We start from the raw sequence: 57,671 nt of genomic DNA, 5'->3' as shown, positions 1-57,671 counted from the left end.
TGATCAGCTGGATACACTGGTAACAGTCTTTAACCCTTTGTATTCGCCCTACCTGAAAGATAACACGACCTTCCGTGTTGCAGAAACCCATACCACAGATATAATGGGGGCATTGCTGTCCGGAGGTAAAGCTAATGTTGCATATGTAGGCGGTTTCAATACAGAAAGAGGGGTATTAGGTGAACGGTTAACGGCAAATGGTATTACCGTACTTTCACGGCAGCCTCTTGTGGCAGGCAGGCTGAGTATGCAGTATCTGCAAAACATGTATCGTTCGGCAGCAGAGACAAAAGCGCTGATTTACGATCTGGTCCCTGCACGGTTTTACGAAGAAGCTGTTATTGTCAAAGCCTTATTGACGCAACAGGAGTTTTCAGGTGGATTGATCGCAGGTTCTGAAGACGCTCCGGCTATTGTTATGACAAGACACTTGAATTTTGTAGAGTGGAAAGATGGGAATATGATCCAAAGACCGGTCTGGTTTTTTGATGTAAATATGCAGGGAGACGGATTTTCGGGACTTGCTCCTTATCTTGATCTTGTTAACTGGATTACTTTGCCGGAACAAAAACTGGATTATGCAGCAGATGTCAAACTGTTAAAGTCCAGAAAATGGCCTGCATTGCTAAATAGGTATGAATTTGCGAATCTGACCGGACAGCAATCCTATCCTGATGAACTGAAAACGTATATAAATCCGTACAATGAGCTGGCTGTTTCTTCGAATGCGGAAATTCGTTATCTGCTTCGCGGCAAAGCCGTCTCTGTTGCTGTGGATTGGGATTACGATTCAGAAGAAAACAGGGGCGACACTTTTGAAGGTATACTGCAAGCCGTTAATTTTACTGTTGAAGTCAAATCAGAAGACAGACATAATATCATTTACATAACCCCTAAAGAATCAGTAGGCAAGCAGGTTTTTGAGCAAAAACTTCAGGAAATTCTTGCTAAGACCGGTATACAGGCTGTTAATTTTGAACAGACAGCTGCGGGTAAGTATAAGATCTTATTACCGGAAGGAAATGACAGGAATCCGGATAAGTATATGGCAAGTTCTGTCAGGACTTTTGTTGATTATTATAAAAAGGGTAGGGTTCCTGAGTGGGAAACATCTTTTATACTGGCTAAATATCAATTGATATCCGATGCTGCAAAACAGTCAGCACCTTAAAAAGAATAGCGCAAGGCACGAGCCCTGCGCTATTTTTAGTTAAACACTCTTGTTGAAAATCAGTGTTACTGAAATAATCCGGAGACATATTGCATGAGCAGACCACAGATATAACCTCCATAGGTACCAACTGCGTAGCCCAGCACTGCAAGTAAAACACCTACAGGAGCTAAGTATTTGTTAAATGCTGCCGCCACAACAGGGGCAGATGCTGCTCCGCCGATATTCGCCTGACTGGCCACAGCCACATAAAAGAAGGGCGCCTTTATTATTTTAGCAACACCGAGCATAAGAATAATATGGATCAGTATCCACACGACTCCTACTAAAAAGAATACAGGATTGTCCAGTAATGCTTTGATGTCCATTTTCATACCGATGGTAGCGACCAGAACATACAGCAGTATAGATCCCATATTGGACGCGCCGTAATTCTCAAGCTTTCGTGCTCTTGTAAAGGAAAGAACCATTCCTATGGTGGTTGCGACAATAATAACCCAGAATGTAATGCTCGTCAGGGAATACTGTTCAGAAGCGGGCCAGGTTTCTTTAAACCAGGGACCGATAAAATTACCCAACAGGTGAGCAAGTCCCGTTCCGGCAAATCCTACACCTAATACGGTAAACCATTGGGCTACCGATACATCTTTGACTCTTTCTGCCAGATGAATAGATTCCAGTCGTCGTTCAAGATTTTTGAGTGATGAGGTGTCAGCTTTGAAAAAAGCATCTATCTTTTCGGATTTTTGAGCACCATAGATCAATAATCCCATCCAGATACTGGATATTAATACATCTACTGCCACCATTTGCCCGAATAAAGATTCTGAAGCACCGAAGACTTTAAACATGGCGGCCTGATTGGCACTTCCTCCGATCCAGCTCCCAGCAATAGCTGCGAAACCTCTCCAGGTCTCTTCTCCGTTGAAATGCAGAATGGACGGAAATACACTTCCAATCAACGCAATAGCAATAGGACCGCCTATAATAATGCCGATCGCTCCTGTAAAAAACATAATCAGCGATTTGCTTCCTAATTGTTTAAGGCCCTGAATGTCGATGCCGATAGTAAAGAATATCAAACTGGTAGGAAGCAAATAGGTAGAAGCCATTTCATCCAGCTGCGACACTTCTCCATTGATGATATTAAAAGAATTCAGAAGCGCGGGTACAAAGTAACAAAGCACAAGAGAAGGACAGTATTTGTAGAACTTAGCCCAAAAGCCTTCTTTTTTACTGGAAGTATAAAAGATAAAACCCAGAATTCCCATTAATAAGCCGAAAACAACGGCATCATTGGTAATAAGAGGTTGTACAATTGGTAATTTTTCTTCCATAGTTGTTTAGAATTGATGATTAGTGGGGTGAAGTTATGTATTATTTGTAACTTATCCATTGATTTGATTTAAAAAATGCACAAAAACGCATTGCTGATTTGTAAAATTATAGTGATGGATATTTGAAATATACCCGGCTTATTTTTTATGTAAGGTGAAAATTGTTAATTTTAGAGTTCTATAAATGAATGAAATGAACCAAGACAGAAGAACCTTTATCAAACAAAGTGCGGTCGTGGCTGCATCACTGGCAGCAATCCCCCATCTGGGTTATGCTACTTCCGCAAAAAAGATCAGAGTCGGTTTGATCGGATGTGGCGGAAGAGGAACAGGAGCAGCTTCTCAGGCGTTGGCGGCAGATCCTCAGGTAGAAATAACGGCCCTGGCTGATATTTTTCCAGATCAGTTAGAACATGCGCTTACTACTCTTCGTGAAATAGATGCAGCGCGTGTCCATGTGGATGATAAAAATAAGTTTGTAGGGTTTGACGCATATAAAAAGCTTATAAATTCGGGGGTAGACGTTGTATTGCTGTGTTCGCCTCCAAATTTTCGTCCCGATCATCTGGAAGAAGCGGTGAAGGCCGGTAAGCATATCTTTTGTGAGAAACCTGTAGCCGTGGATATTCCGGGTATTCACCGGGTGAGTAAAGCGGTAGAGCTGGCAAAGCAGAAAAAACTCAATATTGTCTGTGGTTTTTGCTTTCGTTACTCCACCCCAAACCGGGAGATTATCAAACAAGTCAGAGCTGGTAGTATCGGGGATGTAAAGGGGCTGTCTACTTTTCGTTACGGAGGAGAACTTACCTTCAAGGACAGACAACCTTCCTGGAGTGATCTGGAGTTTCAGCTTCGCAACTGGTTGTTCTATACTCGTTATTCAGGAGATATGCTGGTGGAGCAAGCCATTCACAGTGTCGATTTTATGTCGTGGGTGATGAATGACGAACTGCCTAAACTGGTGACAGGTACGGGAGGAAGACAGGCTAAGCCTTGGGATAAATTTGGCAATGTATATGATCATTATGCTGTAGAATATGCTTATGCCGGAGGATTGAAATCTTACCATTTCAGCAGGCAGCAGAATGGGACTACATCACGTAACAGTGTCGATGTGATGGGGACACAGGGGCAGGTTGATGTCAAACTGATGTCCAGTTATGAAGTGCTGGGTGAACATCCGTGGAAATTTACGGGCAGACTCAACAATATGTATCAGACTCAGCATGATGAACTGTTTGCTGCTATCCGCAACGGACAAGTCATTAATGACGGGGATTCAATGACCAAATCAACGCTGTTGGGAATCTGGGGAAGAACTGCGGCTTACACCGGCAAAGCCATCACTTATGATGAAATAATGAATTCTCAAGTCGTATTGGGGCCGCATTCGGATGAATTTGACTGGAATATGAAAGTAGATCAGTTACCTATTCCCCGTCCGGGATTAACAACTTTTGGATAATATCTGAACAGATTTTCATGCGAAAAATCAAAATATTAGTAGCAGGATGCGGCAATATGGGCGCATCCCATGCACAGGCTTATCATGAACTTCCTGAGTTTGAGATAGTGGGACTGTTATCCCGAGGTGATAGTAAAAGGGAACTGAATACAAGACTGAATGCCAGCTATCCGTTATATGAAGATTACGCAGAAGCTTTGGCCGATTCTAAGCCTGATGCAGTCTGTATTGCTACTTACCCGGATACACACGAGACATATGCCATCATGGCTTTTGATTCCGGAGCACATGTGTTTATCGAAAAACCACTGGCAGATACAGTTACCGGTGCAGAAAGAGTTATAGCAGCAGCTGAACGTTCCGGTAAAAAGCTGGTTGTCGGCTATATTCTTCGCCATCATCCCTCATGGACCAAATTTATTGAAACCGGCAGACAGATGGGATATCCGCTGGTTATGCGCATGAATCTTAATCAGCAAAGTCAGGGCTATATGTGGGATGTCCATCGTAACCTCATGAAAAGTCTCAGTCCTATAGTGGACTGTGGTGTGCATTATATTGACGTAATGTGTCAGCTTACTGACGCCAGGCCTGTACAGGTTTCGGCCATTGGCGCACGGCTTACAAATGATATTCCGGAAGATAACTATAACTACGGGCAGTTGCAGATCCGTTTTGATGATGGTAGTGTAGGGTGGTACGAAGCAGGCTGGGGGCCTATGATGAGTGAAACTGCCTTTTTTGTGAAGGATGTGATCGGGCCTCTGGGCTGTGTATCGATTGTGGCTAATGAAGCGTCCGGTAGCGGACATTCGGATAGTGTGGCCTCTCATACACGAACCGAATCCCTGCGCGTTCATTATGCAGCTATTGATGATCAAAATAAATTTGTTCGTAAAGATGAATGGATACATCTGGAAGATGAACCGGATCATCAGGAACTCTGCAACAGAGAACAACTTTTCTTTTTAAAAGCTATACGTGAAAAACCGGATCTGAGTAAATCCATGCAAGATGCCCTGAATAGTTTACGCATTGCTATTGCCTGCGATGAATCAGTCAAGACAGGTCAGATTATAAGTTTGCTGTAAGTATCATTTTTCCTGGCTTCGCTGCCCGAAACAAATGGTTTATAAAAATGTACAGCTGTGATTGTTTGATGTTCGTTAACGGGTAGGTGCTTGTAGACCATACTGACAAGATTTAGCAGGACGAAGGGCTACTTTCTTATCTTTATCAATGCTATTTTTCCACAATGTAATTTTTTTTGATCAATTGGTCTGCAATTTGATAAAGAAAGATTGTATTAACTTGTTTTGATGATGAAAATTTCCATATCTGTATTATTCCTCCTGTTCTTATCCCAAATAAATACGCAAGCACAGACTGACGTATGGCAGATTCATCTGGAAGCAAAAGGTACAAAACCTACTGAATGGTGGACAGAACGCACAGGAAAGTATGTTGCAGAATTTGAACAAAATATTGCAGAGGCATTCTATCCGGAATCAAAACCTGCAGATTTTAAAGAAAAAATCTGGATCTCCAAAGATAAATCCAGAGTTCTAAAGGGAAAGGACGAAGCTCAGTTTATGTACATTTATCCTAAAAAGGAAGTATACGCTTTCCAAAAAGGAGATGATATCATTACAAAGGACGTCTTGCCGGATCCGTATCGCATCATCAAAGCTGCGGATGTGAAGAGTATAGGAGATGATGTGAGTTACCTGATTATTTCTCCAACAGATGAAGTACGGGATATACTGGGGTATGCCTGTCAGAAATATAAACTAAACTTTGGACAACACGGATTCGGAGAGGTAAATTATCAGGTGTGGTGTACCAAAGATATTCCGGCCTATGCGACTGATAATCTTCCTTTTGCCCATCATTTGCCGGGAGCGATCCTGCAGTTTGATCTGGACGGGCAGGACTCTACCGTAGGATTTGCAGCCACTAAAGTGGAAAAGATGAGTGCTAACCCTTCTTATTTTGAATTGCCTTCTGAAATGGAAATCGTTGATGTACAGGATACAGGCGACGGATTGTCTTCAGGAGGAGAATTGTTAGCGGTCTTCAACAGCGGTCTTCAGCTTGAGGAAGCTGTACAATGGTTTCCGGATAACCGGGATGGAAATGTTGTCATAGGATTAAAGAAGAAAAGCGGAGAGATCCTGTTGCCTGCCAATTATCAGACCATAGAAAATCTAACAGAAGACGTTGCAGCCGTGACAGATCTGGATCAAAAATATTGGTTGGTACGTAAAGACGGTAAAGTGCTTAATACATCTGGATATAATCATTTTCAACCTGTGAATGATCAGGTGTACTCGTATCAGATCAATACCAATTTCGGACTGGCTGATATTGAAGGTAAGGTGCTTATTGACAGTCTGGAAGATATGCAACCTCTCAATTCAGAATATGTATTTGCGAAGAAAGACGGCCAGTATGGCGTTATAGATCTGGATGGCAAGTTTATCGTTAAACCTTCTTATCAGTCTGTAAAGTGGAATGCGGCAGGTGAGCTGAATCTTGTTGAAAAAGAGGGTGAAAAAAAGGCGACTACCATTTCTGCATCCGATTTTATCGGTAGCTTTATAAAATAGCTATGCTGATGGAAGCTGAAGGGCTTTAAAGAATGTCAGTGCTTTTGAATGAAAAGATTTTGGTAATATCGATCTTCTTTTTTCTTTTCTGTAGTCTGTTGATATCTTTTTTAGAGGGAATCAGTGCAATTCACCTCCGTATTATAACTACTTAATAATCTTAAATTCAGTCCTCCGGTTCAGGGCTTTCCCTGTCTCTGTATCGTTTGTAGCCAGGGGTTGGTTAGAGCCATATCCCTTTGCCAGAAGACGGTTAGCTGAAATGCCTCTGGCGATTAAATAAGTGACGACAGCTTTTGCTCTGTTGTCAGAGAGTGTCTTGTTCAGCTGATCATTTCCTGTATTGTCTGTGTGTCCTCCGATTTCTATGCGGATCAGCGGATTTTCCTGTAAAAACAGAACCAGTGTATTCAGATCACTTTTGGAGGAAGGTAAAAGATCGTATTTATTCAATGCAAAGAAGATGTTGTTCAGTACGACATTTTTATCCACTTCAATAGGTTTCAATAAAATCCGTGCTTCAAATTCTTCATTTGTGTGACGGGGATCGTCCAAAGCATATGGTATAGATTCAAATAAGTAACCTTTTTCGCGTATATGCACGGCGTAATGATTTCCGATCGGCAAGGTTGCCAAAAACTCTCCATCAGTGATGTCACTTTGGTCTTCAAATACAACCTGGTTAGTAGTGGTATTCGTTACCGTGATACTGGCCTTCACCGGAGATAAGGTTTTTGCATCCAGTACCAGTCCTTTGATAAATGCTACAGGATGAGGCCGGTTTTGTACCGGGATATCAAAACTGTAAATATCCAGCTGTTGCTGTCCGTCTATTTGCGTGGAAAGAAATCCCATCTTCCCGTTCATACTTACATACAATGCATTTTGTTCATAATAATTGTTTATGGGATGTCCCAGATTGACAGGGGCAGACCATTTGTTCAGGGAATCGGACTTACTTACAAAAATATCTTTACGACCGAATCCGGGCCATCCGTTGGAAGCAAAGAACAAGCTGCTGTTATCCGCGTGGATGTAGGGAGCACTTTCATCAAAGACAGTATTGATCTGCGGACCCAGATTAACAGGAGCTGACCATTCCTCTGCTGCATTAAGTGTACTCTTCCATATGTCATATCCGCCAACTCCGCCTGGTCTGTTGCTGACAAAATAAAGCGTACGTCCGTCTGCACTAATAGCCGGCTGAGATTCCCATCCTTTGGAATTGATGGGAGCTCCAAGGTTATAAGGCTCACCCCAGATTCCGTTTTCTTTTTTGGAGATGTAGATATCACAGCTGCCCATTCCGTTTGGCCAGTTACAACCCGTAAAAAACAAGTATTTTCCGTCAGGAGAAATACAGTGTGCGCCTTCATTAAATTGATCAGAATTTATATGCCCTGTTAATTTTTGAGCCTGTGACCATATCTTTCCATCATAATGACTTTCGTAAAAGTTTTCCTGATTGGCTGTTTTACGTGTAAAAATAATAGTTCTGTTATCAGCTGTCAGCTTTGGGAAATATTCGTCATCTGCGGAGTTGATTGCATCTGATAATTTGCTCATGACGAATGTGTCCGGTGAAGAATAGGAAAGGCTAAAATTGCAGTCTGCAATATATTTATTCACCAGCAAAGCACTTTTGTCAGCCAGTTTTACTTTATTCTTATAGGTTTCGAGGTAGTTCAGAGCCTCCTTGTAATGACCTGTGAACAGGCTGGATTCTCCAATGCCGAAGTAGGTGAGCGGAGTCAGTTCAGGATCTGTTGTCAATACTTTTTCATACATCTGACGGGCTTCTTCATACTGATCTGCTTTGCGATACAGATCGCCTAAAGTCTGATAAGCAGATGCAAAATTACCATCGATTTTTAAAGCTTCCTTCAGCAATTCTATTGCCGGAGGATATTCTCCTTTTTGCAGGTGTCTGTTCGCAGATGTATAAAGCTGCTGTGCTTTTGCATTTCCGGAAGGTTTTTGAGCAAAAGCATAACAAAAGATACATATAAAAATCAGGGCGAGACTGTAACGCATAACTAACTATATTCAATCCGTTAAAGATACTTAAATTTTGCTGATTGATAAGGAGTTGTGTTTTGATAATCTTAGGTATTATAACTTTTGCATGTCTGGTTTAGGTGGTTGAATCAATCCTGTTACAATTTGTGAAATCATCCTGTAAAGCTTACCTTAGAGGTATAAACCTTAATCATCTGCAGTTCTCTTTTTATGGATATTTCATTGCGTATTCGTCTGTCTGTCATGATGTTCTTAGAATATGTGATAAAAGGCGCATGGTTCGTTACTTTAGGAACTTATCTGGCCAAAAACCTGCAGGCAACAGGTCTCGAAGTTGCAAATATTTTTTCGACACAATCGCTGGGAGCAGTCATTGCACCTTTCTTTATCGGATTTGTGGCAGACCGATACTTTAATGCAGAGCGTGTCCTGTCTGTATTACATCTAATTGGTGCTGTATTGTTATTTATGATGTATAGGTCAGCCAGTGCTGCGGAGTTTTATCCCTATGTATTTGTTTACTTTATCGCTTACATGTCTTCCCTGGCATTGACTAATTCGATCTCCTTCAGACATCTGAAAGATGCAAAAAAGCAATTTCCGGGTATTCGGGTATGGGGTACGGTGGGCTGGGTTCTCTCTGGTATAATAATAAGTTACATTTTCCATTGGGATAGTCCTGAAGCGATAACAAGCGGAGCGCTGAGTTATACGTTTCTGCTGGCGTCTTGTTGTTCACTGCTGTTAGCCGTATTTAGCTGGATATTACCTAAAACCCCTCCTGTAGCCAGAAATAAAGAAAAGTCATTCCGCATTGCAGATGCTATGGGGCTTGAAGCTTTGGCATTACTGAAGAATAAAGGATTTCTGGTATTCTTCTTAACAGCAGTTGTGATCTGTATACCGATATCATTCTATTATCAGAATACGAATCCTTATATGGTGAGCGTAGGATTGCCAAACCCTACCGCTAAGATGGCGCTGGGGCAATTGTCAGAAGCATTGTGTCTTTTGCTTATTCCTTTCTTTTTTGCCCGTTTTGGTTACAAGAAGATGATTCTGATTGGTATTTCTGCATGGATATTGCGCTATCTGTTGTTTGCTTTTGGAAACGGAGATGAATTGTCCTATATGTTGATTACCGGTATTGTTCTGCACGGTGTCTGTTATGATTTTATGTTTGTGGTAGGACAGATTTATACAGATACAATTGCCGGTGAGCGTTACAAATCTTCCGCTCAGGGATTAATAACTGTCGCGATGTATGGAATTGGGATGTTGATTGGCTTTTGGGTTGCCGGTTATATTTCAGATTATCTTAAAGCAGCATATGTATCTGATTTCTGGTGGTATTTGTGGATCACTCCAGCAGCAATAGCAGCAGGTTGTCTGTTGATTTTCGCGGTATTCTTTAAAGAGAAAAGGGGGGAGATTAACGGTATCGGTAGCGAAATGATATAAGGTTGTTCAAAAGCTATTACAGTGTAATAAGTGGCATACCACGGAAGTGTTAGTTGGCGTCCCTGCCAGCTGTTTTAATCCGTATAAGAAGAAAATATATGAGGTACTCTGCTGCTGGTGAGGACACCCGCAGACGCTGCATATGACGGTTATCGAAAAGGGGGAGGACTTACAAGGGGTTTTGCCGTGTAATAGGTTAGTCCCTCATTGCGTCAGTTGGCGTCGCCGCCAGCTGTTTTGATCCGTATAAGAATGGTGAGGATATCCGCATATACTATGTAGGATCTGCAGAATTCCGGGAGTGGAGCAGTTCAACAGATAATTAGCTGTTCTTAGTTTTTTTCAATTTCACTTTCCAACAAATCAAACAGGGGCTGAACCATCTGTGTAATATGAGAACCGTTAAAAATTAAAAACGGAATCTTATTGCTTAGTTTTGAAAGTGTGGTGGAGCTTTCCGGATACGGGTAGCGTTCGTTCCACTTGATAATGTCACTCAGATGTAACAAGACCTGCTTTAGATTTTCATAATCCGTGAAACTTTTGAAGTCCATCCTGTTCTTCTTGAATAACCCTATTTCGTCAGCCAGTTGAAGCAGATTCTGCGTTTTCTGCTTGAGCGAAGTACCCTGCATTCTATGGCTTTTTGGATAAGAAATTGTATTATGAGAATTGCCAATCATACCATTTAATCCTATTTCCAGAGCTATTCCCAGATGATAATAGGCATTGATAGATGTCTTTACAAAAGCAGTATTGTTAATATCCATATGAATACCTGAATCATAATTGTCCATTCTCAGCTTTTCCAACAGCATATTAGCAACCAGTTTGGATATACGATAATACTCATGCCAATGTACGGGCTGGTCTAAAGATATAACGCTGTTGAAATATTGTTTTAGAGTTGAATGTTGGTTATATGTATCCATAGGTCATATAAATGATTAACATACGTAAGTTACGGATAAATTCTTTAAAATGAAAAAAATATACAATTAATATTTTTTTTTATTTGTAGCTAAGTTTTGGTGAGAATTCAACAGATAAACAGAGGCAGGATAATAGATACAGATCTATTTCTAAGAGTAATATATCACAGGTGGAGTTGCTGCGCTGCAGAGGAGAAAGTAAGCGAGCTTAATTAGTTATGAAATTACTAAAATAAAGTATACTGACAAGATATTTTGATGATTGAAACAAGTATGTTACATAGTAGGTACTGTTTTTCCTGTTGTTATTTTCTTCTGTCCTTGTCTTAATATCGTCTTTGTTTTGTCAGCTATATAATGTAGGCGGTGTGATTTTTTAATATTGGCTTAATATGAATATTTTACATTTGGGCCATATGCCTGAAACAAGACGTTTACATCAGCAATGGTTGGTCTCGGTCAGAGAACAAGACGACAGATCTGCATTTGCCGAAATCTACCATTGTTATTGGAAAGAATTGTATATCCATGCAGTAAAACGTGTTCGTGATGAGCAGCAGGCAGAGGATATTCTTCAGGAATTGTTTGTTCAGTTCTGGGAACGTCGGGCCACCCTGGATACCGGGATGAATCTGCGTGCTTATCTCTACGGCATGCTGAAATTTAAACTAATAGATTTTTTTAATTCAAATAAGGCACAGCAAAAACTTCTGGATGGATTAGCGGAGCATATGTTTGACTATGTACAGCAGCACCCGGAAGAACTGGAAACCTATCTGGCGATGGAAAAACTATTGGAGGAGGAACTGGAAGCAATGCCCAATAATATGCAGCAGGCTGTATTATTGCGATGGGAACATTATAGTATTAAAGAAATTGCCAGAAGGCTTAATCTTTCCGAACAAACCGTAAAAAACAATCTGACGGAAGCGACTAAGCGTCTTCAGCGAGGATTGACTGCCCGGTCAAAAGATGTATACGGTCCTCTATTCTTACTTTTCGTTCAGTCCTTGCAGGAATGGCTCAAACCTTAGGTAACTGTTCATAATTTTTTCATACAACCTTAAAGATTTCTTGAAGTACTTTTTATCCTTTTTGCTGACATATAGGTAAAAGGGACAAAAAAAGTGAAAACTAGAATATTCAACTTATTGATACAACGGTATCGGGACGGAAGTGCCACAACTGATGAACGTCAGCTTGTTGATCGTTGGTATGAGCAGCTTGACCGGGAGCAACTTCCGGAAAAAAGTATATCTGAAAATCTTCAGCACCGTATTTACGGAGAAATCTGTAGTCATATTGACGGGGCTACCGTACGTCAGGTCGGATCTATGATCTCCTGGAAATTTGTCATCAGTATCGCTGCCAGCCTCTTTATCTGTCTGGGTGCGATGTGGTGGATGACGGCTCAGGATCAAATCCCGTCGCAACATATGGTGGCCGATCCGGAAATCAGAGTTTTTGAAACTATAGCGGGCGAGCGTAAGCAAGTAATACTTCCGGACAGTTCAGTCATCACTTTGAACAGTATGACGCGGCTTAAACTGGATGTAGCCAGTTTCAATAAGACAAACCGACAAGTGGAGCTTTCGTACGGAGAAGCATTTTTCGAAGTGAGACGTGATACTGTCAGACCTTTTATGGTTACCTCAGGAGCGCTGCAGACTCAGGTATTGGGCACTTCTTTTACGATCAGGTCTTATAAAGATCTTCCGGAACAGACTGTAGCTGTATTCTCAGGCAGAGTGCAGGTAAAACGCAATGATCAGATGCTGGGCATATTAATAAAAGGCCAGCAAATCCGGTATGATAAATCAAATGAAAACAGTACAACAGAAACATTCGATCTGGAAAACAGAAATGCCTGGATTACCGGTAAAACATATCTGAATAAGGCTTCATTCGAAGAACTTGCGCTCACTATCCGCAACAATTACGGCGTAACCTTACAGACGACAAATACACGTATAGCAGATCAAGAGTATACATTGTCCATTCAGAAACAAATCTCACTGGACGATCTCTTACAGGTCATCACGACCGTACACCATAATAAATTCAGGAAGGAGGGCGACGTCGTGATGATCTATTAAATCAAAAAAGAGTCAACGACTGCCATCGTTAACCCTTTTTCGCAAAGGATCGCTCCTGATTTTTATAACTGTACTAAAAAACCGTGAAGTCATTAATACATAATCAAATTTATGCAATTTAATTTATACTACCTCAAATTTATAATGAGAACCCTATTACTATCAGGCCTGATGATGGTATTCCTCATGGAAATGTTACTGGCCAATAGCGTAAATGCCCAATTATTAAAAAAGAAAATTACGATTTCCGTGACGGGAAGGAATACGGCTGAAGCATTGAGACATCTGGAAGGTCAGCAGGTATTCATCGCTTATGATCCTGGTAAACTGAATCTGGATCAGAAAGTTACACGAAGCCGCAAATTTGTCAACAGTACAGTCGAAGATGTACTGAAACATATCTTATCCGGCACCGGAGTGGCGTATAAAGAGGTAGGGAGTTATATTATGCTTCAACCATTGGTTATACAACAACCCGGACGTGTATCGGGACGTATTATTGATGAAAGAGGACTGGGGCTGCCGAATGCGACGATCAGGATAGTCGAACTGAACCGCAATGCACAGAGTGGGGTGGACGGCAGCTATTCGTTAAAGATCCCGGCAGGGAAATATACATTGGAAGTAAGCTACATCTCTTATCAGACACAGCGTATCAGTAATGTGCAGGTACAATCCGGGGATATTACAGTGCTCAATATCGCTATGGTCGCACAGACCGCTCAGTTGGCAGAGGCAGTGGTGAATACTTCGTTTAAGAAAGCGTCGGTCGCCGGACTCTATGCTGCTCAAAAAAATGCAGCCTCAGTTACAGACGGGATTTCAGCAGAACAGATTGCCCGTACTCCTGACAATGATATGGGACAGGTGCTGAAGCGTGTCACAGGTCTGACTACTGTAGATAATAAAAACGTAGTCGTAAGAGGTATGTCTGAGCGATATAATCAGGCAATGCTGGATGGTGTTGTGATCCCCAGTACCTCCATGAATAAACGTAATTTTTCTTTTGATATCATTCCCACAGAAATGGTCAGTAATGTAGTCGTCAATAAGACTGCTACACCGGATATGTCATCTGAATTTTCAGGCGGTCAGGTATCAGTGAATACACTGGATATTCCTACGCAGAATTTTACTTCTATTCAGGTGGGGACAGGAACGAATTCGCAGACGCTGGGCAAAGATTTTTATCATCTCGGAAAACGATACAACAGCGAATACTTCGGTTTTTACAATTCTTCTGTCAGGCTTCCTGACGGAATGACTCCATGGTACTGGACATCGGGTGTAGAAGTACCTCCGCCTGGTATTCCGGGGCAGACGGATGATCTGACATTGCTGCCAAATGATCCTCGTCCGTATAGCTCTCTGGATGCTATAGCACAGTCCAGACGCTTACGTGCCGAGCCTCTTAAGTTGAATAAATACAAAGGAATGCCCAATCAGAATTACCGATTCTCATTAGGACGGGTGTATGATCTGGAAAACGGAATGAAACTTGGTTTTGCAGCAAGCGCCAATATTCGCAATGAGCAGAATATTGTGAAATTCAATAACGTAAGAAGCTCAAACCGGGGTGGATTTCATTTTATAGATAGTGTAGGATTAGGACAGAATGGTGCGGGAACTTCCTATCGTTTCAACAGCAGCAGCGGTCTTGTGGCTAATATCGGATTACAAGGAAAGGATTTTAAGGTGTCTTCCAAAAATATGTATGCCCGTACCTACAATTCAAACTATAATGAGGCTACACGATTGAATTATGAAGATCTTCAGCAAGCTCCTTTCAGAGAACAGTATCAGCTGCCTGAGGCGATTTCTCTGCAGCAACATCAGCTGAATGTAGAATATCTCTTGCCCTGGTCTGTCAAAATGGAAGCAATGGGAGCTATAAACAAGATCGAACAGCAGATTCTGGATGAACGTAAGTTAAGATACAGATTGACAACTATTATTGATGGTCATCCTTATTTTCAAACTCCAAATGTGCGTTTATCCTCTGAAGTAGGGGGCGATAATCTGTCCAGAGATTCACGTATGTGGACAAATGTTGATGAGACAGATTACAACTGGAAGTTTGATTTTTCGAAAAGATTCGCTACGGGAGCGAACATCAGTACGCTGGTTAAATTAGGGTATCAGGGCTGGTCGAAAAATAGATCTCTCGATGTATTTCGGATGCTGCCTGCTGCGGCAAGGGGCAGTAGTATTGAACAACCTTATGAAGTTATACTGGATCCTCAAAATATAGGTAAAGAAATCAATCAGGCATATTACTGGGCGGAGAATATTAATGGCCGGATTTTCAATGGCGATATGAAAAATCATGCAGGCTACCTCATGGCGGATCAGAAGTTATGGCAAAAATTACGTCTGGTATATGGCGTGCGTATGGAATATTACCGTTTGAATAATCAACAGGCAGAGTATTGGGACAGAACTTCAGGTGTAGCGAATAAGTATCTGGAGTACAGGGATCTGGTAGAAGATAAGAATTGGAAAGCATTGCCTTCTGTTAATGCAACTTATAGTGTGACTAATGATTTCAATGTGCGTGCAAGCTATTCACGTACAGCTATACGTCCTGATTTCAGAGAAACTTCCTTCTTTGGTTTTTATGATTATGAACTGGATGCAAATATCTCAGGCGGACTTATGACGTCATCGTTAGTAGATAATGCCGATATCCGGTTCGAGTGGTATCCCGGTGCCGGAGAAATAATCTCGCTGACAGGTTATTACAAATATCTGGACAAACCTGTAGAGCTTGTGATGGATCCCAGACTTAATACGCAGAAATACTTTGTCTTTGTCAATATGGAATCTGCCCGAAATCTGGGTGTTGAAATGGAGGTGCGTAAAAATCTAAGCTTTGTGTCTTCTCAGGAATGGCTGTCTAAGTTTTATGTATATGCCAACGGTACACTGCTCAAATCTTCTGTCAAGACACTTAGCCCATGGTACGTAGATGCCAATCAGGATAATGCATTGGTACAGGCCAAAGGTGCTGATCAGGATCGTCCGCTAATGGGACAGTCTCCGTGGTTGTTGAATCTGGGGCTGAGTTATTGGGGAGACTATTATGGAGCTACGGCCAGTTACAATCAAAGGGGGCCACGTACTAATCTGGCAAATACCAGTCCGAATCTAGTAGAATACGAACTGGCTCCACGTCAGCTGGATTTTCAGATATATGCCCGCTTATTCAAAAAGAAAGCAGAAATCAAATTTAATATGGCTAACCTGCTTAACGAATGGACGCGATTCTATACTAATACAGAAGCCTATGAAATGATAACACCGGGAAAAGAAGCTGATGGTTTTCGCCTGGTAAAAGGAGACAATAAGTATAACAAAGGTGACGGAGATACGATTACCTATCGTAAACAGGATGGGCGTCGTTTTAATCTGTCTTTTACCTACAATTTTTAGAAATGAATATAAAAACCTTCTTTAAAGAGTGTAAAATATAGAAAACAGGCTTGCGCGAGGCAGGCAAAAACTAATAATCCTGTGATCCTCCTATGAAGAATAAGTTCCGCGAATTGTCAAAATACAATCGGGAAGATAAGTAAAACTAAAAAAGGGTGAAGGGATTATGCAAGCTATACTACTGAACGTTATTTGCTGTCCGGCTCAGTAGCATAGTTCACAAATTGTCTATAGGCAGCAAAGTTATTAAATTATTAACAAAGCATGAAAAAGTTTTTATTCGCGGCATCTGTATGCGCAATCGCATTAGCCTCATGTAACAAAGACAACCTGGCACCTCAGGCAGATTTCAAAGCAGGTCTACCGGCTAAACCTCAGGCACACGTTCCTGTAGATGTAAATGGTTTGATCACTAAATCATTTCTGTCAAAAGATACGGTATGGTTGATCGATGGTGTTTCTTTTGTAGCACCCGGACAAACGCTTACGATTGAAGCAGGTACTTTTCTTACTTCAGGTAATGTGAAATCTTATAATGACGAGGTCTACGGTGCTCAAAATATCCGTGGGGTATTGGTCGTTCCTAAAACCGCTAAGTTGAATGCCATCGGTACTGCAGCTGCTCCGATTGTATTTACATCTCCGAATGCTTCGGGTAGCCGCAACCCGGGTGATTTTGGTGGTGTTATTCTGTTGGGTAATGCTACGACTAACCAACCTGCTACCACACGTATCGAAGGTGTACCTGCACCTATCGGCGTAGATGTAACTTACGGTGGAAGTAATCCTGCTGACAACTCAGGTACATTGAAATATGTGCGTATCGAGTTTGCAGGTTATAACCTTACTGAAAACAATGAGATCAACGGTCTGACTTTAGGTGGTGTCGGTAACGGAACTACTCTGGAAAACATTCAGGTATCCTGGGGTAAAGATGATGGTTTTGAGTTTTTCGGAGGTACTGTTAATGCGAAGTATTTAGTAGCTTCTTCAAATGACGATGATGATTTTGATTTTGATTTCGGATATACCGGAACTATTCAGTACGCATTGTCTCTGAAAGATCCTAATTCTACTAACAGTACTTCAAGCGGAAATTCTGATTCTAATGGTTTAGAGTCTGATAACAATGGAGCAGGTGATGCTACAAGATTGCCATTGACTAATCCTAAATTGAGAAACTTTACATTCCTGGGTATTAAAGACGCAGCTGTTGCTACAACTAAACTTAAGTACGGTAACCGTTGGAGAAGAGCTTCCTCCCTGGATATCGAAAGTTCGATCATCGCCGGTTATGGGACAGGAGCTAGTTTCGAAAGCATTTCAGGAGGTAATTTCAGTAACAACGTCGTACATGGATATGCTGCTGCATTCAATGGTTCTGCTCCGGGATCAGGCAACTCGACAACAACTTCTTCTGATGCAACTTCTTATCTTGCATTAGCAGGTGGAACTAATATTTTCTACCCTGTATCAGGCGGATTTAATCCTTTTGTTTTACGTCCTACAGCTACTTCACCAGCTTACGGAACCGGAAGTTCATATAAAGGAGCTATCGATCCTGCTGTGACTAATCCTTCACAGGTGTGGACATTCGGATGGACTCAGTTTTCACCGAAAACATATTAATCATAATCTATATAGCCTGTCGAAAATTGCTTCGGCAGGCTTTATTTAACTCTATATGAATAGAAAAATAGTTTGCTTTTTATTACTGATCTGCGTATTAGTAATCATAGGTTGTCAAAAAGCTGAAGAAGTCAATTCGTTCACTGCATTAAGTACAATTCAGTTTGCTCGCAAACAAGCTGACGGATATGAGATAAAAATAGGAAAGGAAACTATCCCCTTTAATATTTTGAAAAAAATAATTAAGACTGATTCTGTGGAAGTCAGCGTTGTAAGTCTGGCATCAAAGGCAGAGGTGTTAAAACAGTATATAAAGTTAGAAGATAATATAAACACGTTTACCTTGTTAAAAATGGATCCCGCCGATGAACAAACGGTCGTACTGATGAAAGGGAATGGCGGGATTGAAGGAGTGGAGCCGGAGCCGGGTAAAATCAAGGTCAAATTTGTCAATTACAATAAAGAACTGGCTTCCAATGAAGCAGCTATACATCTGGTATTTCAGGAGTTAAAAGAATTTGACTTCGGCATGTTTATGTCCGTATATTATGATATCAGTACAGATACGGTGTTCAATGTAAGCCGAAAAGTGCCAGCAGATTATACTGCACTTCCTGTTAAAAATCCTCAGGTCAGGAGCACTGATTATGTGGGGAGATTTCTCGTCTTGAAGGCAGATAAAAAGCCATTATTAAAAGAGGGACAACCTGTATATCTTTATTTGGAGAGTTCAAATACATCTGCAGGTATTTTTATATCAACGATTCCTGACGGAGTAATTTCCAAGAAGGAAGATTATTTTGATACCTGGACTCCTTCTCCGGGATGGGCATATCCATTTAGTAATTTTTTGATTAAATAAAACGGAAAAAATATGAAGGGAATTAATTCACTCAAACACCAGCAGATGAAACAGGTATTGGTAGATCTTGAACATTTACTACGGTCAGAGCATGAAATGTCTACAGCTTATGATATCAGAAAGAGTCGTGAATCGCTTGTTGCCTTACATCAGCAGTACCGGGATACATTGAATTTACTGGAAGTAATAATCAAAAAGTATGAACAGGAATCATACCATATCCGGACCGCTTATCTGGCGAGACCTGTTCGTCGGTTGCAAAGAACACCACACGCTGTGGTGGATATCCGTCAGCTGGTCAATACGATTAATTCCCTGGCTAAATAATATAAAGAATTTTTGGGTAAAGGTTGATGATGGGCCATTTTCTTGAGGAGGTGGCCCTGTTTTATTTTTGATGAGACCATAATTCCTTCCGCTTTATTCGGAAAGGATAATTGGCTTGTACCCTTTAGTATCGGAGTGATAAAGTAATTGTCCCTCCTTGCTGACAGCTGCTTTTTGCAAAGATGTATTCCGGGAAGAGGAAGATCTGCTAAGGGCAAAGGCTACATATGGGTCCTGTTCGGATCCAAACGGATACAAGGGTAAAGAATTGTGGTCAGAGACGGCATATTGGGGGATCAGGCCTTCACTGTAATCGCCTTTATTGTTTTTGTTGTACAATTTGTAGACCAGAGGAAGGATATGCCAGCTTTCGGCAGAGCCGTTGATATTATCCGGCGAAGTCAATGTGACAGAGGCCATATCTTTACCCATTGTTGTCTCTCCGATGTGTATAATTTCTACGTATGGGCTTAAGTTGTTAATTAGCAATTCTGCTGCTGAGGCCGTATAGGAAGTACTTAAGATGTGGATTCTGCCGAGTTGAAGGCTTTTTGAACGCAGCTCTTCTGCAGTAAAGCTGTATCCGTCAGGTTGCCTGCTGAGTGACTGCGCAAAACTCAGGCGCTGCAAACCTAAAGAAGCATTGCCCTGATACATAAGGAAAGTATCATCTGCCTGCACTTTTGCCAGGAGCAGGGAGCAAAATGCTGCGAAAGATACCTGTCCGCCGGCATTGTATCGCATATCCAGTATTAACTCTGTTATTTTTTTCTGCCTGAAGTCTTCTGCAACCCGTATAAGATCATAAGCTCCGCTGAAATCAAATTGACTAAGGTATATATACCCATAGGTTTTGTCCTGCTGTTGGATGATGCGGTGTGTGTATACTACGGGCTGAGCGATATAGGCAGATGCCAGTTGTAATGTTACTCCGGACTGCAGAGTTAGCCGGAGTGTATTTCTGCTAAGTGCTTTCTGTGTAAGATCTGAAACATTGGAGGGAGCAAGAAATTGATTATTCCATGCCGTAATTGTATCTCCTCTGGAGAGCCCGGATTGCTGAGCCTGAGAATAGGGGACTACCTGACTGATGATATTGTGAATGGATCCGTTTTGAGAAATCTGGATAAAATCAAAGCCAAAAGTATTCGCCAGGGTATTCCCGTATGTACTGGTGTTTTTGGTTTGCAGAATGGAGGAAAAGTGATCCTGCGGAACCAGCAGTGATTTGAAATAGATGTCGGGTGAGCTCTCATCCGTCTTACCGGAGGGAAGCTGATTGTTCCAGTAATAGTAGTGCTTCATCTGAGACATTATCCACTGATTGACGGCTTTATGTGTTCCGGCAGGAGCGGGGTCATCTTCTTTTTTACAGCCTGTAAACAGGCTGATTGCAAGTGTAGAAAGTATGATAGCAGAACGAAGATGACACAGACTTTTCATGTATTAAAGTTAATGAAGTTGTGTCTTCTTCTATATTATGTTTTGGTTAACAAAAGGTATCTTATAGTTTTCTACTCACTATTTGCTAAAGATTTTTTACCCCATGCAATTTTGAGAATTGGGTTAATCACTACGGATTGATCTTATTTTGATAAGGTGAAATTACCCTTGATCAGATCCATGTTAAACTGTCCTATACTTGTTTCTTGCAACATTACGAATAACTTTTTTCTTATCTTTTTGAAATCATGATGTAAAGGGCAGGGGTTTTCCTTGGAGCAGTAATCGAGTCCCATTGCACATCCTTCAAACAGCTGCACACCGTCAATACTGCTTACAATATCTGCCAGTGGTCGTTTTGTGTCTTCCGGGGTCATATAGAAGCCGCCGTTCGGACCTTTGGCTGACCGGATCAGTCCTTCTTTACTGAGTTGCTGCAGAATCTTTCCCAGAAAAGCTTCGGGTGATTTGATCGCTTCTGCAATTTCCCGTATGCCGACCTTTTCTCCTTGCTGACTGCACTGAGCTATATACATCACTGCGCGAAGCGCATACTCACAGGTTTTTGAAAAAATCCCCATTTTATAAAACACTTACTATTCTGTTATTCACCTGTGTTTACTACTTCCTGAACACGTTTTGCTGTATCCGAATGACTAATGGAAAGTCTGATGATTGTATCTTCAGTTGCTGTGAGATCATGTGGAATATTACCCTCCATTCCGATCATATCGCCGCTTTTCATGTCATAGATTTCAGTGGCTATACCCAATCTTACTGCACCTTGTACGACATGAATAACTATAGGGAACGGACTTTTATGCGTTTTCATCAGTTGGTTGTTCTTCATGCAAATGCGTATTTCCTTAGTGGCTGAAGTTTCCAGAATAACCTTGATATCCGGTTTTTCAGCACCATATTGCAGATGTTCATAAATAGATCGTATAGCATTATGATATACGGTTGATTGATCGGTTTGAATAGCCATAACCTGTTCTTTTTTTCGTTTTTAAAGATACATAAAATAATAAAGGATAAAAAAGTCTTTTATTATTTTTATCTTTGTTCTGTCAAAAGAGATTTCGTATTTTATGTTGTTAAATTAAGAATGAGAGTATGGCAAAACAGGATATCAGAACACTGGAAGATGTTAAATTGTTGGTCAATACATTTTACGGTCGCGTACAAAAGGATACACTTATAGGACCTATTTTTAATGCGATTCTGGATGGTCGCTGGGAAGCTCATCTGGAAAAAATGTATGGTTTCTGGCAGACGCTTTTACTGGATCAGCATAGCTATTTCGGCAGTCCGTTTCCTCCTCATGCAACTTTGCCTGTTGAAGCGGATCATTTTGATGCCTGGCTAAACCTTTGGACAAATACGGTGCGCGAATTTTTTGAAGGAGAGAAAGCGGAAGAAGCTATCTTGAGAGGAGAAAAAATGGCAACGATGTTCCTTTCTAAAATTATGTATTATCGAAATACGAATGCCAGACCTTTAAGCTGAGACAAAACAGCTGTTCCTCAAAAATAATATGCTGAACATAATCAGACCGTCTTTAGTTTGCTGTTGTTGAATGGGATAGAAGCGGCGAGGATAATCTGGTTATCCGGTCTGCCTGCATCTGCCAACTGTTTTCTGTGCTGACTTTAATCTTTTCCGGAGATATGCCCTGAAGCCGTTTTTTAAAATTCAGCTCTTCCTGCAGAGACCTGTTTTTTTTATTTACTTTTATAGACTGCTGTTGGTCGTGCTGCATATACGCCAGCAAAGTTTGCCTGCATTTTTAGTTTTTGTTTCTATCGGAGCGAATTCTTCCTTTCCTTTTGTTACATATTCAATTAATCTTATTGTCCGATTAGGAAATGAAGTTTCTTATTTATATTCTCTAATCACACTACTGTTGTGTCAAAAATACACTTATTAATAACCTAATTGGATATAATAATATTTTTAACATAATTAAAATCATATAGCTTAATTAGTTGTTAAAATATATATTCTTTGTTTATTTAAATCAAAGTTTATATTTTACATTTGTAGTGGAATATATGCAAAAGGCTTTAGGGTTAGGTGTCTTTTTCTAGTATTCCGGCCTACTTCTATGAAAAACATTATACATCCTAACCTAAATACGTTTGCGCTTTAGTAAAACACATCGTCATTACCTATGAAGTTGAAATGGTGTTATCTGATCTGTATGCTTGCATTGCTATTCTATGGGATGGCAGAGACAGCGTATGCACAGCGGGTATATGCAAATAGTTTCAACTCCAGCTCCGATGTAGATCTCGGATGTGTGCTTGTTGTATGTGGAAGTGTGAATAATGGTGGAAATGCAGTTAGTCCAACTCAGATAGCAGCAAATAATCCCTCGACAATTGTAGCTCCGCTGGTATTATCGGCTACTATGCAGAATGTAAGATTTACAGGTGCTAATGCTTTGCCAAGCTATGTTACCCCGGTCATGGTCAAACTTAAAATGAATGCTTCTTTATTGAGTCTGATTAATTCCATCAGTCTGCAAAGAACGAATGGTAACGTAAGTACTGCGGTTGGTACAGAATATTCTGCGGGATATTTACTGGATCTTTTAGGAATAGGGGGAGTAGGACAGCAAGAATTAACAGTTATCTTACCTGTAGTCGGATCTGCTCAGGCTAATGATGGAATACGGGTGAAGGTTGGGTCTGCCGTATCTCTAGGCTTATCAGCCAGTCTCTATTATGCATATTATATCATTCCTCCAGCGGTTACTTCTGCTACATTAAATTTGTGTGGGAATGTCGCTGGTTCATTTACGATTAGTAATTTTCAATCCGGATATACCTATAAACTTTATACTGCAGCTGTAGATGGTACTGAAGTTTCCGGAGTGTCGACAACTACGAATACCTTAGCTATTCCGGGGACTTTGGCTACAGGAACATATTATCTGGAAGCGAGAGAGACAAATACTTATCCATCAGCAAGAACTCCTATTACAATTGTTCGAAATACATTACCGGATGCTCCGACAGTTGCAAATGTGACGACCTGTGCCGGTACGTCTGCCACACTTACGGTTAGTTCTCCAGTTGCGGGTATTAGCTATCGTTGGTATACAGCTGCTTCCGGAGGAACGGCTTTGACGACAGCAAATAGCTATACTATTGCGAATCCCTCGACTACCACCACCTATTATGTGGAGGGATTTAATGCGACTACGGGTTGTATCAGTGCGAGCCGTACAGCCGTGACTCTGACGGTAAATCCACTGCCTGCAGCTCCGACAGCTGAAAATGTGACAACATGTGCGGGTATTTCAACCACACTTTCCGTTAGTTCGCCTGAATCGGGTATTAGCTATCGTTGGTATACCGTTGCTTCCGGAGGAACGGCTTTGACCACAGCGAATAACTATACCATTTCCAATCCAACGACAACAACTACCTATTATGTCGAGGGATATAATGCGGCTACGGGTTGTATCAGTGCGAGCCGTACAGCCGTGACTCTGACGGTGAATCCGCTTCCTGCAGCTCCGACCATTCCTAATACGATAACATGTGCGGGTACTTCAGCCACACTTTCCGTTAGTTCTCCAGTTGCAGGTATTAGCTATCGTTGGTATACCGTTGCTTCCGGAGGAACGGCTTTGACCACAGCGAATAACTATACCATTTCCAATCCAACGACAACAACTACCTATTATGTCGAGGGATTTAATGCGACTACGGGCTGTATCAGTGCGAGCCGTACAGCCGTGACTCTGACGGTAAATCCACTACCTGCAGTTCCGACCATTCCTAATATGACAACATGTGCGGGTACTTCAGCCACACTTTCCGTTAGTTCTCCAGTTGCAGGTATTAGCTATCGGTGGTATACGGCTGCTTCCGGAGGAACGGCTTTGACCACATCAAATAGCTATACAATTGCGAATCCCTCGACTACCACCACCTATTATGTGGAGGGATTTAATGCGACTACGGGCTGTATCAGTGCGAGCCGTACAGCCGTGACTCTGACGGTGAATCCGCTTCCTGCAGCTCCGACCATTCCTAATACGATAACATGTGCGGGTACTTCAGCCACACTTTCCGTTAGTTCTCCAGTTGCAGGTATTAGCTATCGGTGGTATACGGCTGCTTCCGGAGGAACGGCTTTGACCACATCAAATAGCTATACAATTGCGAATCCCTCGACTACCACCACCTATTATGTGGAGGGATTTAATGCGACTACGGGCTGTATCAGTGCGAGCCGTACAGCCGTGACTCTGACGGTAAATCCACTACCTGCAGTTCCGACCATTCCTAATATGACAACATGTGCGGGTACTTCAGCCACACTTTCCATTAGTTCGCCTGAATCGGGTATTAGCTATCGTTGGTATACAGTTGCTTCCGGAGGAACGGCTTTGACCACAGCGAATAGCTATACAATTTCCAATCCGACAACAACAATTACGTATTATGTAGAGGGGTATAATGCGACTACGGGTTGTATCAGTGCGAGCCGTACAGCCGTGACTCTGACGGTTAATCCATTACCTGCAGCTCCTACTATTCCTAATCTAACGACTTGTGCAGGCACATCAGCTACTTTGACAATCAGTTCACCAGTGGGTGGAATGACATATAACTGGTATACAGTATCAACAGGAGGTACTTCTGTGAATACGGGTGCGACCTATGCGATTGCCAATCCAACCACGACCACGACTTATTATGTAGAAGCTGTAAGTGCTTCAGGCTGTATCAGTGCTACCCGTACAGATGTTACTCTGACGGTAAATCCTCTTCCTGCAGCTCCAACCATTCCTAATCTAACGACTTGTGCAGGCACATCAGCTACTTTGACAATCAGTTCACCAGTGGGTGGAATGACATATAACTGGTATACAGTGTCAACAGGAGGTACTTCTGTGAATACGGGTGCGACCTATGCGATTGCCAATCCAACCACGACCACGACTTATTATGTAGAAGCTGTAAGTGCTTCAGGCTGTATCAGTGCTACCCGTACAGCTGTTACTCTGACGGTTAATCCATTACCTGCAGCTCCTACTATTCCTAATCTAACGACTTGTGCAGGCACATCAGCTACTTTGACAATCAGTTCTCCAGTGGGTGGAATGACATATAACTGGTATACAGTATCAACAGGAGGTACTTCTGTGAATACGGGTGCGACCTATGCAATTTCCAATCCAACCACGACCACGACTTATTATGTAGAAGCTGTAAGTGCTTCAGGCTGTATCAGTGCTACCCGTACAGCTGTTGCTCTGACGGTAAATCCGCTTCCTGCAGCTCCTACAGTGCCGGGCAAAGCTACTTGTCTGGGAACTACAACTACTTTGTCTGTGTCGTCTCCGGTAGCCGGAGCAACGTATCGCTGGTATACAAGCTCTACAGGAGGGTCTTCATTTTTCACGGGAACGGATTACACCATTACTAATCCTACGTCTACGGTCACATATTATGTAGAGGCATCAAATGCGGGTTGTGTGAGTACTTCACGTACTGCAGTGATGCTGACCGTCAATCCGTTGCCTGTAGCGCCTACAGTTCCAAATACGGCCACCTGTTCGGGGACATCCGTTCTGTTATCGGTGAGTTCTCCTGTGGCCGGAATTACCTATCGCTGGTATTCTTCAGCTAATGGGGGTACGGTATTGAATACAGGAACAAATTATATTATTTCCAATCCTACTGTTACCACTACTTATTACGTCGAAGCCTTTAACGCAACAACAGGTTGTACGAGTTCGACCCGTACAGCCGTGACATTGACGATCAATCCTTTGCCTTCTATCACCTTGTCTCCTTCTCCGAGAATATGTGAAGGGGATGTCAACGCATCTTTGCCTTTTGTAGTCGCCAATGGGGGTAATCAATATAAAATTACCTGGGATCCGGGCACACCTGTATCTTTTCAAAACGTAATAAACTGGACAGATCTTACCGGCAATTCTATTACTGTCAGTGTTCCGGGAAATGCTTCATATGGTGTCTATACAGGTAAGGTCTCCATTTACAATTCTGTGAATGGTTGCGAAGGATCATTGCAGTCATTCAGCATCAATATATACCCCGCTCAGGGAAAACCGCATTTAACAATTCAAAATATTATCAATTAAATAACTATGGAAAATCAACAAAATATTAACATCAATTAAGTAATCAATATGAAAAGAAAAATTCAAAAAATAAGAGCCGGCGTGATCGCTTTGCTTTTATGTTCAGGAACAGCGGTATGGGGGCAAAGTATCAGTAATCCGCCTTTGAATGTAGGACCTTCAACTTCTGTTACAGATGCCGGGCGTGTCACTGCTATTACTCCCGTACTGACGAATGGTACTTCGGCATACGAAACAGTCAACTCTATACTGTTTTATAATCCCGCAACTAATGGTCCTTCTCTGACACTGGTAGCAGCACTTAATGAAGATGTGAGTGTGCTGCCAACACCACGTACAGCGTTAAGATTCACTAATTATACCTGGTACTATATGGGTACTTCAGGTACAGCGGCTGCTTCTGGAGCAGCGTTTAATACAAATTTAGTTGCCGGTGGATATTCTGTAGTGCAGGATGCTACTACTGCGAATAACAAATTGCCATTGACCAACCTGACTGAAGGATACCATTACTTTAAAGTACAGGGTGTTGTCAATCCGGATAACGCTCCGGTAGGTGCACTTTGTACTCCTCAGGAAGAAGTATTCGTGGTGTATGTATTGCCTCGCTTAAATATTGCTTCTGCTGGGGTATTAGCGGGTGGTGCTACAGATTTTGCTTTTTGTGAGTCTGAAAGTTCAGGTTCCAATACACAGGCTAAAGTACAGGTTACAGCTACACCTTCCTTTGTAACCAGCGGACTTACTCCGGCAGTCGGTGATTTTACAATTAACTACCGCTGGTACGCTGTCAAGGTAGATGCCGCAAATGCACCTTTGGCAGGTGCAAGCATTGATGATGCTAAATTTGATCCAAGTACTTTGACTGGTGTAACTGCACTGACAGGGACGGCTAATTCTATTTTTCCGCAGATAGCTGCTTTTGGTAAGTACAAAATCCTCGTGGAGGCTGAGTATGCCATTAAAGACAGAAGTAACGGGCTGTCGGCTGATGACCCGGCTAACCGTAACAGACCGTATGTGATCTACAGAGATTTTGCAGTAAACGGAGCCAGTGATCTGATTATTACGGTTACGCCTACGCCAGGTAAACCACATATTACTATCGAGGCAGTCACAGACTAACCGATATAGAATAATACAAGATGCTACGTCTGTCCCGATATATTTTATCTTTTCTGGTTGCACTGTTGCTTCTCTTATCAGAAGCAACGGCGCAACAGGGACAGACTTTGCATATTGTCAAAGGAAAAAAAGTCACTTTACGGGCTGATGCCGAGCACGCTTTGTCGTATATCTGGTTTAAGAATAATGAACCGCTAAACGGATTTCATGATCAGCGGATTACGGTGACAGAAGCTGGCATTTATACCGTTATTGCGTTGGGTGAAGGCTGTAATTCGGATCTTTCTGACCCGGTGGAAATTATAGTTGATCCGTTTGGAGAAGACGTAGAGGTCAATCTGGAGATACGAAATCTTCCGGACGCAAATACAGTACAGGTTGGTCGTAAGTACAATTATCAGCTTATGGTGCTCAACAATGGTAACGATCCGGCACATGAGTTGGTTATCACATTCAATATCCCTCGTGAAATCGAGTATGTAGGTCCAACGGGAACTTATCCGGGAGAATTATTTTATCAGGCAAGCAGCAGACAACTGATCTGGAAGATCAGTGAAATGGAAGCCGGGGGTTCTGCTTCGCTATGGATAAATGTAGAGGCTATTTCGGAAGGAAATGCCATTACTATGAGTAAAGTTACTTCAAGGGAGAAAGATGCACTTACGGGGGATAATGAAGCGAGCTCAACGGTAAATATTGTATTCCTGAATATTCCTAATATTATCACTCCTAACGGAGATGGCAAGAATGATTCCTTTGTTATTAAAGGACTGGATACCAGTGCCAGAAATAAACTGACTGTTTTCAACAGAATGGGTAATGAGGTGTACCGATCGCATCAATACCAAAATGACTGGAGTGCTATCGGTCTTAACCAAGGTACGTACTTCTATATCCTGGAGGTGGAGTTGCCAAACGGAAAAATCCATATCAATAAAGGATATGTCACTGTAATACGGTATTAGTATCTGTAATACCATCTGTCTGTAATTTTTTATGTTTAAGTGTAAGGGATTTCATCTCGGAATTTACTATTCATCTTTTTTAAAATACAACCTGTGGTTGTGGCGGAGATGAATTTTAATAGCGATGTTTGCTATGTTTATAAAATGTTCTGACCATCGCCAAACATGAATAGTCATAATCTCGGTGCGTTGGTTTTATCCTTAATCTGTGCTTCCACGGTGCATACCGCACAGAATCAATTTAGGACAAAGCAGAAGGAGTAGAGATAACTCCTCCTTCTGCTTCTAAAAATATAAGTATCTATGCATAGACTTTTGTGAATTCGCAATTGGCTTAAATAGAAGATTTATCCGAAATTTTATCTTACATATTTTTTTAAATTATAACTACAGGTTGTGGTGGAGGTCGGTTTTAATGCTGATTTTTGTATTGTTTATAAAATGTTCTGATATGTTATAGTACGTCAATAGTCATTTTTTTATGCTGTTGATTTCAATCATGTGCATTCTTTGGGTGGATACGCAGTTCAGGACTTTAAAAATTGAGGGATAAAAAAGGGGAGAGTAGACTCCTCTTTTCCCTCTTTTTGTAATCTTAAAGGCAATTAGTTAATACCGATTATCTCATACCGTTATGTAATCGATATGCAGAGCATTATAACTATGACTATAACAGGAATTATTTGTTATTTCCTGTATCGATTTATTAATAAATCGTCTTCTGTTATGGAAAGTATGGAAGATGGAAGTCTTATGATGCGTGTACATCCCGTATATGTGTATCTGGGCTATTTTTGTCTGATGATGTGTGCCGGAATAGTAGGAGGGGCCATATATGATTACGGTCGCATGGATATGACCGAGATGACTCTGGCGGCACTCTTACTTCTTATTTTCGGAGCCTGTGGTATATATAGTCTGTCCCTTTATTACTTTCATAAGGTACAGTATAGCCATGAACATATTATCTGTCACAGTTATCGCAGTAAAGTACAGACAGCACATTGGGACGATATTATTGATGCAACTTATAATCCTGCACTGGGATATATCAAGCTGTATACCCGGGATAAAAAAACACTGGTACTCTTTCATCACCTCAAAGGGATCATCTTGTTTCATCAGGAATTTATACACCGAAAACCTTTGGTAGCCGGCAAGGTAAAGCTGGAAAAGACCTGACGGATAGTTTTTTTAAATTATAACTACAGGTTGTGGTGGCATTATTATTTTATAACGAGTTTTATGGTGGTTTATAGTTGAGTGTTCTGGCCACGTATGTTAAGGTGAATAGGTGGAACGGAACATAGAGAAGGTAAATGAAGAGGAGGTGTCCCCCTCCTTTTCCCTTCTTTATTCAAATTGTAAATGATTTTTTCCTCCCCGATGCTTCTTTTTTCAAATTATAAAATATTTATATCTTTGGACTCCATGTACAGACTGTGTTGTCTTTATTGCCATGCCAAAGGAAACTGATTATAATACTCTTTCAGATCAACAATTAATGATATTAATTGGTCAGGATGATTATGCCGGTTTTACGGCATTGTATCTGAGACATATTCAGGAACTGATACAGTATGCCAGACGCCTTCATACCGATGAAGAAGAGTCTAATGATTTTGTGCAGGAGGTGTTTGCGTCTTTGTGGATGCGCAGACATGAGCTGAATCTGGATACACCCCTTGCCTGGTTGTATATGTCTGTACGCAAGCAGATGTTACACAGCCTTCGGAAACAAAAAAACAGAGACAAATACATTGAAAATTTAGCTTCTTACCTGAATCCTTTCTATGATCCGGTTTTGGATGTTATTCAGGAAAAACAAGTTCGGGATTTTATCGAAAGAGAAACCGCCAAGTTGCCGTCTAAGATGCAACAGATCTTTCGGATGAGCAGACAGGATTTTCTGTCACACAGAGAAATTGCGGAAGAACTTCAATTATCCGAAAAAACAGTTAAGAAGCAGATCAATAATGTCCTGAAAATCTTTCGTTCGAAAATCAGTCCGCGCCAGGCTGAAGTGATCGTTATCATCAGTTATCTGCTATCCGAAAAATAATTTTATTTTTTCTACTCCCTGAGGCATACTTGTGCAACATCATTGTGTTAGTTCGCCAATTATGAATGATAATACTATAGATATACTATTAGAGAAGTATGCCAATAACACGTGCTCTGAACAGGAGAGAATGCTGTTAGAGTTATGGATAGAGACACTTCCCGAAACAGATAAAGTTATACTGTCTGCAGAACAGAAGCAATTTCTATGGGAACAACTGGATGCTAAAATTTCATCTTCTAATAATACTGCCCCTATATACAGACGTCTGAAGCGCTACTTACCGTATGCTGCTGCAGTGCTTATCATGAGTATGGCTGCGCTTTTTGTATGGCAGATACGAACAGGGCAAGAGGTAACACAGGTGAAAATAGCCGATAAAGTAGTGCCCGGATCTGATCAGGCGACATTGACACTCGCTGACGGGCGCAAAATCGAACTGACCACTGATCATTCCACACTGGCTTCTGGTATAACTATCCGCAAAACTGCCGATGGTCAACTCAAATATGTCGTACAGAAAGGTGCCACAGGCAAAGGGGAATATAACACGATCGAGACTCCGAGAGGAGGACAATTCCTGATCGAACTGTCGGATGGTTCAGAAGTGACGCTTAATGCTGCTTCATCACTTCGGTTTCCGATTGATATGACGGAAGGGGAACTCCGGAAAGTGGAGCTCAAAGGAGAGGGGTATTTTGCTGTTGCAAAAGATAAAAAGCGTCCTTTTATTGTTCAGAGTAACCGTCAGGAAATCAAAGTTCTGGGTACAGTATTTAATGTCAATACGTATGATCAGTCAAATAGTATCACCACATTACTGGAAGGGAAAATCCAGATCAATAATCAAAAAATACTGACACCAGGTCAGCAGGCACAGGTCAAAGGACAGGATATTATAATCAGTCAGGTTGATGTGGAAGACTTTGTTGACTGGAAAAATAATGAATTCGTATTCAGGGATGAATCTTTACAGTCCATTCTGAACAGAGTATCCAGATGGTACAATGTCGATGTGCAATATGCTAAGGAGGGTAGCAGATACATCACATTCAGCGGTAAAATATCCAGATACGCAGAAGTGGAAAAAGTACTTGAACTACTGCAGAGTACAAGTACATTAAAATTCAAAATTATAAACCGAACAATTATTGTAAACCAAAATTAACGCTTATGGACTGATATACCAATTACCAGATTTTACACAATTATACTCTTTAAATAACCAATTTAAATTACTTCTTAAAAATCATGAGGTTAAATGTTTTTAAACTAGCCCGGGCTATGTGCGTGGCTTTAATGGTCACCTATTGCTCTATTTCGGCTGCCGGACAAGGTGTAGTGACCCTTAAAAAGCAAAAAATACGAGCATCAGAACTTATTAAAATTATTAATAAGCAGACAGGATATAATATCTTATACTCTAATCAGATCTTTAATGATAAAAAAATACTTAATGTAGAATTTGATGGGGCAGACATCCATAAAGTCATGAATATTCTGCTTGATCAATCCGGTCTTCACTATAAGATCAAGGATAATACGATCTTAATCAACCAAATCAGCCAGGCAGAGGAATCTTCTTCTTTTAAAAATGCTAATTCGTTTCAGCAAGGGGTTTCCGGAAAAATTTCGGATGATAAAGGGGAACCCCTTCAGGGAGCTTCAGTGTCTATAAAAGGAACTAACATCGGGATATCTACAGATGCGGAAGGTCGTTTTACATTGGCTCCGGCCAAAGTAAATGATGTGCTTGAGATACGTTTTGTGGGTTATCAGGCGAAGAGTTATACGATTACTTCTACAACTCAACCTGTAGAACTATCACTGACGGCAGAAGATAATATGCTGGATGCGGTGGTCGTGACCGCCTTAGGTATAAAGCGGTCGGAGAAGGCCTTGAGTTATAATGTTCAACAGGTCAAGGAAGACGATCTGACGCGTGTCAAAGATGTAAATTTTATCAATGCGCTTTCCGGAAAAGTAGCAGGTGTAACCATAAACAGCAGTTCCTCCGGTATCGGAGGCGCCAGCAAAGTGGTTATGCGTGGTTCAAAGGCTATCGATCAGACCAATAATACATTATATGTAATTGATGGTATTCCTATTCATAATTACAGCGGGGAAGAAGGCAAGGAATTCAGTTCGTCAGGTACATCAGAATCTATCGCGGATATCAATCCCGAAGATATCGAATCGATGTCTGTACTGACAGGAGCTGCTGCCGCTGCATTATACGGAAGCCGTGCTGCCAACGGTGCAATAGTAATCAACACTAAAAAAGGAAAGATAGGAAAGACTACACTTTCTCTGTCGCAGAATACGGAAATATTGGATGCTTTTGTCCTGCCTAAATTCCAGAACAGATTCGGTACCGGAAGCAGCTTGTTTCAGAATACAAATGATAAAAGCTGGGGAAAGGCATTGAATTCTTCCAATTTTATGGGATATTCTCCGGATAAGGATTATTTCAAAACAGGTGTTATCGCGACCGAGAATATTTCATTTTCTACAGGGAATGAAAAAAATCAAACCTATGTTTCTGCTGCTGCAGTCAATTCGGAGGGAATAATTCCGAATAATAAATATGACCGTTACAATTTTACATTCCGTAACACCTCCAAGTTTTTAAATGATAGAATGATATTGGATGTAGGAGGCAGTTACATCAAACAGCAGGATCAGAATATGACTAATCAGGGGACCTATTCAAACCCTCTTGTGACCGCTTATCTTTTTCCTCGTGGTGATGATTGGAATGACATCAAAATGTACGAACGCTATGATACGCAGCGTAAGATATATACCCAATACTGGCCACAGGGACTGAATGAATTTACAGGACAAAATCCATACTGGATCAATTACCGTAATCTGCGTAATAATAATAAAGACAGGTATATGCTTAATGCGAATCTGGAGTATAAAGTGTTAGACTGGCTGAGTCTTGCAGGACGTGTGCGTATCGATAATGCAAATACGGAATATTCAGAAAAATTATACGCTTCTACAAATACAACACTTGCTGAAGGATCTGAAAATGGTCTGTATGGTATAAAGGAAATAAAAGACAAACAGTTGTACACAGATTTTATGGCCAACATTAATAAGACATTCAATGACTTTTCTTTGCAGGCCAATGTGGGGGCTATTTTGACGGATGCCCGTCAGAATTTTATTCAGAACCGTGGACCTATACGACCAAACGGTATTCCGAATAAATTTAATATTGCGCAGTTGGATTATGAAAATACCAAACATCGGGATGAGGGATGGCGGGATCAGACACAGTCTGTCTTTGCGAGTGCTGAAGTGGGGTACAAAGGAGCATATTATCTGACATTGACCGGAAGAAATGACTGGGCTTCACAACTTGCCGGACCTAAATCCAGGGCAACTTCATTTTTCTATCCTTCCGTTGGAACTTCAATTATTCTTTCCGAGATATTTAATATGCCGGAGGAAATCGAATACCTGAAATTAAGAGGTTCATTTGCTTCTATTGGGTTGCCTTTTCCACGCTTTATTGCCAACCCTGTATATGATTGGGATGAAACAATCCAGCAATACAAGGATAAGACAAACTATCCCATGACGGATCTGAAGCCTGAACGTACAGATTCATGGGAGCTGGGTATTTCAACCCGTTTTCTAAAAGGTTTTAATCTCGACCTGAGTGTATATGATACGAAGACCTACAACCAGACTTTCGATCCCAAAATCTCCGTATCTTCTATGTACACTACTTTGTATGTGCAGACCGGAAGTGTCAGAAACAGAGGAATAGAGCTAGGACTGGGATATCAAAAACAGTGGGCCGATGTGAACTGGGCTTCCAATTATACATTCAGCGCCAATAGAAATAAGATTCTGGAACTGGTACGCAACTATCAGCACCCGGAGACCGGAGCGATTATTAATAAGGACCGGCTGGATGTAGGAGGACTTTCTCAGGCACGCTTTATTTTGAAAGAAGGAGGTACGCTGGGCGATATGTATTCCTTGTCGGATCTTCAACGCGATAGCAATGGCGATATCTATATCGATCAGGATGGAAGAATAGCAGTGAACAACAAGGTCGGTGATATCAAATTGGGTAGTATTTTTCCGAAAGCAAATATGGCCTGGAGAAATGATTTCTCATGGAAAAATTTCAGAGCCGGATTTATGTTCTCCGCACGTCTGGGAGGAATTGTTTATTCTGCAACACAAGCTGCCTTAGATCAGTACGGAGTATCTGAAGTATCTGCTCTGGCAAGAGAAAACGGCGGAGTCTTACTTAATGGCGGAGATCTTGTGGATGCCGAAACCTGGTACACAACTATAGGAGGAAAAAGCGGATTGCCGCAATATTATACTTATAGCGCAACAAATGTAAGACTGCAGGAAGCCAGTATCGGTTATACCATCCCAAAAGCTCGTTTTTGGAATCTGGGAGAAATGTCGCTTACGCTGGTAGGGCGTAATCTTTGGATGATTTATAACAAGGCACCGTACGATCCTGAATCTACAGCAAGTACAGGAAACTATTATCAGGGTATTGACAATTTTATGACGCCAAGTACAAGAAATGTAGGTGTCAATGTCAGACTTAAATTTTAAAAGAGATTGATATGAAAATGAATAATTCACTCGGAATATATCTCATTGGTGCTATGCTGATCCTGCAATCCTGCACCAAGAGTTTTGAAAAATACAATACAGATCCGAAAGGCTCTACTCAGGAAGAAGTGGAACGTGATGGCTATATCCTTGCTTCTGCGTTGACAGGTATGCAGGCCTGGGTAATTCCATTAGATGTCAATACCTGTCAGTTTACTGAATGTCTGCTTGGCGGATCCTATGGGGGGTATCTTTCAGACTCTAATAACGGGTTTAACGGAAAGAATTTTGCGACCTATAATCCGGAAGAAAATTGGCTTAGAGTACCTTTTAACGATGTAATTCCAAATATTTTTATTCGCAATGTGAAGGTGAAAAGTGTTACGCAGGATCCTATTCCGGCAGCCGTAGCAGATATTATTAAGGTGTTGTCTATTTCAAGAGTCTCCAGTATATATGGTCCTATTCCTTACTCAAAAATAGGTGCTGAGGGAGCTTTGAATGCACCTTACGATTCAGAAGAAGAGGTTTATACCAAGATGTTTGCCGAACTGGATGCAGCGATTGCTGTATTAACATTACGCCGAACAGAAAATTTTACCCCTAAAGCGGATATTGTATTTGGCGGAAATGTAATCAAGTGGATCAAATTAGCAAACTCCTTAAAGCTAAGACTGGCTATGCGCATCTTATCTGCTAATCCCTCTCTGGCAAAAACTAAGGCTGAAGAAGCGGTACAACATGAAATAGGTCCTATGCTCTCCAATGAGGATAACGCATTTGCACAGCCTGTTTCTAAAAATCCGTTTCGGGTAGTCATGTATGAGTATAATAACGGAGATTCCCGTATTTCAGCAGACATTACTTCCTATATGAACGGTTACAAAGATCCGAGACGTGAGAAGTATTTTACAGTATCCACTTTTACCGGAAATATTACAAACGGATATTTGGGTTTACGTTCAGGAATTTCCATTCCCAGTGGCGAAAACGTAAAGAGGTACACCAATATGAATGTCGGGAATACGGATAAAGTCCTCTGGATGAACGCTGCAGAGGTCGCATTTCTAAGAGCTGAAGGAGCATTAAGAGGCTGGAACATGGGTACAGCAGCTATGGCAGGGTCGACTCCGGCAGAAGGATTCTATAAAACAGGGATTAATTTATCATTTAATCAATGGGGAGCGGCAGGAGCAACTGCATATACAGAGGATAGCAGAAGTGTTGCTACATCGTATATAGATCCTTTAGGGGCATTTTCGAATACCGGTTCTACAAGTATGATTACCATTAAGTGGAATTCGGCAGCTGATATGGAACAAAATCTGGAACGGATCATTACCCAAAAGTGGATTGCCAATTTTCCATTAGGTATTGAAGCCTGGACAGAATACCGTCGTACCGGATATCCTAAACTGATGAGTGTATTACAGAATAACAGTGGCGGACGTGTGAACTCTCAGCGTATGGCACGCAGACTCCCTTATCCGCAGGATGAATACACGGAAAATGCTGTTAATGTGCAGAATGCAGTAAGTACTTATCTGAAAGGACCGGATGAAATGGGAACTGATTTATGGTGGGCAAAAAAGTAATATAAGAGGATTATGAAAAGAAAAATTAATTTAAAAATGTTGGTCTTCTCCACATGTTGTATGTGGGCATTGACCCTTATATTGATTTCATGTGAAAAGTGGACGGAAACAGAGGCTGTCAAAATAGAAGATCCGGATATCAGGACGCAAAATCCTGAACTCTATGCGGCCTATCTTGCTAATTTGAAAGCGTACAAAAGTTCTAAGCATAAAATTGTTTATGGTTGGTTTGATAATCGCGTCAAAACACCTGTCAACAGAGGTCAACATATAGAAAATGTACCTGATAGTGTGGATTTCGTAGTGTTGAAATCAGCCGATAACCTGACAGACCGCGAATTGCAGCAGATGGATGCTCTTAGAAATGAAAAGGGTACAAAGGTGATCTTCGGATTTGATTATGACGGGACTAAATTAGCCTATGATCTCAGAATGGATGAGCTCAAAAAGGAAGGGAAATTAACGGGATCTGAAAAGGATTTTGAGACTTATCTTTCTGATACTTTACAGTATACCCTGCAATTGATAGATAAATATAAATATGATGGAATCATAGCAGGTTACAGAGGGAAGAGTTCCACGCATATGACTGACAGTGAAAAGGAAACTTACAGTAAACGGGAAAAAATCTATCTCGATCTTGTTAGTAAGTGGTACAGCGCTAATAAAGGAAAAGTTCTTGTGTTTGAGGGATATCCTCAAAATCTGACAGATAAAACTATTCTTGCTTCCTGCTTACATATAATACTGCCTGATCTGGATGTAAAAGGTAAAGATAAGCTGTCATATAATATCCTTATGACAAATGTGGAAGGCGTACCTACAGATCGTTATATTGTTACAGCTTCTACTGTTTCTCTGGATAAAACGGACACCAAGACCGGAATATTTTCGGATGGTTCGCGTGCCCTTGCTGTAACTGCCGGTTGGGCAGCAACGACACATAGCGGATATACAGTTTCGGGACTGGGTATATACAATATGAACAATGATTATTTTAATACCTACAAAGTATATCAGTATACACGCGAGGCTATTAATACCCTAAATCCGTCTATAATTAAATGATTAAGATATGAAAAGTTTATATATATACATCCAGATAACACTTCTTTCAGTACTGGCTTTCAGTATCGGTTGTAAAAATGAAGAGATCTTCTCAAATAATGTATTTAATGCTGTTCCCAAGGTTGAAAATCTTCTGATCAAATCAACATTGATATCGGATGAGCGTAAATTGCAGGCATCAATAGCCAGACCGGAGACCCGAGATGTGAACATTACTTATCATGTAGATGCATCATTGGTTGAAAAATATAATGCAGCTTACTACGATAAAGCCATTATGTTGCCAAAAGAAAATTACCGCTTGCCTCAGGCATCTGCACAGATTCCGGCCGGAAGTGTAAAATCGAATGATGTGACCATTTACTTTGATAAAATAAATGAGTTGGATCGTGATCAGATCTATGTATTACCTGTGACTATAGCCAGTGCAGATATCGATATTTTACAGAGTGCCCGCACCACCTATTATGTGTTGAAAGGAGCTGCCCTTATCAATGTCGTAGCGGATCTTGAAGAAAACTATCTTCACATAAACCAATGGGCTAATGCCGGAGTGGTTAATAATCTGTCAGAGATTACAATGGAAACATTGATCCGCGCCCGTAATTATGACAGAATGATCAGTTCGGTGATGGGTATCGAAGGTCGTTTTCTGATTCGTCTGGGAGATGCAGGTTTTCCGTCCAATCAGGTTCAGGTAGCTACCAATTCGGGAAATTTTCCCGGAGGAGATTCCAATAAAGGATTGCCTTCTAACGAATGGGTACATATCGCTGTCACGTACAGCAGGACAAGCAGGGCTATCAAAATATATGTCAATGGAAAAGTTCAATCAGAAGGGACATTATCACTGGCGCCTATCTCTTTGGGAGTGAACGGACAGGATGGATTCTATATAGGACGGTCATATGCTGATGACCGGTTTTTTGCGGGTGAATTTGCGGAATGCAGAATATGGAATGTCGTCCGTACAGAAGAGGAAATTGCCGGTAATCCATATGAGGTGGATCCCAAAAGCACGGGCCTGGTAGCCTATTGGAAATGTAATGAAGGTGCAGGAAATACAGTGCAGGATTATACAGGAAATGGTAATAATCTGACCGCAAAAGCAGGTAAAGATATCAAATGGACTCCCGTATCCCTGCCGGCAAAAAAATAGAATAGTTAATCTAAAAATTGTAATGTAATGAACAATCACAGCTATAATAAAATCTGTCTTTTTGTGATCTTAGCTCTGATCACTATAGGAGGGATGACTTCCTGTAAAGAGGACCTTGTCAAAGTGGCGACAATTGATGAAGCAGGATTCCAGAGTAGTAAAGATGCTTTAGCATTTATTACTAACGGGGAAGGAAAAATAAATACTGGTAATCTCGAATTCCGGAACAGCGGAACGACAACACTTCAACTGAATCTTTCCAAAGCCGCTCCTGACGTTGTCAATGCCTCTCTTGCGTATAATGAAGCCGTATTGGATAATTATAACAAACAGAATGGAACAACTTATACCTTATTTCCGAAAGAGTTGTTGACACTCAGTAATAACGGACTGTTACAAGTCGCAAAGGGTGAAAATAAATCTACACAAATAGAAGTACAGGTTAAGACTGCAACGTCTCTGAGCACTGATGTTTCTTATGTCATTCCGGTACGTACAACTATCAGTTCAGGTAATGCGCTACTTTCAGCACGAGAGTCAGACTATCTTATTTTTGTAAAGGATCTTTCAAAGATTCCTACTGCTGCCAAATCTACCGGAATAGAAATTATCAGTTGTATGGAAGTCAATGACACCAATCCTTTAAATAATCTGAGTTTTACATTAAAAGGTAGTGGTAAGCCATTGATAGATATGGTTATTCTTTTTTCATCTAATATTAATTATAATGAGGAAACGGGTAAAGTGTATGTATATCATAATCCCAATGTACAGCATCTGTTGGATAATCGTATGAAATATCTTAAACCATTGAAAGATCGGGGTATTAAAGTCGTACTCAGTATACTGGGGAATCATGACCGTGCGGGAGTCGCTAATTTATCCGATAATACAGCTCGTGAATTTGCCAAAGAGCTTAAAGCTGTATGTGATGCTTATGATCTGGATGGAGTATTTTTTGATGATGAATATTCTAAAGAAATATACCCTCCGCCTCCCGGTTTTGTGTATCCATCTTCTGATGCAGCAGCCAGACTTTTTTATGAGACAAAAAAGGTAATGCCGAATAAATTTACGCTAGCTTATGTATACAGTTCAACGCGCTCTTTTAATGCTGTGGACGGGGTACAGCCGGGCCAGTTTGTAGATTATGGCCTTCATGATTACGGAGGATCATACGATCTTTCCGGAAATTATCCCGGAATGTCTAAGAAAGGAATGGCGCTGTATTCGCAAGAATTTGCGAGAGGTTATTACACAACTGCAGCTAATCTGAAAAGGTTGCGCGACGGAGGTTATGGCGCACATATGATCTTCGCGATGGATCCGAATCGAAGTAATTTTTTAAGACAGCAAAGGCAAATGAGTGATATTGCAAAAACATTGTTTGACGATGAACTTGTCTTTGATGGTAAGATATATAAAAAGGATTGGTAAGGGTTAAATTCTTTAATCCGATCCGATTTTAATGCTTTCTTGGATATATTGTTTTATTGTTTAGTTAGTTAGGCTCAACCCGAAAGGGTTGAGTTTTTTTGCTTTTACAGCTTTTCGTATTGTTTACGTATCATGTGATAATATTTGCTGTTCCGTGCATTTTCTGCCAGCTGATCAAAGCTCGATTTATACGCTGCAAAATCTCTGTAAAGGTATAGCTCATGGAAGACAAAAAAGGTAGTTACAGGATTTTCGTTGTTTTGCTGTATCATTTGTTTCAGATTACGTTCCATTTCCGCACTGTTATCACCGGCCTGGCTCTGTGCCTGTATCTGTTTATTCAGCTCTCCGGCCTGTATATAGTCTGCATTATTTACCGCTTCAGCCATTTTATTCTGCAAGGAATCTACGTGGTTTTTTTTAGCCTGCTTATCGTTTTCATAGATCTGCCAATACTTCTCAGACAGCGCACAATCTTTACAATCGTTGGGCAGGAGGGACAGGGTAGGCTGTTCAGTCAATTCTATCTTTTCTCTGTCGAGTGTAGGTTGAAGATTCACTTTATAAGTACTCTCCTGATCCGGATTCAGATATAGATTTTTGGTTAGTATAAATTGTTCATTCAGATCTTGTTTATTCCGGCTGGACCGGTACATATGATGAGGGATATATATTCTTTTCCAGGAAATGCTTAATACATACATATCTGTCGGTAAGGAGTCGAGCACCCATTCACCTGTCAGATTGGTAAAAGAAGTACTGCGCAGCTTTTCTCCGCTGATGTAGTGATAGATGTCTACTGTGCAGGAATCTATTAGCGGGCTATCAAATACTAAAGTCACTTTCTGGCTATCCTGTTTGCAGCTCAGAAATGTACAGAACAACAGGAGTATGCCGGCGGATGTTAATTTTTTCATATTGGTGAAATCAGCTTTTTTCTACAGGATCTTTATAAGTAAAGAGGGTGTTTGAAAAGGCATGATACTAGATCTGATTTGCCAGAAAAAATGAATTTACAATCTTAGTTATAGTACTTTAAGAATGGTTCAATTCTGTTTTTTCAGATTTGCAAAGACCGCGGCATACTTCTTCAAGACACCCTCCCTGAGGTTAATAATCTGAGGTTACAATATTTTTATTACCGAAGGGTATAAGTAGCTGTGACCGCTTCATTCCCTTTCTGATCATACGCAACAAAATCTATGTCTACATTTGTTCCGTTTTTTCTGACTTCTTTTGCAATCAGATAATGCGTTTTGATTTTATCTTTGAAGGCTATGACATTCTGATTTGTATTTGCATTGTATGTAAACGGATAAAACGAAAATGCATTCTGTCCAAACATACAGGTGAATCTCAGTAAAGTTGTATTTGCTGACCCGGGTATCTTCTCATAATAATCCACCAAAGGAGTATACATCGGTAAAAATCCTTTCGCTGAAATATTGGTTACAAAAGGATCTCTTGCCTGATAAGCAACAACCTGTGCATCAGGCCACACGCCTATACGGAATAAAAACGTTTTGCCTGGCGAGCCGTCTGCATATTTGACTACCAGATCACCGTCTCTGTTGACCAATCCGGTACGGCCGGTTGCTGTGGTGAGATCAAAATAACGATCAGCATCCGCCCAGGTCCAGTTGTCAGGTCTTTTAAACATTTTGTAAATCACGCCTCCTTCTTTGGTATAGACACGTCCGCTGCGGTATCCCCGGATCTCAAGTGTATCGGCCGATACTTTCACGACATTGTACACATGATCTGTAATGTCGGAGGCCATTGCTCCGATACGGAAGAATGAAGTCATTACCGATCCGGTCGTAAACGTAATCTGCGGACTGCCGATACCTGCCGAAATATTAAAGTATGAATCAGCAGGATCCGTATATCCGTATACCGTAGTGATATTCACTTTATTGGTTACCGTATCAAACTTGAGGACGACCGGTGAATAGACATTGTTACTCAGGCTCGACTTGACCATCATGACCCATCCGTTTTTGGAATTCTGGATCGTCTGTTTAAATTCCTGTGTCAGTCTGGCTGTTCTTTCCGGATTATCATCAAAGTAGGAGTTTGTAATCGTATCCTTCTCACAAGAGGAGAGCAATCCGATAACTGCCAGACCCATTATATATAATTTCTTAATCATAACGTTCATATTAATAGTTAACTTGATATACGAGTGAGTCTAATATAGGTTGCAGTTCATGCAGATCTATTCCCATATCCAGGTACTTCTGGTAAACCATTTTATATTTGGTTTCCAGCTTAGGGTTTTTACTTACGATAGTCTGAATCTCACTTTTAGGTTTTAGTGTAAGATTCTCCACCGTAGTTGCAAAATCTTCTTCCGGTGCATATCCACCATATGGGGTGAAGAAACCATCCAGATTGGCTTGTGCTGTACTACGGCTTCCGTAGGTAAGTCCATAGTATTCGCCTTGAGAGATACGATCATAGATGTAGCCGCGGCCTACCTTGTGATCGATCTGGTGTGCATGTTCATGAAATAAAGTGGAGATATGTGATCTTAACCAGCTTTTGTTGGTCTTGCTGAAATTGTTAACCCCACCCATACCTAATCTGTAAAACTGTCCGTTAAGACCTGCTCCTGCAGCTGTACCCGTCGAAGTAATATCATTGAAGTGTACAAACCCTCCTACAATGATAAATTCTATAGGTGTCTCTCCGTTAAAGAATTTTGGAAAACGCTCTTTAAGTGTTTTCAGCCATATTTTGTTGAGCATCACTTTTGTGTATTCCAGCGCGAGGTCATATCGTGCCGGCACGAAGAATGTACTTCCCGTGATGGTACGTGGCGAAAATTCGTAAATAATCTCTACACCATATGCTTTCTGGATTGAATCTGCCAGATAATCCAGCTCATTCCATGCAGATTTCGGTTTTTTCTCTTTTTTTGTAAAATAATCAGTCGTTTCGTCGATCTGATCTATTTTGGTACTGTCTTTAGCGCAACCTGCAAAGGTTAGCAAGGCAAACAGTACCAGCAGTGTTATCGTATTTTTCATAATTATCTCGGATTTAATTGATTTTCTAATGAAGGATTACCCACACGCGCATTTATAGGGATCTGTATAGCCGTTCTTTTGTCATTAGGTTCAAGTACGACATCCGGTGTGGCTGATGTCCTGACCAGACGATGTTCTATACGCAGACCCAAACGTTTGATATCATACCATCTGAAACCCTGTCCGATTAGCTCCATGCGTCTTTCTTTCAATACAGTTGCCAGAGCATTATCGGTAGTCGATGGAGTTGGCAAAGCCGTATAAGGTGTGATTCTCTCCTTACGGATGGCTTCGATATCCTGCATCGCTTTTGTGATATTAGGGCTCGCTATTTTGAGATAAGCCTCAGCTCTGTTTAGCAAAACTTCTTCCATCGTAAAGCAATCGTATCTTGAAGCTGCTGCATTCGGGTTATTGGGTTGATTGGCATACTTGACGACCAATGCCACACTGTCTATAACGGTACCTCCTGAACTGAAGGACTGGAACCGAAGATCCGAATTTGGCGTGCTGTAGAAGATTTCATGTGCGAGGTAAAATCCACACAGACGATACCCGATAGGACGACACAGAAACTGGCTGCTCTGTGCAGTCAGCAACAGGTTAGGGTGAATGCTGGGATTCATAATCTCCTGTGCCCAGTACTGCTCACTTGTGGTTCTTTTGCGGTTTACGTCATCACTCATCTTGCGTACAATTACACCTTTTTCAGCTACAGCGAGGTCGCTGTATTTGATGACATCATCCCAATTACCTTTGTATAGACTGACTCTGGAAAAGAATGCGTATATGCTGGCCATCGAGAAACGATAGGGTGTGTTCGGCATAAATTCGCGTCCTTCTTTCAGTAAAGCAAGGCCTTCATTCATGTCTTTTTCAATCTGATCGTACACTTGTTTGACTGTCGCGCGGTCAAACAGAGGCCGATTAGCTTTAGGTACTTCCAATACCAGCGGTACACCCAGATCTGTGGCTGAGGTCGCCGTATTGTAATGCATGCCAAAGAGATTTACTAATGAAAAATAGGCATAGGACCGGATCATCAAAGCTTCTCCCTTGATAGCTTTCTTTTGTGTCTCGTCTCCGGATGCTTTAGCTAATTCTTCTATGACCGAGTTCGCATCGTATATCTTTTTGTAATAATGTGCATAAGCAGCTCCCGGCGATGCAATATTTGTCTCCTCATATTCATCTTTCCAGAGATACAGCGGGATATAGCGTGCTCCCATATTTGCCTGCATTGTATTGGCATAGTGGTGGTAATTGTCAGTTAATATTTCTGTGAACATATCCTGACGTTCGGGATATGCATTCACCAGTACATCTTCGAGGATATCGAGCCCTTGTGTCAGGTCGAGCCTGTTGTCGTAAGGCTCATCCAGGAATTTTGAACATGAAGTAGAAAATCCTGCGGAGATTACTGTTAGTAAAAGTATGATATAAGCTCTCATAGTTTGTTCAATTAAAAACCTACGGTTAATCTTAGTGAGTATGATCTTGGATTAGGCAGAGATGTACCTCCTGTTAATAAAAGTTCAGGATCCACACCTCTCAGTTTGTCACTGGCTTTGTAATACAGATTATTTCCTGAAAGAATGATACGTGCATTTTTCACAAAAGGATATTTCTTGTTGATCAGACGGCCCAATTCGTACGAAACCATTACTTCATTAAGACGGATTACACTTGCATCTGCAACCCTGAAATTACTTCTGTTGTATGCTACTTCATCAATATTGGACACTGTACCGAGGTAGGTCCGCTGTATGGTACTCAACAGTCCGGGTACATTGGTGTAGTTTTCATCTCCGATAGTCTGCCAGCGATAATTAAGATCGGCAGATTTGGAACCGCTGTCATCATAAGAGCGTGCGGCAATAGGAGACATAAAGACCTTGTGGCCGTAAGCATAGGTAATAAATATGCGGAATTCAAATCCCTTATACTGTACTGAGTTAGAAAGTGATCCCGTGCCCAGTGGTTGTCTTGTACCCATATATTCAATCAGCGAACGATCTTTTTCACTGGCAATAATACCGGTTACACGCTGATCGCCTTTCCAGAAAGTAGGACGTCCATCTTCATTCAGTCCTGCAAAGCGGAAAGCATACAGACCTTCATACGGCTTGCCGTTAAGCGGGTAGCCGTTAGAGCGGGTGATCTGTGTCAATAATGAAGACTCCAGTTCTCCTCCGATGACATTATTCTTTACATAGCCATATATAAAGTTGGCATCCCATTTCAGATCTTCTTTATTCAGGATATTTTTGATTCCGATAGTCAAATCCACTCCGCGATTGGTCATGCTGGCGAAATTGACTGTTTTTGTTTCGAATCCTTCTTCCTGCGCCACGTTGATCGTTGCAATCAGATCTTTGTTTTTACGGTCATAATATTCCCCGACAAAAGTCAGTTTATCAAATAAACCAAATTCTAAACCCACGTTTTTGATATAATCTTTCTCCCAGTTAAGGTTGTATAATTCTGGTGAAGATACATTCACACCGATATCACTGTTTTGAGCATCCAGTCTGGTTTTGTTGATGAATGCTGCACTTCTCAATGGAGAGGATTGGTAAGCATTACCGCGTAATGCATAACTACCACGTAACTTTAAATAATCTACAGTCTCGCTGATTGCTCCTTTTTTGAAGAAATCTTCACGATCAATATTCCATGAAACACCCACACTGTAGTTTGGTAAAAATTTGGATCGTGTCATACGGCCAAACATATTGCTGGCATCCATACGTCCTCCGGCTTCTATATTATATCTTTCCAGAAATGAATATTGTACGTTGGCGTAATAGCCTGTTCTGTTTTCGTTTTCGAAAGACTCGATGTAGACACGGTCGTCTGTATTTACAGAATGGATCATGGCCAGTTTGCTTGGTGAGATAATCTTGCCTCCATAGTACAGATAGCCTATTCCTTTGGTATACTGACGGTCTATACGGTCACTGCTGATCTCCATACCTGCCAATGCATCCACAGCATGTTTGGACCATTTCTTATTGAAGTTCAACTGATTTCTGATGTAAAGATTTTTACCCCAGTTGGAGCGTGCATACAGAAAGCCTCCGCGTGGCAGGATAGTCTCTTTGTATCCGTTAGGATCTGCAGGATCCTGATACAGCAGGGTGTTCTGTCCACGTAATACATCATTATAATCGACACGGTAAGCATTTGCCACATTAGATCTTTCTGTTACCGTATGGTCATAGCTGTTGTTTGTTTTTCGCAATGATAGTGTAAGGTCATAGCGTAATGCTTTGGTGATCTGATAAGATGGTCTGATATTCAGTTTGATATCCTGAGACTTGACTTGTGTGAAGTTTTCTTTTAACTCTTCAATAATATTGAAAGGAGCCAGATTTTCAGTGTAATACTTGTATGATCCGTCCTCGTTGTACGGATACATGGTACGGCTGGTATTCATCGCGTACAGGAACGGGTTGATCTCAAATTGTCTGGAGATATCCGAATATGTAGTTGTACTGTTGTATGTTCCGGGCGTGAACTGATCACGGTAAGACCAGTTGAGGTTGACATCGAGTTTCAGTTTGCTTGTGATGTTAAATACATTACGTGCATCTACAGTAAAACGATCCATATTATAGCCGATGGCCTGTCCGTCATCATGTGCATAACTACCAGACAGGTAATAGGTATTCTTATCAGATCCTCCGTTGAAAGAAAGCGAGTGTTCCTGTACCACATTATTCCGGAATAACACATCAAACCAATCTGTATTGGCCATAGTTGATTTATTCAATTCCGCATAGGCCTGATCCAGGTTGATATTTCTAAGCGCCAGTTGTTTGTATGTCTCTGTATAAGCTCCTGTATAGGTAGGCCAGTTGGCATTGGACAGATATCCCATATCATACATCTGCTTGTACAATCCCATTTCTTCCTGTGAATTCATCAGGTTGAAATTTTTGATATTGGGTTTGATACCCAGCGATAGTGCTGTAGAAAAGTTGATGTTTCGCTGATTGTATGCCCCTGATTTGGTGGTAATGGAGATAACCCCGTTTGCAGCTCTTGTACCGTACAAAGCCGTTGCTGCCCCATCTTTCAGGATCACGATATCTTCTATATCCTGCGCATTCAGTCCTGCAATTGCGGATCCTAATACTGAAGCCGGATCTCCTGAGTACAACTGGCTGACAGCTACATTGGAAGGGGAGGTGATCGGTACCCCGTTTATGACATAAAGCGGTTCCTGATTGGCACTGATAGATGAATTACCACGAATCCTGATTTTAGGTGTAGACCCGAATGTTCCTGAAGTATTCTGTACACTTACACCTGCTGCTGCTCCCTGCAACATTCTGGAAACGTCAATGGCACCGGAGCGGTCAATCACATTTTTGTCAACCTGACTCACCGAACCCGTAAACTTGCGTTTATCCAGTTTCTGGAATCCTGTAACAACGACTTCATCCATACCTATGTCCGAGGGAGTAAGAGAAACATTGAGTACATTGTCTGTGGCCTTACGGCGTATGGTTCCGAATCCCAACAGATTGAATTGTAGCGTAGCATTGTTATTTCTCAAGGTTAACCTGTATGCTCCATCATTGTTGGTCGCTGTAGAATTGTTGGTTTCCAATTCGGTTACCGTCACGCCGGAAAGAGGTTGCCCTCTCTGATCTACGACTCTTCCTGTGATCACCTTTTGCTGCACCATCGTGTTGGGACTGGTGATCGCTACCGATTCTTTAGCTTTTACCGTTATGATTTTGTCCGTAATCACAAAATCAAAAGGTTGATTCTGAAAAATCAGAGTCAGTGCATCGTTTATATTCTCATTGGCGACAGCTACGGATACTGGTTTGGAGATCTTTACGAAATGGGAGTTAAACAGGAAGTTATACCCACTTTGCCGCTGGATCTCTTTCAGTACATTAATAAGTTGCTCATTCCTTACTTTTAGATTGATGTTCTGCCCGAAGGTATGGGCATTTACATGAAACATGAAGGCGAACAATAGCAATGGAATTAGTTTCATGGCTAGAATAACGCTTTTGGAAATTCTGCATTCATGTATCCGGTTTTTCACAACTATGCAAAACCTGGATATAAATGCATATACTTTTTCTTTCATAAGATTTGGTTGCGTACAGATACGGCGTACTACAGCAGTTTGGTCAACTCACTGATTTACGTATATTTGTACAGGTTGGTTTAAAAAATAGTTTGTTACTTTCTTAGGCCAATTAGGTATATATGACCGCATATGACTGGGGATGGTGCGAACATCTCCAGTTTTTTTTATCTCTTTAGGTCTAGTGTTTAACCATTATCCTCCTTTCCTCGATTTTAAATTTGTAACTCGTATTCATTTGTATGACATCCAGCAGATCTGATAACATCACATCTCTGGAAATAGAACCGGACAAGGGCTCGTCTTTGAAATTCTTGTCAGCAAACACAAACTCTACATTGTACCATCGTTCTATTTCTGCGATTACAGAGAGGAGAGAGGTATTGTTAAAGACAAATTTGCCGTCTTTCCAGGCGCTGATCTCTTCTACATTGACATGACGGACGGTAATCATATCTTTGGCAAGTGCCTGCTCACCCGGATGCAGGATCATACTCGTCTTGTTGGGTAGTGTGACGCTGACTTTTCCCTCTACCAATGTGGTTTTGACTCCTTTTTTTGCATCGTAGGTGTTGATATTGAATGTTGTTCCGAGTACTTCCACGTCCTGTCCTTCTGTGTGCACAATAAAAGGTTGAGCCGAATTTTTGACGACTTCAAAAAATCCTTCCCCGACTAACGTTACTTCCCTTTTGTCGCCGCGGAATGTGACCGGATACCGGATGGAAGACATGGCGTTGAGGTGCACTTTGGATCCGTCAGGCAGAACAACCATTGTATAAGCCGCTTTAGGTGTTTCGATAATATTGGTTTTGGTTTCTATCTCGTGTTGGTTGTCGTATTCATACGATATCTGACCATCTTTGCTTTTTACAATGCGGAATCCTTTCTCTTCATAGATAACACCTGTTACAGCGGTATCGAGATTTATTTTTTTGCCATTTTCAAAAGTCAATGTAGCAGCAGATACAGCGGGATGCACATCATTGGATCTCTGTACAAGTCCGGGATGGATGTCGGCCTTTTCAGACCGGTTTAAAAAGAAGAGTCCGCAAACAAGGAGTATGCTGGCAGCTGCAGCGATCCAGCTCCATGTACGAAATACACCTGTTGATGGTTTGTCGGAGCCGGAGGAAATGCTGGCGACAGATTTATCCGCTATAGTAGAATTGATCTTGCTGTAAATCCGGAGTAGTCTCTGGTCAATCAGTTCATCTGCCAGGTCTGGATCCGCATCGACAGAACCAAGCTCCTGCTGTACAATTTTTTTTAGTTCATCATTGCTAAGCTCAGAGAGTTGGAGAAATAAGATTTCATATTCCTCTTTATCTATCCTTTTTGTAAGATATTTTTTTAGTAATAGGCTTAGCTCAGTTGTATTTTTCATGAATTGTCGGCTTTTGGACGCGGTTCTGATATGAATACGTTCAAAAACAAAAAACTCACTATTCGAAAAGTGAAAAAAAGTGAAAAAAATTAAAAATCTTTGAAAATCATTAAAATCAGGGCTGATTTTAACGTGTTCTCGTGTTCTATAGCATATTTTTTAAGAAATTTCATAGCGATTACGAGCTGATTGCTGATCGTTGAATACGAAATATTCAATTCTTCACTGACTTCCTTATATGATCTGCCCTCTATCTTGCATAATCGAAAAATCAGCTTTCGCTGCGGAGGCATTTGTTCAATCGCCTGCTCCAGAATATTCAGATTTTCCTTGTAGATATAGTCTTCATCCGGAGAAGTGCTGTACTCCATAAAATTGTCCCACAGTTCCTTCTGTAACTTTTTGTCCCGTGTTAATTTTCTGAATACATCTATGGCCATATGATCTGCCATACGGAGAATATAGGCCGAGAAAGGTTTGTCTGCATCTATGGTTTCGCGCATATCCCAGATTTTGATAAAGAGACTCTGAAGAATTTCATCTGCCGTTTCCGGATCTTTGAGTAGGAAAAGAAGTCGCTTGTAGATGATTTTCGAATATCGTTTGTAGATATGTTCAAATGCTTGCGCACTTCCTCCTGAAAACTGGAGAATGATTTCTTTATTTAAATCTGTTGCAGTCATTTGACAAAAACGGGTATAGTATTTTTTAGTGTCAGGTTAATTATCGGATGTAAGCTTTTATAAAACTGAAATCATACAGTCAGTTATAAGACATCGGATATACAAACATTAGTAAAGGTCATAACAGGCCTGTAAATTTTTGCTTATACCGTAAATATAAACCTTTTTGAGCATATCTGTATAGTATCTGGTTCAATGAAGCATAAAAAAATAAGGAAGAGAGCCGGAATGCTGTAATTAAAGAGAAGAGTGGGGAGAACCTGTGTTACTCAAAAGTTGAAATTTATCTTTCAGGTAACAAGTAAAACAGCTACCCGGCAGGATAGCTGTTTACATTTTTGCAAGGGATTATAAAGTCGCCATGTCAATAACAAAACGATACCTTACATCTCCTTTGATCATGCGGTCATAAGCTGTCTGAATATCTTTGATATCAATAAGTTCGATATCCGATACAATCTGATGTTCTGCGCAAAAATCTAACATTTCCTGAGTTTCAGCAATGCCTCCGATTCCTGATCCGGCAACGCTTTTGCGGCCGTCTATAAATGCGAAAGCCGGTATTTTGTGCGCCTCAGGTGGTACACCAACGATGATATGCACACCATTTGTTCTCAAAAGAGACATATACATGGCCATATCATGTTCGGCACTAACAGTATCCAGGATAAAATCAAATGAATTTTTTGCCTTTGCCACTTGTTCCGGATCCGTAGTGACTACGAAATGATGTGCTCCCAATTTGCGGGCATCGGCTTCTTTATTCGGAGAAGTACTGAGTACCGTTACTTCAGCGCCGAATGCGACTCCAAATTTAACTGCCATATGTCCCAGTCCACCCAGTCCTAATACAGCCAGCTTGTGTCCTTTGCCTACTTTCCAATGTCTTAACGGAGAATAGGTGGTAATGCCAGCGCACAATAAAGGTGCTGTAGCAGCAAGAGAAAGTGATGCAGGGACATGTAATACGAAGTCCTCATTGACAACTATTGTATTGGAATACCCACCATAAGTAGGGGCTCCGTCCGTATACTTGTTGATACCGTTATAAGTCTGGATATTTCCGTTGTCACAATACTGCTCCAGTCCTTCCTGACAGTTGGGGCAGGTTCTGCAGGAATCAACCATACATCCTGTTCCGGCCAGATCACCTACTTTGAAACGGGTCACATGCTCACCTACTTTGATGACTTTACCTACAATTTCGTGTCCCGGAACCATGGGGAATATTCCCGGAAACCAATCGTTGCGTATCTGATGAAGATCTGAATGACAGACGCCACAGTACTGAATGTCAAATTGTACATCATGCGGACCTACTTCACGACGCTCAAATTCCCATTCGGCCAAATCCGAAGTCGGAGTTTGTGCTGCGTATCCTTTTGTTGTAATCATAAGTATATTGTTTGTTTTTTTAAAGCTAACATGAATGTACAGCTTTTGTTTTATGCAGGAAGATATGTTTGTGTTTATTTTTTGTAATAAAATTGTGTGTCAGATCCGGAATGTTTTCTGATGTCTTTAAAGTAATTGTAGGAGTTAGGCTACAGTTTAAATTTTTGCTAAATAAACAGTTTGTTGTTGTGTTTTCTGATTTATATTTTCGTTTGAAATATATTAATCTGCAATGAATAGTAAAAGAATTTCAGTTTTATTTGGTTTGGGCTTTATGCTCTGTTCAGCTTTCGTTTTCGGGCAGGAGATTCCAAAAGAATATCATAAAAAATATGACGGTAAGAAGGTACAGCAGTTTCTTTTGCTTTCTTCTAAAAAGGATAATAGTGATAAGATCATTTTAAATGCTGCCGGAGAAAAAATTGCTTCTTTTAATGAGAAGAAACCTTTAATTTTTATGTCAGATAAAGGAGTGGCTTATGTTGCTAACAATGTGAAAGGTGCAAATGACGGAGGAGGATTTGTATCCGATGAATATCAGGATATTGATATACTGGATTTGAGTACGAATACAAGTAAGAAGGCGGACTTTACAATCCCTGTATTTCCTTACGACGATAAAGAACTGATTTTGTTCAAAAAGGGGGGACGATATGGAGCGATGAACAAATCTGAGGCCGTCGTTGTAGAACCTGTTCTTAAAAATATTATTCCAGTATCTTCTTCCGGAGCTTCTTACCTGATGGTAGCGGATAATGAGTACTATCTGGTGGACAATTATGGCAAGAATATTTTGGATAAAAAATTTGTGTACAGTACGCAGCATATCAATACGGACTGGATTAGAGGGGATAAAATATTAGCCTCTGCAGACGGGCATGGGTTCGGGCTTTATGATTATGTCACTAAGCAGCAGATCGTGCCTTATGAATATACTGTAGTGGATCATTTGAAGGGTAATCTGTATCTGGTAAAGAAAAATGAACTGGCGGGTGTATATGATTCCGATGCGAGGGCTTTGGTTTTGCCTTTTGAAGCAGGGGTGAATTATGTGCAGTCTGTCATAAAGGATCCGAAAAGCTCTTCTTTGTATTTTGTGGTGTCTGTGGACCGTGATGGTAAGAATCTGATTAATATTATACATAACGGAAAACTTCTGGTAGATGAAAAACATCAGTTAGAAAATATGAGTAGTAATCCCGAATTTCCATTTGTAGATGGAAAAAATACGAAGGGTGAGCATTATATCTTTGACCTGAGCCAGCCTAAAATGCTGATGAACGGATTGCCATCTATTAAGCGGATGACACGCATTGAATATCTGGATCAAAAACCGGGATTTGTTCGTGTTGTTTCGGAGGTCGATCCTAATGTAACCGGTGGAGATAACCGAGACTGGGTGATGTTGTTAGATGTAAGTGGCAGAGTGTTGTCTGGTTACCGTCCGGCACAGGATTTTCGCCGCTTTGATCTCGAAGGGGGTAAACCTATTATATTAGCAGCCTACAACAAATCAAATGTATATATTGTCAATGTAATGTTTGGCGCTGATCAACCGATCCTTGAAAACTTAAAGTTGAATATTATCAATGCTAAAGTTGTAGAAAATAAGATAAAGATACAGCTTCCGGGAGATATCAGCAATGTATTGCCCTCCGGTCAATCGGTACTCGGTGGTGCGATTCTGATAGATAATTCCGGCAAAGTAGAATATGTCAGACCTTAACCTTGCTAGTAGTACAGCGGATATGCGTATCCGCTGACATTTGATTAGTCACTTACTTTATTTACGGATTCATTTGGGATATTATAAGAGATAGTACTATCTTTAGTACAGCATTTTATAAACCTGGCTGATTTTGATCAAATACTTTGGGCTTTATCCTTATTTTACACATATTTAAAATAAAAGATATACAGGCTTAACATCATTTGTTCAAATTAGCGACTTAATTCAACCCATGAAATCCCAACAGCGAAGTAATGTCCTGGTCTAATTTTATACATGGTGATGCAAAGGCATTTGAATCTATCTATCAGCAATATATAGATGATCTGTTTGCGTTTGGTCTCAAGTTTCATGCAGATCGGGAAACTGTGCTGGACTGTATACACGACTTATTTCTGGATCTATATAACAATCCGCGTATTGCGAAGGATGTAGAAGTTAAGTATTACCTGTTCTCAGCTTTGAGAAGAAGAATTCTCAAACGTAAGAAAGCAGATGTGTACGAACCGCTGGAGAGTCTTCCGGAAAATGTATGGGCAATAGGTTCACATGAACTGGATCTTATTCTGAAGGAAAACCAGGATATCAACGTACAGAAAGTCAAGCAGGAGATAGATAAGCTGCCCAAACGGCAGAAAGAGGTGTTGTATCTTAAGTACTATATGGAATTTTCCTATGAGGAGATTGCCAGCATTATGAATGTCAGTGTGGAATCCTGTCGTACATTATCTTACCGGGCATTCCGGGTGCTCAAATCTCATATGGGGCCTTTGGAATATATGTCAGCCCTGATTTATATTTTTTTAAAATAGATTTTCGGAAACTGAATATTACTACAACACAAATTTATATCAAAATAATCAATGGTAAAGTTGGTAATATTGTAAATTAAATAAGGTATCGCATAAATTTAAAAGTATGGAGAAAGCCCTTGCTGCACAATTATAAGTTCAATACTGTAAGAGAAACTCATACTATAGGCATATGCTATTTTTTGTACTTTAGCTATTTATAAAAGTTAAACCTGAAATCAGTTGCACAACATCAAGCATATTTGGTATTATTGGCAAAATTTTATGAGGGTTATAAACAAGGTAGTGACCATTTTGTAAAGAAATTACCTGAAAAGATGAAATTGATTGATTATAAAAATAATGAAAAATAAGATAGGGTTTAACCTGGTTTTCGCATTAATTGCTTTTCCGATTGGATTAGCATTACTTCGTGAATTTGATTTCCAGACTTTTACATTTAAAAAAACGGCATTAGGTATTCTTTATCTTATTACATTTATAGCTTGTGTGTTTTTTATGCTAAGGAAAAATAAAATTGATGGTAATAACTGAAATTCATTAACAAGTGTATTATTAATTACTCTTACCAAATCGTTATCAGATTTGTTTAAAAATTTTAAAATAAAATGTCTATGCCGCTGTACTTTTTTGCTCTTTGTATATAAAGGGGGAAATATAGCATTTGGAAAAGCATAGAAACCAATTAAAAAAAATATTTGATCTGCCGGAAAATGAACAGCTGACAGATCCGGAAAGAGCAGAACTGATGGCCTCTGTAATCCGTCGCGGACGGCAAAAGAGACATCGTTCGGTATACATGATGCTCACTGCAGCCTGTGTCTTATTAATCGGATCACTTTTTATTTTCTACCCCCGGGCGGACGACACCTCATTCGACCTTTCTAGGGTTGCGGAATTTAATCAGAAGCGATTTGAATCTACCGATCAGATTCAGATTGTCAAATCTAAAATCTTCATTTCACCTATTACCAATGATTCCGGTCTGCTGTCCGGAGATGTTTCCTATGCTGCAGATAGTATGCTGGATTTGTCTGATGAGTCAGCAGCTTCTTACACTACGATATATGTTCCGAACGGACACCGGCAGGAAGTCACGTTGACAGATGGTACCAGAGTCTGGCTAAATGCTGGATCTTACCTCACGATGGACAAAAATATGAGGGGCAAAGAGCGTAGGGTTTACCTTAACGGAGAAGCCTATTTTGATGTGACACATACCGGGAAGCCATTTTTTGTACAGATGAAAGCGCATACGGTAGAGGTCGTAGGTACTTCATTTAATATCAATAGCTATGAACGTGATCAGCAGACTACTGTGGAGCTGATCACGGGAAAAGTGTTGTTTCATAGTAATAGCAAAGGTTTTGAGAAAATAGCAATGAGTCCCGGACAGCGTATTGCTGCTTATGAGAATCCAGGCAGGGTGGTGATTGATAAGTCGGGCGTGGCGCAGGATATTCTGTGGACCAAAAAGCAAATATCATTGAATAAGATCAGACTTCAGGATCTGTTCCGGAAAATAGAACGTCTGTATAATGTATCTATAGATGCTGATCCTGCACTGGATAATATAGATCTTTCCTACTCGGGGCGTCTGGATTTGCGGGAAGATGTTGTCGCTGTACTGAAGAATATATACGAACTCAGAGATTATCAGATAATATTAAAAGAAAAGGAGGTGACTATAAGAAAACCTAAATCTACTAAATAAGAAGAATAAGGAGGAGCTGCTACTCCCCCTTATCACATTTATTGATCTTAAACAGTTAAAATCGTACTAAAATTATGAAAAAAAAGCAATCCTGGCAAGAATTGGCCGGGTGGAGGCATTTTGATGTCAAATTCTACTATTATATGAAAGTTACCTCCCTCTTGACTACTTTACTTTTTATGACATTTGCCGCCAAAGCCTATTCACAGCGGGTGTCTTTAAAACTAAGTAATGTTACCTTTAAAGTCTTTCTGCAATCTATTCAGGATCAGACTAATGTAGCATTACTCTACAACGATCACCTTATCGAAAATAAGCGGATATCCGTACAGGCGAATCAGGTGGAATTGCGTGAGCTTCTGAAACGGGAGCTGCCGAAGTACGGTCTGGATTATACTATCAGTGGTAATCAGATTACGCTGGTTCCCTCTGCTGTAATCCGCACTGTAGCAACAGAAAACCGGCCGCAGGAAATGATCCGGATCAAAGGCCGTGTATTTAACAGCGGAGAACCTCCGCAGGCACTTTCATCCGTCTCTGTCGCTGTACTGGGCGGAAGTCAAGGTGTGCATACCGATGAAGGTGGATACTACGAACTGGAAGTGCCTAAAGGTGCGACCTTAGTCTTCAGTATGGTGGGATACCATAGCAAACAGGTTCCTGTCAGCAAGACTGAAAATAACCTGACCATTTCTCTGTTGGAGAATGTTTCGGATCTGGAAGAGGTCGTTGTCGTGGGGATGACCGAAATGCAGCGTAAGCATATTGCAAGTTCTGTCGCCAGTCTGGATATCAAGTCCAGTATTGAAGGTAAGCCTATTACCAATCTTTCTCAATCATTGCAGGGTGGAGTGACAGGTTTACAGGTACAACAGGGATC

41 protein-coding genes (2 of these 41 only partly in view) are annotated in these 57,671 nt (G+C 40.9%); 27 read left to right on the top strand and 14 right to left on the bottom strand.

Annotated features, from left to right (window positions below):
• Nucleotides 1-1,171 carry the 3' portion of a putative oxidoreductase C-terminal domain-containing protein gene (locus I6J03_RS02100; protein ID WP_003010800.1) on the top strand. Its footprint begins 137 nt before the window's first position, so only the last 1,171 of its 1,308 coding nucleotides appear in the window; its start codon lies beyond the left edge, outside the window; the stop codon is at nt 1,169-1,171.
• Between the two features lie 65 nt (nt 1,172-1,236).
• Here the strand turns inward: I6J03_RS02100 and I6J03_RS02095 are convergent, their stop codons facing one another.
• Nucleotides 1,237-2,508, bottom strand: coding sequence for a DUF819 family protein (locus I6J03_RS02095; RefSeq protein ID WP_003010802.1), 1,272 nt, complete (start codon nt 2,506-2,508; stop codon nt 1,237-1,239).
• Between the two features lie 184 nt (nt 2,509-2,692).
• Here I6J03_RS02095 and I6J03_RS02090 point away from each other — a divergent pair, with 184 nt between their 5' ends.
• The 3 genes from I6J03_RS02090 (at nt 2,693) to I6J03_RS02080 (ending at nt 6,582) form a co-directional block, all read left to right on the top strand.
• Nucleotides 2,693-3,973 (top strand): Gfo/Idh/MocA family protein, encoded by a 1,281-nt coding sequence (locus I6J03_RS02090; RefSeq protein WP_003010804.1) that lies wholly within the window; start codon nt 2,693-2,695, stop codon nt 3,971-3,973.
• 17 nt (nt 3,974-3,990) lie between these two features.
• Nucleotides 3,991-5,064, top strand: a complete 1,074-nt coding sequence (locus I6J03_RS02085) for a Gfo/Idh/MocA family protein (RefSeq protein ID WP_003010806.1) — start codon at nt 3,991-3,993, stop codon at nt 5,062-5,064.
• Between the two features lie 231 nt (nt 5,065-5,295).
• Nucleotides 5,296-6,582 carry a WG repeat-containing protein gene (locus I6J03_RS02080; RefSeq protein WP_232279815.1) on the top strand — a complete coding sequence of 429 codons (1,287 nt, stop codon included), beginning with the start codon at nt 5,296-5,298 and terminating at the stop codon, nt 6,580-6,582.
• Between the two features lie 147 nt (nt 6,583-6,729).
• On the opposite strand, the gene I6J03_RS02075 is transcribed toward I6J03_RS02080, so the two are convergent.
• Nucleotides 6,730-8,616 carry an OmpA family protein gene (locus tag I6J03_RS02075; protein ID WP_003010810.1) on the bottom strand — a complete coding sequence of 629 codons (1,887 nt, stop codon included), beginning with the start codon at nt 8,614-8,616 and terminating at the stop codon, nt 6,730-6,732.
• 195 nt (nt 8,617-8,811) lie between these two features.
• Here I6J03_RS02075 and I6J03_RS02070 point away from each other — a divergent pair, with 195 nt between their 5' ends.
• On the top strand, nt 8,812-10,062 hold the full coding sequence (locus I6J03_RS02070) for an MFS transporter (protein ID WP_039990324.1): 1,251 nt from the start codon (nt 8,812-8,814) through the stop codon (nt 10,060-10,062).
• 332 nt (nt 10,063-10,394) lie between these two features.
• Here I6J03_RS02070 and I6J03_RS02065 read toward each other — a convergent pair whose 3' ends face one another.
• The gene (locus I6J03_RS02065) at nt 10,395-10,994 is read right to left on the bottom strand and encodes a hypothetical protein (RefSeq protein WP_003010814.1); all 600 of its coding nucleotides are present in this window, start codon (nt 10,992-10,994) and stop codon (nt 10,395-10,397) included.
• 392 nt (nt 10,995-11,386) lie between these two features.
• Here I6J03_RS02065 and I6J03_RS02060 point away from each other — a divergent pair, with 392 nt between their 5' ends.
• The 6 genes from I6J03_RS02060 (at nt 11,387) to I6J03_RS02035 (ending at nt 19,340) form a co-directional block, all read left to right on the top strand.
• Entirely contained in the window at nt 11,387-12,028 is a 642-nt protein-coding gene (locus I6J03_RS02060; protein ID WP_003010815.1) for an RNA polymerase sigma factor, read from the top strand.
• Between the two features lie 93 nt (nt 12,029-12,121).
• The gene (locus tag I6J03_RS02055) at nt 12,122-13,090 is read left to right on the top strand and encodes a FecR family protein (protein WP_003010816.1); all 969 of its coding nucleotides are present in this window, start codon (nt 12,122-12,124) and stop codon (nt 13,088-13,090) included.
• Nucleotides 13,091-13,234: 144 nt separating this feature from the next.
• Complete coding sequence (locus tag I6J03_RS02050) at nt 13,235-16,522, top strand: TonB-dependent receptor (RefSeq protein ID WP_232279816.1); 3,288 nt, start codon at nt 13,235-13,237, stop codon at nt 16,520-16,522.
• A gap of 264 nt (nt 16,523-16,786) precedes the next feature.
• On the top strand, nt 16,787-18,151 hold the full coding sequence (locus I6J03_RS02045) for a hypothetical protein (protein WP_003010818.1): 1,365 nt from the start codon (nt 16,787-16,789) through the stop codon (nt 18,149-18,151).
• Between the two features lie 55 nt (nt 18,152-18,206).
• Nucleotides 18,207-19,013, top strand: a complete 807-nt coding sequence (locus I6J03_RS02040) for a hypothetical protein (protein ID WP_003010819.1) — start codon at nt 18,207-18,209, stop codon at nt 19,011-19,013.
• Between the two features lie 12 nt (nt 19,014-19,025).
• Nucleotides 19,026-19,340, top strand: a complete 315-nt coding sequence (locus I6J03_RS02035) for a hypothetical protein (RefSeq protein WP_003010820.1) — start codon at nt 19,026-19,028, stop codon at nt 19,338-19,340.
• A 93-nt stretch (nt 19,341-19,433) separates the two neighbouring features.
• On the opposite strand, the gene I6J03_RS02030 is transcribed toward I6J03_RS02035, so the two are convergent.
• The 3 genes from I6J03_RS02030 to I6J03_RS02020 all read right to left on the bottom strand — a co-directional run bounded on the left by I6J03_RS02030 (nt 19,434) and on the right by I6J03_RS02020 (nt 21,771).
• Nucleotides 19,434-20,783, bottom strand: coding sequence for a S41 family peptidase (locus I6J03_RS02030; protein ID WP_003010821.1), 1,350 nt, complete (start codon nt 20,781-20,783; stop codon nt 19,434-19,436).
• Between the two features lie 143 nt (nt 20,784-20,926).
• Nucleotides 20,927-21,364, bottom strand: coding sequence for an RrF2 family transcriptional regulator (locus tag I6J03_RS02025; RefSeq protein ID WP_039990328.1), 438 nt, complete (start codon nt 21,362-21,364; stop codon nt 20,927-20,929).
• 23 nt (nt 21,365-21,387) lie between these two features.
• Nucleotides 21,388-21,771, bottom strand: coding sequence for a cupin domain-containing protein (locus I6J03_RS02020; RefSeq protein ID WP_003010825.1), 384 nt, complete (start codon nt 21,769-21,771; stop codon nt 21,388-21,390).
• Between the two features lie 128 nt (nt 21,772-21,899).
• Here I6J03_RS02020 and I6J03_RS02015 point away from each other — a divergent pair, with 128 nt between their 5' ends.
• The 12 genes from I6J03_RS02015 to I6J03_RS01960 all read left to right on the top strand — a co-directional run bounded on the left by I6J03_RS02015 (nt 21,900) and on the right by I6J03_RS01960 (nt 40,926).
• The gene (locus I6J03_RS02015) at nt 21,900-22,292 is read left to right on the top strand and encodes a group III truncated hemoglobin (RefSeq protein ID WP_003010828.1); all 393 of its coding nucleotides are present in this window, start codon (nt 21,900-21,902) and stop codon (nt 22,290-22,292) included.
• Between the two features lie 664 nt (nt 22,293-22,956).
• Nucleotides 22,957-26,913, top strand: a complete 3,957-nt coding sequence (locus tag I6J03_RS02010; protein ID WP_201694113.1) for an immunoglobulin domain-containing protein — start codon at nt 22,957-22,959, stop codon at nt 26,911-26,913.
• A gap of 48 nt (nt 26,914-26,961) precedes the next feature.
• Nucleotides 26,962-28,038: a hypothetical protein gene (locus I6J03_RS02005; RefSeq protein WP_003010838.1), complete on the top strand. Its 1,077-nt coding sequence runs from the start codon at nt 26,962-26,964 to the stop codon at nt 28,036-28,038.
• A 20-nt stretch (nt 28,039-28,058) separates the two neighbouring features.
• Nucleotides 28,059-29,003 carry a T9SS type B sorting domain-containing protein gene (locus I6J03_RS02000; protein WP_003010840.1) on the top strand — a complete coding sequence of 315 codons (945 nt, stop codon included), beginning with the start codon at nt 28,059-28,061 and terminating at the stop codon, nt 29,001-29,003.
• Nucleotides 29,004-29,729: 726 nt separating this feature from the next.
• Nucleotides 29,730-30,185: a hypothetical protein gene (locus tag I6J03_RS01995; protein WP_003010842.1), complete on the top strand. Its 456-nt coding sequence runs from the start codon at nt 29,730-29,732 to the stop codon at nt 30,183-30,185.
• 322 nt (nt 30,186-30,507) lie between these two features.
• Nucleotides 30,508-31,065, top strand: coding sequence for an RNA polymerase sigma factor (locus I6J03_RS01990; RefSeq protein ID WP_201694111.1), 558 nt, complete (start codon nt 30,508-30,510; stop codon nt 31,063-31,065).
• A gap of 61 nt (nt 31,066-31,126) precedes the next feature.
• Nucleotides 31,127-32,233: a FecR family protein gene (locus tag I6J03_RS01985; RefSeq protein WP_003010852.1), complete on the top strand. Its 1,107-nt coding sequence runs from the start codon at nt 31,127-31,129 to the stop codon at nt 32,231-32,233.
• Nucleotides 32,234-32,316: 83 nt separating this feature from the next.
• On the top strand, nt 32,317-35,667 hold the full coding sequence (locus tag I6J03_RS01980) for a SusC/RagA family TonB-linked outer membrane protein (protein WP_003010857.1): 3,351 nt from the start codon (nt 32,317-32,319) through the stop codon (nt 35,665-35,667).
• An 11-nt stretch (nt 35,668-35,678) separates the two neighbouring features.
• Entirely contained in the window at nt 35,679-37,262 is a 1,584-nt protein-coding gene (locus tag I6J03_RS01975) for a RagB/SusD family nutrient uptake outer membrane protein (protein ID WP_003010860.1), read from the top strand.
• Between the two features lie 12 nt (nt 37,263-37,274).
• Nucleotides 37,275-38,330 carry a glycoside hydrolase family 18 gene (locus I6J03_RS01970; RefSeq protein ID WP_039990334.1) on the top strand — a complete coding sequence of 352 codons (1,056 nt, stop codon included), beginning with the start codon at nt 37,275-37,277 and terminating at the stop codon, nt 38,328-38,330.
• Between the two features lie 7 nt (nt 38,331-38,337).
• Complete coding sequence (locus I6J03_RS01965) at nt 38,338-39,489, top strand: DUF1735 and LamG domain-containing protein (RefSeq protein WP_003010868.1); 1,152 nt, start codon at nt 38,338-38,340, stop codon at nt 39,487-39,489.
• A gap of 27 nt (nt 39,490-39,516) precedes the next feature.
• On the top strand, nt 39,517-40,926 hold the full coding sequence (locus tag I6J03_RS01960) for a BT_3987 domain-containing protein (protein WP_003010870.1): 1,410 nt from the start codon (nt 39,517-39,519) through the stop codon (nt 40,924-40,926).
• 104 nt (nt 40,927-41,030) lie between these two features.
• Here the strand turns inward: I6J03_RS01960 and I6J03_RS01955 are convergent, their stop codons facing one another.
• The 8 genes from I6J03_RS01955 to I6J03_RS01920 all read right to left on the bottom strand — a co-directional run bounded on the left by I6J03_RS01955 (nt 41,031) and on the right by I6J03_RS01920 (nt 52,536).
• Entirely contained in the window at nt 41,031-41,843 is an 813-nt protein-coding gene (locus tag I6J03_RS01955; RefSeq protein WP_003010873.1) for a hypothetical protein, read from the bottom strand.
• 221 nt (nt 41,844-42,064) lie between these two features.
• Nucleotides 42,065-43,078, bottom strand: a complete 1,014-nt coding sequence (locus I6J03_RS01950; protein ID WP_157600567.1) for a DUF4302 domain-containing protein — start codon at nt 43,076-43,078, stop codon at nt 42,065-42,067.
• Between the two features lie 10 nt (nt 43,079-43,088).
• Nucleotides 43,089-43,958, bottom strand: a complete 870-nt coding sequence (locus tag I6J03_RS01945) for a putative zinc-binding metallopeptidase (protein WP_003010877.1) — start codon at nt 43,956-43,958, stop codon at nt 43,089-43,091.
• Nucleotides 43,959-43,960: 2 nt separating this feature from the next.
• A complete protein-coding gene (locus tag I6J03_RS01940) occupies nt 43,961-45,409 on the bottom strand; it encodes a RagB/SusD family nutrient uptake outer membrane protein (protein ID WP_003010878.1) in 1,449 nt (482 codons plus the stop codon).
• Nucleotides 45,410-45,420: 11 nt separating this feature from the next.
• The gene (locus I6J03_RS01935) at nt 45,421-48,975 is read right to left on the bottom strand and encodes a SusC/RagA family TonB-linked outer membrane protein (RefSeq protein WP_232279817.1); all 3,555 of its coding nucleotides are present in this window, start codon (nt 48,973-48,975) and stop codon (nt 45,421-45,423) included.
• 277 nt (nt 48,976-49,252) lie between these two features.
• Nucleotides 49,253-50,458, bottom strand: a complete 1,206-nt coding sequence (locus I6J03_RS01930) for a FecR family protein (RefSeq protein ID WP_201694109.1) — start codon at nt 50,456-50,458, stop codon at nt 49,253-49,255.
• Nucleotides 50,459-50,547: 89 nt separating this feature from the next.
• Entirely contained in the window at nt 50,548-51,141 is a 594-nt protein-coding gene (locus I6J03_RS01925) for an RNA polymerase sigma factor (RefSeq protein ID WP_003010886.1), read from the bottom strand.
• Between the two features lie 348 nt (nt 51,142-51,489).
• Complete coding sequence (locus I6J03_RS01920) at nt 51,490-52,536, bottom strand: NAD(P)-dependent alcohol dehydrogenase (protein WP_003010888.1); 1,047 nt, start codon at nt 52,534-52,536, stop codon at nt 51,490-51,492.
• 232 nt (nt 52,537-52,768) lie between these two features.
• Here I6J03_RS01920 and I6J03_RS01915 point away from each other — a divergent pair, with 232 nt between their 5' ends.
• From I6J03_RS01915 to I6J03_RS01900, 4 genes are all read left to right on the top strand, one after another.
• The gene (locus I6J03_RS01915; RefSeq protein WP_201694108.1) at nt 52,769-54,262 is read left to right on the top strand and encodes a hypothetical protein; all 1,494 of its coding nucleotides are present in this window, start codon (nt 52,769-52,771) and stop codon (nt 54,260-54,262) included.
• 257 nt (nt 54,263-54,519) lie between these two features.
• On the top strand, nt 54,520-55,077 hold the full coding sequence (locus I6J03_RS01910; RefSeq protein ID WP_003010892.1) for an RNA polymerase sigma factor: 558 nt from the start codon (nt 54,520-54,522) through the stop codon (nt 55,075-55,077).
• A 664-nt stretch (nt 55,078-55,741) separates the two neighbouring features.
• Complete coding sequence (locus I6J03_RS01905) at nt 55,742-56,791, top strand: FecR family protein (protein ID WP_003010896.1); 1,050 nt, start codon at nt 55,742-55,744, stop codon at nt 56,789-56,791.
• Between the two features lie 74 nt (nt 56,792-56,865).
• A protein-coding gene (locus I6J03_RS01900) for a TonB-dependent receptor (RefSeq protein ID WP_003010898.1) crosses the window boundary here: on the top strand, nt 56,866-57,671 show its 5' portion. Its footprint extends 2,464 nt past the window's final position; only the first 806 of its 3,270 coding nucleotides appear in the window; it begins with the start codon at nt 56,866-56,868; the stop codon falls past the right edge of the window.

Origin of the sequence: Sphingobacterium spiritivorum, assembly GCF_016724845.1 — a bacterium.
GTDB lineage: Bacteria > Bacteroidota > Bacteroidia > Sphingobacteriales > Sphingobacteriaceae > Sphingobacterium > Sphingobacterium spiritivorum_A.
The sequence above is the reverse complement of the archived record's forward strand: the minus strand, read 5'-3'. Positions and strand labels throughout refer to the sequence as shown.

What these genes read in the sequence shown, in the direction of transcription:
- I6J03_RS02035 (WP_003010820.1), top strand. Translation starts at nt 19,026, where the DNA reads ATGAAGGGAATTAATTCACTCAAACACCAGCAGATGAAACAGGTATTG.
- I6J03_RS01930 (WP_201694109.1), bottom strand. Translation starts at nt 50,458, where the DNA reads ATGAAAAATACAACTGAGCTAAGCCTATTACTAAAAAAATATCTTACA.
- I6J03_RS01940 (WP_003010878.1), bottom strand. Translation starts at nt 45,409, where the DNA reads ATGAGAGCTTATATCATACTTTTACTAACAGTAATCTCCGCAGGATTT.
- I6J03_RS02060 (WP_003010815.1), top strand. Translation starts at nt 11,387, where the DNA reads ATGAATATTTTACATTTGGGCCATATGCCTGAAACAAGACGTTTACAT.
- I6J03_RS02050 (WP_232279816.1), top strand. Translation starts at nt 13,235, where the DNA reads ATGAGAACCCTATTACTATCAGGCCTGATGATGGTATTCCTCATGGAA.
- I6J03_RS02025 (WP_039990328.1), bottom strand. Translation starts at nt 21,364, where the DNA reads ATGGGGATTTTTTCAAAAACCTGTGAGTATGCGCTTCGCGCAGTGATG.
- I6J03_RS02020 (WP_003010825.1), bottom strand. Translation starts at nt 21,771, where the DNA reads ATGGCTATTCAAACCGATCAATCAACCGTATATCATAATGCTATACGA.
- I6J03_RS02005 (WP_003010838.1), top strand. Translation starts at nt 26,962, where the DNA reads ATGAAAAGAAAAATTCAAAAAATAAGAGCCGGCGTGATCGCTTTGCTT.
- I6J03_RS02070 (WP_039990324.1), top strand. Translation starts at nt 8,812, where the DNA reads ATGGATATTTCATTGCGTATTCGTCTGTCTGTCATGATGTTCTTAGAA.
- I6J03_RS01955 (WP_003010873.1), bottom strand. Translation starts at nt 41,843, where the DNA reads ATGAAAAAATTAACATCCGCCGGCATACTCCTGTTGTTCTGTACATTT.
- I6J03_RS02075 (WP_003010810.1), bottom strand. Translation starts at nt 8,616, where the DNA reads ATGCGTTACAGTCTCGCCCTGATTTTTATATGTATCTTTTGTTATGCT.
- I6J03_RS01925 (WP_003010886.1), bottom strand. Translation starts at nt 51,141, where the DNA reads ATGACTGCAACAGATTTAAATAAAGAAATCATTCTCCAGTTTTCAGGA.
- I6J03_RS02015 (WP_003010828.1), top strand. Translation starts at nt 21,900, where the DNA reads ATGGCAAAACAGGATATCAGAACACTGGAAGATGTTAAATTGTTGGTC.
- I6J03_RS01935 (WP_232279817.1), bottom strand. Translation starts at nt 48,975, where the DNA reads ATGAAACTAATTCCATTGCTATTGTTCGCCTTCATGTTTCATGTAAAT.
- I6J03_RS02045 (WP_003010818.1), top strand. Translation starts at nt 16,787, where the DNA reads ATGAAAAAGTTTTTATTCGCGGCATCTGTATGCGCAATCGCATTAGCC.
- I6J03_RS02065 (WP_003010814.1), bottom strand. Translation starts at nt 10,994, where the DNA reads ATGGATACATATAACCAACATTCAACTCTAAAACAATATTTCAACAGC.
- I6J03_RS01970 (WP_039990334.1), top strand. Translation starts at nt 37,275, where the DNA reads ATGAAAAGAAAAATTAATTTAAAAATGTTGGTCTTCTCCACATGTTGT.
- I6J03_RS02000 (WP_003010840.1), top strand. Translation starts at nt 28,059, where the DNA reads ATGCTACGTCTGTCCCGATATATTTTATCTTTTCTGGTTGCACTGTTG.
- I6J03_RS02080 (WP_232279815.1), top strand. Translation starts at nt 5,296, where the DNA reads ATGAAAATTTCCATATCTGTATTATTCCTCCTGTTCTTATCCCAAATA.
- I6J03_RS02085 (WP_003010806.1), top strand. Translation starts at nt 3,991, where the DNA reads ATGCGAAAAATCAAAATATTAGTAGCAGGATGCGGCAATATGGGCGCA.
- I6J03_RS01915 (WP_201694108.1), top strand. Translation starts at nt 52,769, where the DNA reads ATGAATAGTAAAAGAATTTCAGTTTTATTTGGTTTGGGCTTTATGCTC.
- I6J03_RS02040 (WP_003010819.1), top strand. Translation starts at nt 18,207, where the DNA reads ATGAATAGAAAAATAGTTTGCTTTTTATTACTGATCTGCGTATTAGTA.
- I6J03_RS01995 (WP_003010842.1), top strand. Translation starts at nt 29,730, where the DNA reads ATGGAAAGTATGGAAGATGGAAGTCTTATGATGCGTGTACATCCCGTA.
- I6J03_RS01960 (WP_003010870.1), top strand. Translation starts at nt 39,517, where the DNA reads ATGAACAATCACAGCTATAATAAAATCTGTCTTTTTGTGATCTTAGCT.
- I6J03_RS01950 (WP_157600567.1), bottom strand. Translation starts at nt 43,078, where the DNA reads ATGATTAAGAAATTATATATAATGGGTCTGGCAGTTATCGGATTGCTC.
- I6J03_RS01920 (WP_003010888.1), bottom strand. Translation starts at nt 52,536, where the DNA reads ATGATTACAACAAAAGGATACGCAGCACAAACTCCGACTTCGGATTTG.
- I6J03_RS01985 (WP_003010852.1), top strand. Translation starts at nt 31,127, where the DNA reads ATGAATGATAATACTATAGATATACTATTAGAGAAGTATGCCAATAAC.
- I6J03_RS01945 (WP_003010877.1), bottom strand. Translation starts at nt 43,958, where the DNA reads ATGAAAAATACGATAACACTGCTGGTACTGTTTGCCTTGCTAACCTTT.
- I6J03_RS01910 (WP_003010892.1), top strand. Translation starts at nt 54,520, where the DNA reads ATGTCCTGGTCTAATTTTATACATGGTGATGCAAAGGCATTTGAATCT.
- I6J03_RS01990 (WP_201694111.1), top strand. Translation starts at nt 30,508, where the DNA reads ATGATATTAATTGGTCAGGATGATTATGCCGGTTTTACGGCATTGTAT.
- I6J03_RS02090 (WP_003010804.1), top strand. Translation starts at nt 2,693, where the DNA reads ATGAATGAAATGAACCAAGACAGAAGAACCTTTATCAAACAAAGTGCG.
- I6J03_RS02010 (WP_201694113.1), top strand. Translation starts at nt 22,957, where the DNA reads ATGAAGTTGAAATGGTGTTATCTGATCTGTATGCTTGCATTGCTATTC.
- I6J03_RS01975 (WP_003010860.1), top strand. Translation starts at nt 35,679, where the DNA reads ATGAAAATGAATAATTCACTCGGAATATATCTCATTGGTGCTATGCTG.
- I6J03_RS01965 (WP_003010868.1), top strand. Translation starts at nt 38,338, where the DNA reads ATGAAAAGTTTATATATATACATCCAGATAACACTTCTTTCAGTACTG.
- I6J03_RS01980 (WP_003010857.1), top strand. Translation starts at nt 32,317, where the DNA reads ATGAGGTTAAATGTTTTTAAACTAGCCCGGGCTATGTGCGTGGCTTTA.
- I6J03_RS02030 (WP_003010821.1), bottom strand. Translation starts at nt 20,783, where the DNA reads ATGAAAAGTCTGTGTCATCTTCGTTCTGCTATCATACTTTCTACACTT.
- I6J03_RS02095 (WP_003010802.1), bottom strand. Translation starts at nt 2,508, where the DNA reads ATGGAAGAAAAATTACCAATTGTACAACCTCTTATTACCAATGATGCC.